54 protein-coding genes (1 of these 54 only partly in view) are annotated in these 56,013 nt (G+C 63.4%); 27 read left to right on the top strand and 27 right to left on the bottom strand.

The annotated features are described in order from the left end of the window. The 3 genes in view from ppdK to ACS5Q1_RS06330 are tightly spaced (at most 22 nt apart) and all read left to right on the top strand, a layout consistent with a single transcriptional unit that may run on beyond the window. On the top strand, positions 1-387 hold the end of the coding sequence (gene ppdK / locus ACS5Q1_RS06340) for a pyruvate, phosphate dikinase (RefSeq protein WP_473097378.1). The gene continues 2,292 nt to the left of window position 1, outside the view; 387 of the gene's 2,679 nt are visible here — the last part of the coding sequence; its start codon lies beyond the left edge, outside the window; it ends in the stop codon at positions 385-387. Then, positions 384-659 carry a hypothetical protein gene (locus tag ACS5Q1_RS06335; protein WP_203440687.1) on the top strand — a complete coding sequence of 92 codons (276 nt, stop codon included), beginning with the start codon at positions 384-386 and terminating at the stop codon, positions 657-659. Before ppdK ends, ACS5Q1_RS06335 begins: the two co-directional genes overlap by 4 nt. 22 nt (positions 660-681) lie before the next feature. Beyond that, positions 682-1,032: a GFA family protein gene (locus ACS5Q1_RS06330; RefSeq protein WP_473097377.1), complete on the top strand. Its 351-nt coding sequence runs from the start codon at positions 682-684 to the stop codon at positions 1,030-1,032. Between the two features lie 66 nt (positions 1,033-1,098). On the opposite strand, the gene ACS5Q1_RS06325 is transcribed toward ACS5Q1_RS06330, so the two are convergent. Next, on the bottom strand, positions 1,099-1,500 hold the full coding sequence (locus tag ACS5Q1_RS06325) for a hypothetical protein (RefSeq protein ID WP_473097376.1): 402 nt from the start codon (positions 1,498-1,500) through the stop codon (positions 1,099-1,101). A gap of 121 nt (positions 1,501-1,621) precedes the next feature. Here ACS5Q1_RS06325 and ACS5Q1_RS06320 point away from each other — a divergent pair, with 121 nt between their 5' ends. After that, positions 1,622-2,464 carry a helix-turn-helix domain-containing protein gene (locus tag ACS5Q1_RS06320; RefSeq protein ID WP_473097375.1) on the top strand — a complete coding sequence of 281 codons (843 nt, stop codon included), beginning with the start codon at positions 1,622-1,624 and terminating at the stop codon, positions 2,462-2,464. A gap of 82 nt (positions 2,465-2,546) precedes the next feature. Next, positions 2,547-3,806, top strand: a complete 1,260-nt coding sequence (locus tag ACS5Q1_RS06315; protein WP_473097374.1) for a cell wall hydrolase — start codon at positions 2,547-2,549, stop codon at positions 3,804-3,806. Between the two features lie 95 nt (positions 3,807-3,901). Here ACS5Q1_RS06315 and ACS5Q1_RS06310 read toward each other — a convergent pair whose 3' ends face one another. Continuing rightward, positions 3,902-5,074 carry a hypothetical protein gene (locus tag ACS5Q1_RS06310; RefSeq protein ID WP_473097373.1) on the bottom strand — a complete coding sequence of 391 codons (1,173 nt, stop codon included), beginning with the start codon at positions 5,072-5,074 and terminating at the stop codon, positions 3,902-3,904. A 198-nt stretch (positions 5,075-5,272) separates the two neighbouring features. After that, positions 5,273-6,067: a response regulator transcription factor gene (locus tag ACS5Q1_RS06305; protein WP_203440681.1), complete on the bottom strand. Its 795-nt coding sequence runs from the start codon at positions 6,065-6,067 to the stop codon at positions 5,273-5,275. A 787-nt stretch (positions 6,068-6,854) separates the two neighbouring features. On the opposite strand from ACS5Q1_RS06305, the gene ACS5Q1_RS06300 reads away from it, so the two are divergent. From ACS5Q1_RS06300 to acuI, 6 genes are all read left to right on the top strand, one after another. Further along, the gene (locus ACS5Q1_RS06300) at positions 6,855-8,165 is read left to right on the top strand and encodes a hypothetical protein (protein WP_473097372.1); all 1,311 of its coding nucleotides are present in this window, start codon (positions 6,855-6,857) and stop codon (positions 8,163-8,165) included. A 121-nt stretch (positions 8,166-8,286) separates the two neighbouring features. Continuing rightward, entirely contained in the window at positions 8,287-10,092 is a 1,806-nt protein-coding gene (locus ACS5Q1_RS06295) for a type I secretion system permease/ATPase (protein ID WP_473097371.1), read from the top strand. Further along, positions 10,092-11,441 (top strand): HlyD family type I secretion periplasmic adaptor subunit, encoded by a 1,350-nt coding sequence (locus tag ACS5Q1_RS06290; protein ID WP_473097370.1) that lies wholly within the window; start codon positions 10,092-10,094, stop codon positions 11,439-11,441. The genes ACS5Q1_RS06295 and ACS5Q1_RS06290 overlap by 1 nt, the downstream gene beginning before the upstream one ends. Positions 11,442-11,680: 239 nt before the next feature. Further along, a complete protein-coding gene (locus tag ACS5Q1_RS06285) occupies positions 11,681-13,111 on the top strand; it encodes a M10 family metallopeptidase C-terminal domain-containing protein (RefSeq protein ID WP_473097369.1) in 1,431 nt (476 codons plus the stop codon). Positions 13,112-13,375: 264 nt separating this feature from the next. Further along, positions 13,376-14,611, top strand: coding sequence for an MFS transporter (locus ACS5Q1_RS06280; protein WP_203440677.1), 1,236 nt, complete (start codon positions 13,376-13,378; stop codon positions 14,609-14,611). An 85-nt stretch (positions 14,612-14,696) separates the two neighbouring features. After that, positions 14,697-15,686 carry an acrylyl-CoA reductase (NADPH) gene (gene acuI / locus ACS5Q1_RS06275; protein WP_473097368.1) on the top strand — a complete coding sequence of 330 codons (990 nt, stop codon included), beginning with the start codon at positions 14,697-14,699 and terminating at the stop codon, positions 15,684-15,686. Positions 15,687-15,995: 309 nt separating this feature from the next. Here the strand turns inward: acuI and ACS5Q1_RS06270 are convergent, their stop codons facing one another. Beyond that, positions 15,996-16,937 carry a LysR family transcriptional regulator gene (locus tag ACS5Q1_RS06270; protein ID WP_473097367.1) on the bottom strand — a complete coding sequence of 314 codons (942 nt, stop codon included), beginning with the start codon at positions 16,935-16,937 and terminating at the stop codon, positions 15,996-15,998. A gap of 163 nt (positions 16,938-17,100) precedes the next feature. On the opposite strand from ACS5Q1_RS06270, the gene wrbA reads away from it, so the two are divergent. Further along, entirely contained in the window at positions 17,101-17,703 is a 603-nt protein-coding gene (gene wrbA / locus ACS5Q1_RS06265) for an NAD(P)H:quinone oxidoreductase (protein WP_473097366.1), read from the top strand. 151 nt (positions 17,704-17,854) lie between these two features. Here wrbA and ACS5Q1_RS06260 read toward each other — a convergent pair whose 3' ends face one another. Further along, complete coding sequence (locus tag ACS5Q1_RS06260) at positions 17,855-18,844, bottom strand: L-threonylcarbamoyladenylate synthase (protein ID WP_473097365.1); 990 nt, start codon at positions 18,842-18,844, stop codon at positions 17,855-17,857. 120 nt (positions 18,845-18,964) lie between these two features. On the opposite strand from ACS5Q1_RS06260, the gene ACS5Q1_RS06255 reads away from it, so the two are divergent. From ACS5Q1_RS06255 to ACS5Q1_RS06240, 4 genes are all read left to right on the top strand, one after another. After that, positions 18,965-20,743 carry an acyl-CoA dehydrogenase gene (locus tag ACS5Q1_RS06255; protein ID WP_473097364.1) on the top strand — a complete coding sequence of 593 codons (1,779 nt, stop codon included), beginning with the start codon at positions 18,965-18,967 and terminating at the stop codon, positions 20,741-20,743. Positions 20,744-20,747: 4 nt separating this feature from the next. Continuing rightward, positions 20,748-21,599 (top strand): SDR family oxidoreductase, encoded by an 852-nt coding sequence (locus ACS5Q1_RS06250; RefSeq protein ID WP_473097363.1) that lies wholly within the window; start codon positions 20,748-20,750, stop codon positions 21,597-21,599. Positions 21,600-21,762: 163 nt separating this feature from the next. Beyond that, a complete protein-coding gene (locus ACS5Q1_RS06245) occupies positions 21,763-22,758 on the top strand; it encodes a magnesium transporter CorA family protein (RefSeq protein WP_203440671.1) in 996 nt (331 codons plus the stop codon). Positions 22,759-22,837: 79 nt separating this feature from the next. Continuing rightward, on the top strand, positions 22,838-23,587 hold the full coding sequence (locus ACS5Q1_RS06240; RefSeq protein ID WP_473097362.1) for an SOS response-associated peptidase: 750 nt from the start codon (positions 22,838-22,840) through the stop codon (positions 23,585-23,587). Between the two features lie 245 nt (positions 23,588-23,832). On the opposite strand, the gene ACS5Q1_RS06235 is transcribed toward ACS5Q1_RS06240, so the two are convergent. Both ACS5Q1_RS06235 and ACS5Q1_RS06230 read right to left on the bottom strand, forming a co-directional pair. Then, positions 23,833-25,083 (bottom strand): class I SAM-dependent RNA methyltransferase, encoded by a 1,251-nt coding sequence (locus ACS5Q1_RS06235; RefSeq protein WP_473097361.1) that lies wholly within the window; start codon positions 25,081-25,083, stop codon positions 23,833-23,835. Then, a complete protein-coding gene (locus ACS5Q1_RS06230) occupies positions 25,076-25,804 on the bottom strand; it encodes a TlyA family RNA methyltransferase (RefSeq protein WP_473097360.1) in 729 nt (242 codons plus the stop codon). The genes ACS5Q1_RS06235 and ACS5Q1_RS06230 overlap by 8 nt, the downstream gene beginning before the upstream one ends. A gap of 104 nt (positions 25,805-25,908) precedes the next feature. On the opposite strand from ACS5Q1_RS06230, the gene ACS5Q1_RS06225 reads away from it, so the two are divergent. Continuing rightward, the gene (locus tag ACS5Q1_RS06225) at positions 25,909-26,622 is read left to right on the top strand and encodes a superoxide dismutase (RefSeq protein WP_473097359.1); all 714 of its coding nucleotides are present in this window, start codon (positions 25,909-25,911) and stop codon (positions 26,620-26,622) included. Between the two features lie 153 nt (positions 26,623-26,775). On the opposite strand, the gene dxs is transcribed toward ACS5Q1_RS06225, so the two are convergent. The 10 genes from dxs to ygfZ all read right to left on the bottom strand — a co-directional run bounded on the left by dxs (position 26,776) and on the right by ygfZ (position 37,813). Then, entirely contained in the window at positions 26,776-28,683 is a 1,908-nt protein-coding gene (gene dxs / locus ACS5Q1_RS06220) for a 1-deoxy-D-xylulose-5-phosphate synthase (RefSeq protein ID WP_473097358.1), read from the bottom strand. A gap of 102 nt (positions 28,684-28,785) precedes the next feature. After that, positions 28,786-29,034, bottom strand: a complete 249-nt coding sequence (locus ACS5Q1_RS06215) for an exodeoxyribonuclease VII small subunit (RefSeq protein WP_009764792.1) — start codon at positions 29,032-29,034, stop codon at positions 28,786-28,788. A gap of 30 nt (positions 29,035-29,064) precedes the next feature. Continuing rightward, positions 29,065-31,749 carry a DUF2339 domain-containing protein gene (locus ACS5Q1_RS06210; RefSeq protein WP_473097436.1) on the bottom strand — a complete coding sequence of 895 codons (2,685 nt, stop codon included), beginning with the start codon at positions 31,747-31,749 and terminating at the stop codon, positions 29,065-29,067. Positions 31,750-31,806: 57 nt separating this feature from the next. Further along, positions 31,807-32,325 (bottom strand): tyrosine phosphatase family protein, encoded by a 519-nt coding sequence (locus ACS5Q1_RS06205; protein WP_473097357.1) that lies wholly within the window; start codon positions 32,323-32,325, stop codon positions 31,807-31,809. A gap of 239 nt (positions 32,326-32,564) precedes the next feature. After that, positions 32,565-33,158 (bottom strand): HD domain-containing protein, encoded by a 594-nt coding sequence (locus tag ACS5Q1_RS06200; RefSeq protein WP_473097356.1) that lies wholly within the window; start codon positions 33,156-33,158, stop codon positions 32,565-32,567. Continuing rightward, the gene (locus tag ACS5Q1_RS06195; RefSeq protein WP_473097355.1) at positions 33,159-33,767 is read right to left on the bottom strand and encodes a DNA-3-methyladenine glycosylase I; all 609 of its coding nucleotides are present in this window, start codon (positions 33,765-33,767) and stop codon (positions 33,159-33,161) included. Positions 33,768-34,056: 289 nt separating this feature from the next. Then, positions 34,057-34,500: an aminoglycoside 6'-N-acetyltransferase gene (gene aac(6') / locus ACS5Q1_RS06190; RefSeq protein WP_473097435.1), complete on the bottom strand. Its 444-nt coding sequence runs from the start codon at positions 34,498-34,500 to the stop codon at positions 34,057-34,059. Positions 34,501-34,516: 16 nt separating this feature from the next. Beyond that, entirely contained in the window at positions 34,517-35,164 is a 648-nt protein-coding gene (locus tag ACS5Q1_RS06185) for an FMN-binding negative transcriptional regulator (RefSeq protein ID WP_473097354.1), read from the bottom strand. A 99-nt stretch (positions 35,165-35,263) separates the two neighbouring features. Next, positions 35,264-36,826 carry a PAS domain S-box protein gene (locus ACS5Q1_RS06180; RefSeq protein ID WP_473097353.1) on the bottom strand — a complete coding sequence of 521 codons (1,563 nt, stop codon included), beginning with the start codon at positions 36,824-36,826 and terminating at the stop codon, positions 35,264-35,266. Between the two features lie 108 nt (positions 36,827-36,934). Beyond that, positions 36,935-37,813, bottom strand: a complete 879-nt coding sequence (ygfZ, locus tag ACS5Q1_RS06175) for a CAF17-like 4Fe-4S cluster assembly/insertion protein YgfZ (protein ID WP_473097352.1) — start codon at positions 37,811-37,813, stop codon at positions 36,935-36,937. Positions 37,814-37,888: 75 nt separating this feature from the next. Here ygfZ and ACS5Q1_RS06170 point away from each other — a divergent pair, with 75 nt between their 5' ends. After that, positions 37,889-39,223, top strand: coding sequence for a dihydroorotase (locus ACS5Q1_RS06170; RefSeq protein WP_473097351.1), 1,335 nt, complete (start codon positions 37,889-37,891; stop codon positions 39,221-39,223). An 88-nt stretch (positions 39,224-39,311) separates the two neighbouring features. Here the strand turns inward: ACS5Q1_RS06170 and ACS5Q1_RS06165 are convergent, their stop codons facing one another. The 5 genes from ACS5Q1_RS06165 to ACS5Q1_RS06145 all read right to left on the bottom strand — a co-directional run bounded on the left by ACS5Q1_RS06165 (position 39,312) and on the right by ACS5Q1_RS06145 (position 42,041). Beyond that, the gene (locus ACS5Q1_RS06165) at positions 39,312-39,968 is read right to left on the bottom strand and encodes a LysE family translocator (RefSeq protein WP_473097350.1); all 657 of its coding nucleotides are present in this window, start codon (positions 39,966-39,968) and stop codon (positions 39,312-39,314) included. Between the two features lie 43 nt (positions 39,969-40,011). Next, complete coding sequence (locus ACS5Q1_RS06160; RefSeq protein ID WP_473097349.1) at positions 40,012-40,407, bottom strand: VOC family protein; 396 nt, start codon at positions 40,405-40,407, stop codon at positions 40,012-40,014. Positions 40,408-40,423: 16 nt separating this feature from the next. Next, on the bottom strand, positions 40,424-40,687 hold the full coding sequence (locus ACS5Q1_RS06155) for a hypothetical protein (RefSeq protein ID WP_203440651.1): 264 nt from the start codon (positions 40,685-40,687) through the stop codon (positions 40,424-40,426). 176 nt (positions 40,688-40,863) lie between these two features. After that, positions 40,864-41,442 (bottom strand): TIGR02301 family protein, encoded by a 579-nt coding sequence (locus tag ACS5Q1_RS06150; protein WP_473097348.1) that lies wholly within the window; start codon positions 41,440-41,442, stop codon positions 40,864-40,866. Then, positions 41,439-42,041 carry an NUDIX hydrolase gene (locus ACS5Q1_RS06145; protein WP_473097347.1) on the bottom strand — a complete coding sequence of 201 codons (603 nt, stop codon included), beginning with the start codon at positions 42,039-42,041 and terminating at the stop codon, positions 41,439-41,441. The genes ACS5Q1_RS06150 and ACS5Q1_RS06145 overlap by 4 nt, the downstream gene beginning before the upstream one ends. A gap of 101 nt (positions 42,042-42,142) precedes the next feature. Between ACS5Q1_RS06145 and ACS5Q1_RS06140 the strand changes: the two genes are divergently transcribed. Both ACS5Q1_RS06140 and ACS5Q1_RS06135 read left to right on the top strand, forming a co-directional pair. Continuing rightward, positions 42,143-42,550, top strand: coding sequence for an acyltransferase family protein (locus ACS5Q1_RS06140; protein ID WP_473097346.1), 408 nt, complete (start codon positions 42,143-42,145; stop codon positions 42,548-42,550). Beyond that, on the top strand, positions 42,466-44,145 hold the full coding sequence (locus ACS5Q1_RS06135) for an acyltransferase family protein (RefSeq protein WP_473097345.1): 1,680 nt from the start codon (positions 42,466-42,468) through the stop codon (positions 44,143-44,145). The genes ACS5Q1_RS06140 and ACS5Q1_RS06135 overlap by 85 nt, the downstream gene beginning before the upstream one ends. A 146-nt stretch (positions 44,146-44,291) precedes the next feature. Here ACS5Q1_RS06135 and ACS5Q1_RS06130 read toward each other — a convergent pair whose 3' ends face one another. Continuing rightward, a complete protein-coding gene (locus ACS5Q1_RS06130; RefSeq protein WP_473097344.1) occupies positions 44,292-45,425 on the bottom strand; it encodes a citrate synthase family protein in 1,134 nt (377 codons plus the stop codon). A 76-nt stretch (positions 45,426-45,501) separates the two neighbouring features. Here ACS5Q1_RS06130 and ACS5Q1_RS06125 point away from each other — a divergent pair, with 76 nt between their 5' ends. Next, positions 45,502-46,569 carry a citrate synthase/methylcitrate synthase gene (locus ACS5Q1_RS06125; RefSeq protein ID WP_473097343.1) on the top strand — a complete coding sequence of 356 codons (1,068 nt, stop codon included), beginning with the start codon at positions 45,502-45,504 and terminating at the stop codon, positions 46,567-46,569. Between the two features lie 791 nt (positions 46,570-47,360). Here ACS5Q1_RS06125 and ACS5Q1_RS06120 read toward each other — a convergent pair. The 4 genes from ACS5Q1_RS06120 to pdxH form a co-directional block, all read right to left on the bottom strand. Further along, complete coding sequence (locus tag ACS5Q1_RS06120) at positions 47,361-48,062, bottom strand: hypothetical protein (RefSeq protein ID WP_473097342.1); 702 nt, start codon at positions 48,060-48,062, stop codon at positions 47,361-47,363. Positions 48,063-48,230: 168 nt separating this feature from the next. Beyond that, positions 48,231-48,647, bottom strand: coding sequence for a hypothetical protein (locus ACS5Q1_RS06115; RefSeq protein ID WP_473097341.1), 417 nt, complete (start codon positions 48,645-48,647; stop codon positions 48,231-48,233). A 12-nt stretch (positions 48,648-48,659) separates the two neighbouring features. Beyond that, positions 48,660-49,382, bottom strand: coding sequence for an SDR family NAD(P)-dependent oxidoreductase (locus ACS5Q1_RS06110; protein WP_473097434.1), 723 nt, complete (start codon positions 49,380-49,382; stop codon positions 48,660-48,662). A 114-nt stretch (positions 49,383-49,496) separates the two neighbouring features. Further along, positions 49,497-50,105 (bottom strand): pyridoxamine 5'-phosphate oxidase, encoded by a 609-nt coding sequence (gene pdxH / locus ACS5Q1_RS06105; protein ID WP_473097340.1) that lies wholly within the window; start codon positions 50,103-50,105, stop codon positions 49,497-49,499. 100 nt (positions 50,106-50,205) lie between these two features. Here pdxH and ACS5Q1_RS06100 point away from each other — a divergent pair, with 100 nt between their 5' ends. The 6 genes from ACS5Q1_RS06100 (at position 50,206) to ACS5Q1_RS06075 (ending at position 55,835) form a co-directional block, all read left to right on the top strand. Next, positions 50,206-50,631 (top strand): RT0821/Lpp0805 family surface protein, encoded by a 426-nt coding sequence (locus ACS5Q1_RS06100; RefSeq protein WP_473097339.1) that lies wholly within the window; start codon positions 50,206-50,208, stop codon positions 50,629-50,631. Positions 50,632-50,765: 134 nt separating this feature from the next. Next, the gene (locus ACS5Q1_RS06095) at positions 50,766-51,704 is read left to right on the top strand and encodes a DnaJ C-terminal domain-containing protein (protein ID WP_473097338.1); all 939 of its coding nucleotides are present in this window, start codon (positions 50,766-50,768) and stop codon (positions 51,702-51,704) included. A 134-nt stretch (positions 51,705-51,838) separates the two neighbouring features. Beyond that, positions 51,839-52,663 (top strand): enoyl-ACP reductase FabI, encoded by an 825-nt coding sequence (gene fabI, locus ACS5Q1_RS06090; protein WP_473097337.1) that lies wholly within the window; start codon positions 51,839-51,841, stop codon positions 52,661-52,663. 24 nt (positions 52,664-52,687) lie between these two features. Next, entirely contained in the window at positions 52,688-53,281 is a 594-nt protein-coding gene (locus ACS5Q1_RS06085) for a histidine phosphatase family protein (protein WP_473097336.1), read from the top strand. 48 nt (positions 53,282-53,329) lie between these two features. Further along, positions 53,330-53,749 (top strand): hypothetical protein, encoded by a 420-nt coding sequence (locus tag ACS5Q1_RS06080; RefSeq protein ID WP_203440640.1) that lies wholly within the window; start codon positions 53,330-53,332, stop codon positions 53,747-53,749. Between the two features lie 175 nt (positions 53,750-53,924). Beyond that, a complete protein-coding gene (locus ACS5Q1_RS06075) occupies positions 53,925-55,835 on the top strand; it encodes a potassium transporter Kup (RefSeq protein ID WP_473097335.1) in 1,911 nt (636 codons plus the stop codon). Positions 55,836-56,013: the final 178 nt, after the last annotated feature.

The raw sequence follows: 56,013 nt of genomic DNA, 5'->3' as shown, positions 1-56,013 counted from the left end.
CGCGCGGCTGAGATCGCGGAATCGGCGGAGTTCTTCTCGTTCGGCACCAACGATTTGACGCAGACGACGCTCGGCATCTCGCGCGACGATGCGGCGTCGTTCCTCGGCCCATACACGCAGAAGGGCCTGCTGCCGGCTGATCCGTTCGTGACCATCGATCAGGAGGGGGTCGGCGAGTTGGTGAAGCTCGCAGTGGAGCGCGGCAAGAAAACCCGTAGCAACATCAAGCTCGGAATCTGCGGTGAGCACGGCGGCGATCCGGCGTCGATCCATTTCTGTCAGTCGGTCGGACTCGACTACGTATCCTGCTCGCCCTACCGCGTGCCGATCGCGCGTCTTGCCGCCGCACAGGCGGCGCTCGGCAACAAGGCTGCGAGCCAGGCGTGACGATGATGGCTCTGTCGCGTGTCCGCTTGCTCTACATCGTCGCGGTGCTGGCCTCCGGCATCGCGATCGGGTTCGTCGTGTTGCAGCAGCCCCATCTGCAGCAGGCCGCCGTACCGCCAGCGGCCTGGCCCTTTGCCGTGTCGCTGGTGCTCGATCTCATCATCGGCCAGATGGCGGCGCAGGGTAAGGTCGAGCCGCTCACGATGGGCGATCGATTCGTTGCGGTCATTGGTGCTGGTTTGATCGTGACCGCGATGGTAGCCTTGGGATAACGATCTCGAAGAAGGGGCAAAGATGGCGTTGCACAAGGGTTCCTGCCATTGCGGCAAGGTGGCGTACGAGGTCGAGACGGATCTCGAGCAGGTGATTGAGTGCAACTGCTCCATCTGCAGTCGGCGGGGCTATCTGCTCACCTTCGTGCCGCGCGGTGCGCTGAATGTGCTGCGCGGTGAAGAAGATCTCTCGACCTACACCTTCAACACGCACACCATCCACCATCGCTTCTGCTCCACCTGCGGCGCAGCAACCTTCGGCGAAGGCAAGCAGCCGACAGGCGAAGCCATGGCGGCGATCAACGTACGCTGCCTGGAGACGGTGAACCTGTCGGACATCAAGCCGATCCCGTTCAACGGACGGGATCGATAGGGACGGTTCGTATCGTCATCCCGGATCGGCTTGCGCCGTCCGGGATGACGCGCGATGTGTTGAGGCTCACGCTACCGCTTCTGCCGACCGGCGGAGGCCCACATACTGGAATTCCGCATACATCAGCACCACGAGCGCCTGCGCGATCACGAAGGCATAGCCTGCGCTTGTCGGTGACACCCATCCGCTGGCCAGGAGCAGGAAGCTGTCGGCAACCCACAGCGCATTGCCGAACACCACCGCCCAGGCGATGGGCTTCAGGATCTGCTCGCGCAAGCCGAGCCAGCCGATGAAGGCCGCATAGGGCAGGAGCACGGCACCTGCGATGCGCAGGTGCATCTCCGGCAGCCCGAAGATGCCGCTTAGCGATCCGGCACCGATCAGCATCATGAGGCCGAAGGCGGCGCTGGTGGTTGCATCCGCCACGAGAGCCTGGCGAAGAAGGGGGGAAGATTGGATCGTCATCATGGCTGTCTCCTTTGACCGGTTGAGAGCTTCAACCTTGCTCCAAGGATTTCGGAAGGAGTAAGCGCCGTCGATTACCTCCGAGGTCATGGAAGATGAGCGCCGCTCACGCTATGGTCCGCCCATGACAACAGCGAGCACCCGACCCGTGACCACCGTTCCCCATATAGGCGATTACCTGCGTGAATGGCGCCAGCGCCGCCGCCTCAGCCAAATGGATCTTGCACTCGAAGCCGAGATCTCCACGCGGCACCTGAGCTTTCTCGAAACCGGCCGCTCGCAGCCGAGCCGCGAGATGGTGCTGTTGCTGGCGGAGAAACTCGACATGCCGCTGCGCGAGCGCAACATCATGCTGGTCTCGGCGGGCTTCGCGCCGGTCTATTCGCAGCGCTCCCTCGACGATCCGGCGCTGGAAAGCATGCGCCAGGCCGTGGACCTCGTGCTGAAAGGTCACGACCCCTATCCCGCGCTCGCCGTCGACCGGCACTGGTCGCTGGTGTCCGCGAACGATGCGCTCGTCTCGCTGATCGGCGATGTTGATCCGGCCCTCATGAAGTCGCCGGTCAATGTGCTGCGCCTGAGCATCCATCCGGCGGGCCTTGCGCGGCGCATCGTGAACTTCACCGAATGGCGCAGCCATCTGGTGCAGCGCCTGCACAAGCAGGTGGACGCGACAGGCGATGCGGTTCTGGCCGCTTTGATCGAGGAACTGCGCGCCTACCCAACACCCGATGCGGCGGCGCGGGCTCCGAGGACAAGCCATGATTACGCAGGCATCGTCGTGCCGCTGCAGATCATGATGGGGGAGGGCGTGTTGACGCTCTTCAGCACCACCACGATCTTCGGCACGCCGGTGGACGTGACCCTGTCGGAACTCGCCATCGAGGCCTTCTTTCCGGCCGATCCGGAGACGGGCCTCGTGCTGCGGCGTCTCGCCGAGAAGCGTCAGGCTGCCGCAGCCGGGTGAGGAGAGCCCTGCCTTAACCACCCATCAACCTTAACCCGCGATAACTTTAAGACATCGGAGCCCTCCTGCTGGATGCTCCGTGATGTTCAAGAGTTTTTGCAGGGTGTTGCGCGTGCGTCTTCCGTATCGTCGATCTCGGGTGAAATGGATCTGCGCCACGACGGCTCCCTGGGCGCTGGCGACCGGCCTCCTGATCTCGTTCACGGCCTCGGCCAGCAACGATCTGCATTCAGGCGTGAGCTTCGCACCGCGCAGCGCCACCGCCCGTCTCGTCGATACCGCGCTCATCCCACCTACCGGCGCCTCCGTCGCGGAGGGAAAACTCGGAATCGACCGCGACATCCTTCGCTCCCTGCCGCGTTACGACCTGCCCGATGAAATGGCCGATTCCGCGCCCCTCAAGGCGGATCGGAAGGCCGATGCGGGTCCCGATGCCGTCGTCGACCGTTCGCTGAAGGGCAATCCGCTGGTGGCGCCGCATGCCACGCTGTCCCGCCGCGCCAGGCAGTTGCGTCCGACGCTCAATGAGGTCGGCAGCGCGCGGCTGCTCTACGGCCAGGACGAGCGGCTCCTGCCACCGACCGTTCTCATGGAAGGGCAGCTCGAGGCGCCTGAGACGGAGCAGGTCTTCGAGCCCTGGCAGGCGCCCGAATTCACCACGACCCGCCAGGCCACCTCGGTACAGTCCCCGGCGGCAGCTGCAGCAGGTTCTACCGGCGCCTCGGCAAGCCCGACGACTCCCATGGTCAGGCGCGCCATCGCCCTGTCCTCGACGACGCCGGCGCCGGTCGACGCGACGCCCATCGAGATCGCGGCGGCTCCCGTCTCCCTGCAATCGCCGCGCCTCGACCGCGCTGATAGTGACCTCTCCATCTTGCCGAAGAGCGATGACACGGATCGTCCGCGCTACGCAGACCTGATCGATCCGGGCAACCTGGGCAAAGAGCAGCGCTGCCTGGCCGAGGCCGTCTATTTCGAAGCCCGCAGCGAATCCGTGGAAGGGCAGGCGGCGGTGGCTCAAGTGGTGCTCAACCGCGTGAAGAGCGGGCTCTATCCCTCGTCGATCTGTGGCGTGGTCTACCAGAACAGGCATCGCCATCTCGCCTGCCAGTTCACCTTCGCCTGCGAAGGCAAGGCCCTGCGCATCCGCGATACCGAGTCCTGGGAACGGGCCAAGAGCGTCGCGAGTGCGGTGCTCGAGGGCAAGACCTATCTCGCCGATGTGGGCGGAGCCACGCACTACCACGCGGACTACGTCAGACCTTACTGGGCGCGGCGTTTGAAGAAGATGGATGTGATCGGACGGCACATCTTCTACAAGCTTCGTCCCGGCCAGACCTGACAGGCAGAGTGCAAGTTCATCTGACACCTGCGGGAATGAATGGGAAATGGCTGAGGCACAATAGCTTCTGATGCGATTGCGCGGAGGCTCCAGTCTCAGACAACGGAAAAGTCGATCCTGAGCGTCGTATCCTGATCGATCGTCGCCGTCTGGATGGCGTCGACATCGACGCCGAAGCCGCCGTCGGTGTAGTTGATATCGATATCCGCATCCTGGTCGGCATCGATGGCCTGCTTTACGCCGATCGCCACCTTGATCGCGAACTTCTCCTCGAGTTCGTCCTCGATATCCACGTCCACATCGACATTCTGACGGACATCGAGATCGTTGTTGACGAAGAATTGGCTCTTGCCATCCCAGCCGTCCATCATCAGATCGAGTTCCGTATCCTGCACGATATCGACCTCGTTCCTGAGATAGAGGTCGACATAGAGGACGCCCTCGGCCTCATAGATATCGAGGTCGATCTCGGTCTCCTGGTCGATCAGCATCGATTGATCGAGGCGCAGGAACATGCGCTCGTTCCCGTCGATGTCGAGCTGGACGTCGGCGTCCTGAGCCATCTCGGCATCGTTGTCCATGAAGACGCGGATCTTGCTTTCGCCCATCCAGCCATTGAGCAGCACGTCCGCATCCTGGTCCACGAAGGCAGTCTGGACGATGTGGATGTCGTCGCCGTCCGGAACCGCGATCGGGATCCCTGCGGGAGTCGGCGTTCCCGATGGCGTGACCGTTTCCGGCGGAGCTCCGGCGGCAGGTACCGGATCCGATGTCGGAGTGTCCGTGCCCCTGTCGCCCGGAACATGGTCGGGGTTGTCCCGGTCCTCGTCCGTCACATCGTCATCTGTCGAGTGAGGCGAGAGGCCGTTGGGGATGAGCACCGTCGCATGGGACGTGCCCGAGGAGGACCCGTGGGCCGAGAATGTGTCCGACCGGCTGCCAACGTCGTCGATCTCGATGTTCGTGCGCTCGACGTCAATCGCATCTGCGCGGCTCAAATCGACAGGGGATGAGGAAGCATGAGCAGCCGGGTTCTGTGCCGCCGGTATGGAGTTTGCTTGAGGTGATGAGCTGGCGTCCAGATGGATCTGGCCGGTCTGTGGAAGCGCGGGACCGATCGTTGGGTTGGAGGATTGGGAGGTCGGGAGCTCAGGATCCGGGATCGGACGCACTTGGCCGCCATCGTCGTCGGCCGCCTGAACGATCTCGTCCTCCTTGTCGATCAGGATCGGGAGCAGATTGCGTGTTCCCCTGTCGGGCGGCAGCATCAGCGTCGACCTTGCGCCAACATCATGGAACAATCAGTTTAGGACGTGGATGCGACGATGCACCAGTCACCCATTCAGGCGGCGTCGACCTATCCTGGCCAAGCATGGCGCATCCGACGATCGATGCAGGTAACCATCATGGCTTCGATCGATCCCGGCCTAATTCCAACAGACGACACCTGAATGGATTAAGGAACCCTAACTCAATCCATTGAGCTGACGATGCCGAAAAACCGCCTCCGTCCTGTTGGTGGCGTGCAGCTTGCGCATGATGCGCTGGATATGCACCTTGATGGTGTTCTCGGAAATATTGAGGGAATGAGCGATCCATTTGTTGGACCATCCCTTCTGAAGTGCTTCCAGGACATCCAGCTCCCGCGCTGTAAAGATCACGGTTGCTCCGTTTGCCTCTGTCTTCAGCACATCCCCGGTTTGCTCCACGATTGCGAAATAGGGCCGTTCATTGTCATGAGACAGGACAAGTGGATCGGATCCTTCCGGCATCAGCTCGCGTGCATCCTTGACCCCGTTGACGAATTGCAAGTCTCCATTCACGAAACGCGGAAAATAAGTACCGCCTACCATGACGAGCTGAAGGGCCGCGATGGCGACCTTGAAGGAGGTGCTCATCGGGATGATGCCGCGCACGCCCATGGCCATTGCCTCTCGGATGTCCTCGTTGCTCACGCACATGGTGAGAATGACGATCGGAACATCCGGATAGCGCTGAAGGATGCTTCTGGCTTCATTCGTGAGATGACTTCCCGAAAGTGAATGCGACTGAGTCCTCAACAGCACGAGTCCAACCGCTATCCCGTCGGCGTGGGAGAACTCGGCAACAGTTGAAAACCCCATGACTGGCGTGTGAGGGGATGCGCTGCGTATCGCGTGGACAAGGCATTCCCGCGAGAATGGTTCGTCATCGATGATAACGAGGGCCTCCTGAATCATACCATTCGGGTCACCATCAGGCGCTGTGTACGAAAAATGCATCACAACCCTCCATCATGTGAGGCGAATCTCGCTGAATGGGTTCCCAAGAATTTTTGCGCTTCTTAAAGCGATTAATCTCACGCAACAATCGAACACAAAGACCGGATAAGCACTAGCGCCAGCGCTATTCCGCCATCGACCTGCCACACAGCGTAACTTGGCAGTTGAGGTCGAATGCGCAAATGATACGCGTTGGCTATTCTACAATAAACAGGCGCTTATTTTAACCGATTTTCATGCTGATTTCTGACAATTCAATCGCTAAGCTTGGCTTCAACACAATCCATGCCTTGAAGCACTCGTCGGGACTATTACTTCCGAAGCGTCATTTCAGTGATTCTGAAGGGCACTCTCGATAGGCTGATTGTCACAATTGCCCCCAACCCATGATAAGGAAGCTATCCCATTCTCTAACTGCATAAGTTTACATTCAGATCGATCAGGTGCCGTGAGGCGCGATGCTACTTTGAGGTAAGACTCATTTTCCTAGTCTTGAGAGGCTAGATAACGACGTTCTTGGATGACTATCATCAGGTTAGAGGGTTCGCAGCGCATATCGCTCTTAAGGGTTACCGCATTAACAGACATACCTGTTTGGCTGATGCGACAAGCAATGCAACACCTGTCGATGTGCGCCCATCGCCTGATCGGGCGACCCGAACCGACACCTCACCCATTCTGCGGCATGCAAATCGGCAACTTCCTCTCGCTTCGTGCATGCGGGAAGCTGTGCCAAACCGTCTCGAAACTCCGCGGGACGGCTGTGATCAATTGAGGAGACTCGAGAATGGCAGACCTATCAGAACTCCTGAGCGGATTCGGGTTCGACTTTGATCTCGACGTCGAGCTGAAGAACAGTCTGGATCAATGGCAGGATCAGAACATCAATACGAAGACCGAACAGAAATCCGACATCGATCAGGACAACGACAACTTTGGGGCGGTCAAGTACAGCCCGACCCAACTCGCTTACAACGATGCCAGCGCCAACAATCGCGCCTGGACGGACGTGGATACGGACAATGACTCGACTGTCAGCTCGACCGTGTCGTCCGGTGGCGACTCGAGCGCCTCCACCGATAACGATGCCAATGGCGGTACCGCGACCGCAGGCAGCCCGACGGGTGGAGCCGCCACAGGTGGCGGCACCTTCGGCGGCTGGACCGACAGCGGAGATTCGACCTCTGGTGATACGACGGGGGGCTCTGCGGCAGGGACCGGCGGCGCAGGAGGCGGCGCGACGGGCGGAGACGGCACCGCGGGCGACACCTATTCCGGCGACGCTGACACCGGCGATGGCAGAGGCGGCGACGGATATTCCGGCTGGGTCAAGACGGGCTACGCCGATGCCGACGGCGGTGATGGTGGCGACGGTGGCTACGCCGAGGGTGGAGATGGCGACGGCGGCAACGGTAAAGGCGGTTACGGCGAGGGCGGTGACGGCAAGTGGGGCACCGGCGGCGACGGTACTGGCGGCGATGGCACGGGCGGGTCCGGCACTGGCGGATCCGGCACGGGCGGAGCTGGTGGCGCAGGCGGCAGCGGCACCGCGACCAGTGGTGACGGCACCTCTGGCAACGGCACAGGCGGCCCGGGCACTTCGGGGAGCGCTACGACTGGCTCCGCCGATGGTGGTGATGGCACTGGCGGCGCTGGCACCGGTGGCGCTGGTGCAGCCGGGACAGGCGCGGTCGGCAACACGACGGGCGGCAACTCTACCTCCGGTGCCGCGACGGGCGGCGACACCACCGGCGGCAACACGTCCGGCGGCTCTGCATCCGGTGGCAATGCCGCCGCCAATGGTGGCACAGCCAGCGGCAGTGCCAGCTCGCAGGCTGACAACGATGCCATGTCGAGCATCGACTCCGCGGCGAGCGGCAATGCCATGTCCAACACCGAGCAGGGCGGTGGCGGAACCGCCACATCCAGTCAGGATATCGGCGACTTCGCCTTCGACCAGCACAACGACTCCGACGCCACGTCCACGCAGGACCAGGCTGTAACGGTCGATGTCGACCAACTCATGGAGGCCGCACAGGATGCCAACCTGTCGCTCACCTTCGAGTTCGGCGACTTCGATTTCGGCTTCGGAGTCTGAGCCCAGGGAGTCACAATCCGGGACCGTGACACTCTCGCGGCCCCGGATCGGCGCTCGCATAAACCTGCTCCTGTCGTGCGAGCGCCTGTCCGATCCCGACTGACGCGTCTGGAGACCGCGTATGGCCATGAACTGGATGAAGGTTCGCCACCAGACCGAGGTGGAGCATGCCTTCCGGCTCTGTCGTTACTCTCTCGCCCTCGTCGCGGGCTTGAGCTTCTTCGTCAATCTGCTTGCCCTGACCATGCCGCTCTACTTGCTGCAGGTCTACGATCATGTGCTGTCGAGCCAGAGCCTCGACACGCTCTTCATGCTGACCATCATCGTCATCTTCGCGCTCGCGCTCCACGCGGTCATCGAGGCCCTGCGGCGCGAGATGCTTGCCCGCGTCGGAGCCTGGCTCGAAGAGCGCCTGCAGGCTCCCGTGCTGACCGCCGCGGTGCAGGCGGCTTTGCGAGCCGATCCTGCCGGAGCGGCACAGGCATGGCGCGATCTCGGCACCATGCGCCAGTTCTTTGGCGGCTCTGCCTGCACGGCTCTCTTCGATCTGCCGTGGACGCCCATCTTCCTGCTCGCCATGACCCTGGTGCATCCGTTGCTGGGCGCTATCGGCATCGTGGCCTCGCTCATTCTGTTCGGCTTCGCCTGGATCAACGAGACCGTGACGCGGGCTCCCTTCGCGCGCGCCGCTGCGGCCTCATCCGAGAGCCAGCATCGTTTCGAGTCGCTGATGCGCAATGTAGAGGCGATCACCGCCATGGGCATGCTGCCCGGCGTGGCGCGCATCCTGTCCGACGAGCAGGCGCACGCCAAGGAGGCGCAGTTGACCGCCGGAGCGCGCGCCTCGGCAATCCAGGCGCTGGCCCGCTTCGTCCGTTTCCTCGCCCAGGTTCTGGTGATGGCGGCAGCCTCGTTCCTCGTGATCCGGCACGATGTCAGCCCGGCTGCGATTTTCGCCGCTTCGATCCTGCTTGGTCGCTCGCTCGGCCCCGTCGAGGGCGCGATCGGCACCTGGAAGGCCGTCACCAATGTGCGGCTCGCCTATGACCGCATCCGGCGCATCATGCAGGCCGCTCCGCCGCCGGTGAAAGGCATGGAGTTGCCCCCGCCCAGCGGTCTTCTCGAAGTCGAGCAGCTCACCTATGTGCCGCCCGGATCGACCGAGCCCATCGTGCGCCGGCTCTCGATGATGGTCTGCGCCGGCAAGGTGCTCGGCGTCGTCGGTCCCTCGGGTGCCGGAAAATCGACACTCGGCCGCCTGATCGCCGGAACGGTGCCGCCGACTACGGGGCATGTGCGTCTCGACGGGGCCGATGTCGGCGTGTGGATGGCCTCCGGCGGTCACCGTTACTTCGGCTACCTGCCGCAGGACGTCGAGCTCTTCGCCGGCACCGTCGCGGAGAATATCTCCCGTCTGTCCGAGGCGAGTTCAGCGGATGTGATCGCGGCCGCCCGGCTCGTGGATCTCCACGATATCGTCATGCGGCTGCCGAGGGGCTACGACACCAATATCGGTGAAGGAGGGACGCGGCTCTCCGGCGGCCAGCGCCAGAAGCTCGGGCTCGCGCGCGCATTCTTCGGCGATCCACGCCTGATCGTTCTCGACGAGCCGAATGCCAGCCTCGATCCCGAAGGCGAGGAAGCGCTGCGTCGGGCCATCGACGAGATGAAATCCCGTGGTGCGACGATCATCGTCATCGCTCAACGCCTCGGCATCCTGTCTGTCGCCGACAGCGTCCTCGTGCTCGACAACGGCATGGTCAATGCCTATGGCGAGCGCCGCGAAATCGCCGAGAGGATCGCACAGGGCCGCACGGCGATCAGGGTCGTGCAGGCGAAGGCGAAGCCGGACACGCGCATGCCAAAGGTCAACGAGGGGCCGATGATCACCGCATCGGGCCAGCAGGCCGATAAGGGAGCTGCGTGATGGCCAGGACATCTCCCGTCATCGACCTTTCCGATGTCCTGCCCCCACCGCCGCCGACACCGTTCCAGCGGATCCGCTGGCTGATGGCAATCGCCTTTGGGCTTGTGGCCGTATTCATCGGAGGCTTTGGAATTTGGTCGGTCACGGCGCCGCTGGAAAGCGCTGCCATCGCGGTAGGCTCGGTCGAGGCCGAGACCAGCCGCAAGACGGTGCAGCATCTGGAAGGCGGAATCGTTGCCAAGATCCTGGTGAAGGATGGCGATGCCGTGACGATCGGCCAGCCGCTGATTCAGCTCGACGACACAAGAGCCCGGGCGACCGCGCAGGCGCTTCAGGGTCAGCTCCGCGAGGCGCAGGCCCGCGAGGCGCGGTTGCTGGCTGAACGTGATGGGCATGATACGGTCCTATTCCCGCTCCGATTGCGCCAAGCGGCGCAAGAGGACGCTGCTCTCGCCGAGATGCTGTCCGGCCAGCAGCGCATCTTCAATAGCCGCCGGCAGCTGTACCAATCGCAATTCGTCGTACTGGTGCAGCGGCAGCAGCAGATCTCACGCCAGATGTTCGGCCTGCGCTATCAAGTCGATGCTGCCGATAAACGGGCCGAGATCATCAGGAGGGAGATGGAATCCATTGCACCGCTCGTCGCCAGGGGCGTCATTGCTCAGCCGCGCAAGTTGGCTCTTGAGCGAGAACAGGCTGAGATCGAAGGAAGGAGAGGTCAGGCAAGGGAGGAGATGGCCCGGGCCGAGCAGGGCGTCGGCGAAGTCAATGCTCAGATCCTCAAGCTGCGCAGCGATCGGGAGGCGGAGATCGCCCAGAGCCTCCGCGAGGTCCAGGCGCTCGTCTTCCAGCTCCATGAACGCTCGGAGGCCGCTGACGATGTCCTTGCTCGCACTCAGGTGCGTGCGCCCGAGGACGGTGTCGTCACCGATCTCAGGATCCGGACGCCGGGCGGTGTGGTGGCGGAAGGCCAGCCGCTGCTCGATCTCGTGCCGAAGCACGACCGCCTCATCGTGACCGCCCAGGTGAGGCCCGACGATATCGATGTCGTCCATCCCGGGCTGCCGGCCCAGGTGCGGCTCATGCCCTATAAGCACCGCCGTGTTCCGCCGGTTGAGGGTACGCTCACCTATGTCTCGGCCGATCGCCTGACAGACAAGACCACCGAGCGTACCTATTACACTGCGCGCATCCGGCTGAGCGAGGATTCGCTGTCTTCGCTGCCGGGGATCGAGGTGATGGCAGGCATGCCGGTCGAGGTCCTGATCAAGACCGGCAAGTTCACCGCAGCCGGCTACATGCTGCGCCCCGTGATGGACAGCTTCAATCGCGCTTTCCGCGAGGATTAGCGGCTATCTATCGACGGTGAATCGTCGAGGAAGATGCCTTGCGCTTCCACGTCCGATGCTCAATCCCTTGATCGGCGCATCGTTTGGTGCGGTTCTTTGGTTCCGCACGATGCGTTGGTAGTGGGATTATCTTGGATACTGTGAGGACCTCGTTTCAATGTCTGCATGTGCGCTGAGATACTTGAAGCGTGTAATATAGTACGGCAACGTTCTGGCGCGGCGTGTTGGGCGAGGGGATTGTGGCGAGTATCCGAGGTTCAGTTCCGGGCTCCGGCTATGGCAATGGCTTTGTGGATTCCCTCGTTTGGGGAGGCATGGCCTGGGATGTCGCGGGCAGGCCGATCAAAGTCTGGTTCGGCCAAAGCGAGGATTTTGCTGTCGCCGGCGCCGTTCACGGCCCCAGCGAAATTCTGACGAGTGGCGCATCGGTTCAGAATTGGAGCGATCTGGAGAAGTATATCTTCGATTATGCGACCCGGGTTTACGAGAGCGTCTGCGGGCTGAAATTCGAGCGCGCCAGGTCCGCCGTGGAGGCGGATATGGTCTGGTGGAAGAGCGCTTTGGACAATAACGTCCTCGGCATCCACGAAGTCCCGTTTAACGACCAGATCTGGGGATACTTCAACCCTGAAACTCCCTCGTGGGGCAGCCTGTATTTTGGCGGCGACGGTCTCTACACCATACTGCACGAGTTGGGCCATGGCGTGGGCCTGGCCCATCCGCACGATGGTGGGGCACGCGAGGACGCAACGACTTTTCCGGGTGTCGAGGATCCCTTTTCAACCGGGGCATACGGTTTGAACCAGGGTATCTGGACGATCATGTCCTACAACACCGGATGGGATGAGGCAGGATACGACCTGACCTATGGCAATCAGGCCAGACTGGGAGCCTTCGATATCGCCGCGTTGCAGGCGCTCTATGGAAAGAACATGAAAACGGGGCAGGGGAGCGATGTCTATACGCTGCCGACTTGGAACCTGAACGTCGACCTACAAGGATGGTCTTGCCTCTGGGATGCGGGCGGGCAGGATACGATCACCGCAGTGCGGGCGTCCGTTGGGGTCACTATCGATCTTCGTGCCGCGACCCTGCGGTCGGATGATCCCCATGCGGGCGGCTTCGTCTCGCGGGAGAAAGGCGTTGCCGGCGGCTATACGATTGCGAACGGCGTTGTGATCGAGAATGCCATCGGCGGACGCCGTGCCGACAAGCTTCAGGGCAATTCCGCCGCGAATGTGCTGAGCGGCGATGGCGGCGCCGACACGCTCCTCGGACATGCCGGCAATGACATCCTTCGCGGAGGTGCAGGCAACGACAAGCTCTATGGCGGTGCGGGGCGGGACATCTTCGTCTTCGACACCACGATCGGCAAGCATACGAATGTCGACCGGATCTACGACTTCAATTCGGCTGACGATTCGATCCGGCTCGAGAACAATATCTTTACTGAACTGGGCTCCGACGGCTCGTCCGGGCGGAAGACCTTCAAGGCCGACATGTTCGTTCAAGCGTCGAAGGCGCAGGACCGAGAGGATCGGATCGTCTACGACAGCAAGAAGGGCGTGCTCTCTTACGATCCGGACGGCAGTGGCGCAGCCGCGCAGGTGAAAATCGCCATGCTGCCGAAGAACCTCAAGATGACCTCGAACGACTTCTTCGTGATCTAGAGCATCGGACCCAAAAGTGGGTCCACTTTTGGGATCCAATCCGATGCTCCACTCTTTGAAGAGCGCATCGTTCGGTGCGGAAAACCGGGTCCACTTTTCCGCACGATGCGCTAGCGACAAGCAATCCGTATAAGAGAAACGATGGTACGGGAGCACCCGCACCCATCACAAAGCGTCATACCAAAGGCTACAAACTTTCAATGTTGCTGATGGTGGACTTAGGTTAGTCTGCGCGCCCTTGTTTCCCCTTGAGGGCCCTTGAGCATGTCTACTTCTCCCGCTCGATCCCGTGTTTCGCCGGAACTCATTGTCGTCTGCGGCTGCCTGATCGCCCTGATCACCTTCGGGCCGCGAGCGTCCTCCGGGCTGTTCCAGCTGCCCATGATCACGGAATATGGCTGGGGGCGGGATACCTTCGGCTTTGCCATCGCGATTCAGAACCTGCTCTGGGGCCTGGGCCAGCCTTTCGCGGGCGCCGTGGCGGATCGGTTCGGAGCCTTCCGGGTGCTCTGCACCGGCGCGCTGCTCTATGCCCTCGGCCTCGTCGTGATGGCCTATGCGACCACGCCCGGGATGCTGCATATCGGCGCCGGGGTGCTCATCGGCTTCGGTCTCTCCGGTTGCTCGTTCAATCTGGTGCTCGGCGCCTTCGGCAAGCTGCTGCCGGAGAAGTGGCGTCCCATGGCCTTCGGCGCCGGCACGGCGGCAGGCTCCTTCGGCCAGTTCCTGTTCCCGCCCATCGGCAACGTGCTGATCGATTCCTTCGGCTGGCATCAGGCCCTGCTGGTCTTCGCCGCGAGCGTGCTCCTCGTCATGCCGCTTGCTCTCGCGCTCGCCACACGGCCGACCGACGCCGCCCAGGCCGGAGCGTCCGTGCCGAGTCAATCGATTCGTCAGGCCCTGACCGAGGCGTTCCAGCACCGCTCCTATGTGCTGCTCGTGCTTGGCTTCTTCACCTGCGGCTTCCAGCTCGCTTTCATCACCGTGCACCTTCCAGCCTATCTCAAGGATGCGGGGCTCTCGGCCGCCGTCGGCGGATGGACCCTCGCGGTCATCGGCCTTGCCAATGCGGTCGGGTCGCTGGGTTCGGGCTGGCTCTCCACCCGCATGTCGAAGCGCTGGCTGCTCGCCTGGATCTATCTTGGTCGCTCGGTGGCGATTGCCGCCTTCATCCTGGTCCCGGCGACGCCTGTCACCTCGATCCTGTTCGGCATCTCCATCGGCCTTCTGTGGCTCTCCACCGTGCCGCCCACATCCTCCCTCGTGATGCTGATGTTCGGCACCCGCTACATGGCCATGCTCTACGGCTTCGCCTTCTTCTCGCATCAGGTCGGCGGCTTCCTCGGCGTGTGGCTCGGTGGTCTGCTCTACGAGATCAACGGCAATTACAGCGCGGTCTGGTGGCTCTCCGTCGTACTGGGCCTCGCCTCCGCCCTGATCAATCTGCCGATCAAGGAGCGGCCGGTGCAGCGCGAGCCGGGGCTGCAGCCTGCCGAGTAAGTTTTGTTCTGCTGCGAAGGGCTAAGGCCTTCCTGCTTGCTCTGATCCTCTGCCGCACCACAAATGGGTGCGGGGAGGAATCGGCATGAGCACGTTCAAAGCTGTCGTCATCGACAAGAGTGAAGCAGGTCAGAATGTCGAGATTCGCGCGTTCAATGAGGCGGATCTCATGGACGGCGACGTCACTGTACGCGTGTCGCATTCGACGCTGAACTACAAGGATGGTCTCGCGATCACCGGCAAGGCGCCGGTGGTGCGCCGCTTTCCGATGATTCCCGGCGTCGATCTCGTCGGCACCGTGGAAGCCTCCTCGAATCCCGATTTCAAGCCCGGCGATGCGGTGGTGCTCAATGGCTGGGGCTTGGGCGAGACCCATCTCGGAGCCTATGCGGAGAAGGTACGCGTCAAGGGCGACTGGCTGATCCCGTTGCCGCAAGGCCTGTCGCCGCTTCAGGCCATGGCCATCGGCACGGCGGGCTATACGGCGATGCTCTGCCTGATGGCACTGGAGCGTCATGGCCTACGCCCGGATCGCGGCCCCGCCATCGTCACAGGTGCGGTCGGCGGCGTCGGCTCGGTGGCCGTGGCGCTGCTCGCCAAGGCCGGCTGGCATGTGATCGCCTCGACCGGACGGCCCGAGGAAGCCGATTACCTGAAAGGCCTCGGAGCCGCCGAGATCCTCGACCGCAGCGAGCTCACCGGACCCTCACGGCCGCTCGCCAAGGAGCGCTGGGCGGTGGGTGTCGATACGGTCGGTTCCACGACGCTCGCCAATGTCCTGTCCATGACGAAATACGGTGGCGCAATTGCCGCCTGCGGGCTTGCGGGTGGGATGGATCTGCCGACGACGGTCGCGCCCTTCATCCTGCGCAACGTGGCGCTGCTCGGCGTCGATTCGGTGATGGCTCCCAAGGCATTGCGGCTCGAAGCCTGGAACCGGATCGCCCACGAACTCGACCACGACAAGCTCGCCGCCATGACTTCGACGGTCTCGCTCGATCAGGTGTTGGAGGCGGGACGTGAAATTGTGGAAGGCAGGATCAAGGGAAGGGTCGTGGTGGAGATCACGCACTGACAACTCTCCACGTCATGGCAGTCTCGACACTCCGCCCTCCTCAGAGGCTGGTTCATAAAGAGAGCGGGCACCAGAAACCCTCCTCCCCCTTGTGGGGAGGAGTTCGAGGTGGGGGTGTCGGTGCCTCATTTGGATAGGCTATCGCTCACACCCCCACCCTTGATCCCTCCCCACAAGGGGGAGGGAGAATGCGTCTGCGCTTCACAACAATAATGAGCCAGACTTTCAGGATGAGGTGAGAGTGTGCTGAAATCGAGATCACCGGCACAAGGCCGGTGATGACGTAAGCGAGGTGCTGACAATCGACAATTAAACCGCCGGAGCCGGAACTTTCTTCCCGGCCCCCTCGATCCACTTCTTCTGCTTGGCGATCTCGGCTGCCATGAAATCCATGAACGCGCGCACGCGCGCGGATTGGCGCAGGTCCGGATGGGTCAGCAGCCACAGGCCCGCAGAGAAATCGCCATTGATGTCCGACAGACGGACGAGATCGGGATTCGAATCCGCGATGAAACAGGGCAGGGGGCCGATGCCGGTTCCGGCTTGGACCGCCTCGGAGAGGCCGAGCACCGTGTTGACCTTGTAGACGATGTTCTCCGGCGTCACGTGCTCGCGCACGAAGCGGGCGACCTTCATCGTCGCCAGATTGTCGCCGAGCGCGACCCAGTGACGGTCGAACAGATCGGCGAGGCTGACATCGTCCGGGCCTCGGACATCAGGAAAATCCGCCACCCGGCCATAGATCGCCCAGGCAATCGTCGCCACGCGGCGTCCGACAAGGGTCTCCGGCGGATCGTCGGTGGCGCGGATCGCCACGTCCGCGTCGCGCTTCGACAGGTTCAGCGCCTGGTTGGCGAGCACCACATCGAGCCGCATCTCGGGACAGGCCGTGATGAAACGGGCGAAGATCGGGGTCAGAAGGTGGACAAGCAGCGTGTCATTGGTCGTGACCCGCAGCTCTCCGGTCGGGGCCACGGCCTGGCCTGCGAGTTTGCGCGTGAAGGCGGTGACATTCTCGTCCATCTGCTCGGCGAGCGCCGACATCTCTTCCCCGGCGGGCGTGAGGACATAGCCGGTTCGGTGACGCTCGAAGAGCTTGACCCCGAGATTGTCCTCCATCTGGCCGAGCCTGCGAAAGACTGTCGAGTGGTTCACCCCAAGCTTTTCAGCCGCGCCGGCAAGGCCGCTGGCCTCGGCGATGATCTTCACGAGCCTGAAATCGTCCCAGTCGAGATGCTGCTGCTTGGCCATCTTTATGCATTCACGCAAGAGAGACCCTGCATATCTAACACTGGTTTTGCAGCGAGGAAAGGTTATCTTCCACGGCGTCAAACAACGGCAGGCGATGCTCTTCCGGTCCACTCAACAGGAGCCGGAGACGGGTCGTTCTGCGGTCCAACGCACTGGAGATCACATGACCAAGGTTCTGGTTCTGTATTATTCGTCCTGGGGGCACATCGAGCAGATGGCCTATGCCGCCGCCGAAGGTGCCCGCGAGGCCGGGGCCGAGGTCGTGGTGAAGCGCGTGCCGGAGCTCGTGCCGGCCGAGATCGCGCAGGCTGCCCATTACAAGACCGACCAGAAGGCGCCCATCGCCACCGTCGAGGAGCTGCCCGAATACGACGCCATCATCATCGGTACGCCGACCCGCTATGGCACCATGACGGCGCAGATGAAGAACTTCCTCGACCAGACCGGCGGTCTGTGGGCTCAAGGAAAGCTCATCGGCAAGGTCGGCTCGGTCTTCACCTCGACAGCCACCCAGCACGGCGGCCAGGAAGCCACCATCCTGACCACGCTGCCGGTGCTGCTGCACCACGGCATGGTGGTCGTCGGCCTGCCTTACTCGTTCCAGGGTCAGATGGGCGTGGACCAGATCCGCGGTGGCTCGCCCTACGGCGCCTCGACCATCGCCGCCGGCGACGGCTCGCGCCAGCCGAGCGAGATCGATCTCGACGGCGCCCGCTTCCAGGGCAAGCACGTGGCCCAGATCGCGGCCAAGCTCGCTGCGAAGTAACAAACTCTCACGTCATGGCCGTCCCCGGACTTGATCCGGGGATCAGTCCCGGCCATCTCGATACTGTGAGGCACGGCGCATCAACCAATCGGGATCACCGGCGCAAGGCCGGTGATGACGTGTTGCGGTTCGATGATTCCCTCGGAGCGGATCACCGTTCCGCTGCGGCGCGCTTCAGGCGGTCGTTGATGGCCTCGCCCAGGCCGGTCTCCGGAATGGGGCCGACCGCGATGGTGGCAGCGCCCGAGGCGTCGAGCTGCCTGAGATAGGAAAACAGATGAGCGGCGGCCTCCACGAGGTCGCCGTTTTTGCTGAGGTTCAGGGCGGCGTGCGCTGTGTCCGCTCCCGGAATGGACTCACCGCCGAAGAGCAGTGCAGCCTCGCCCGGCTGGATGTGCGTCGCGTTCAAACGCACCTGCGCCCGCGGGGCGTAATGGGACGCCAGCATGCCCGGCGCGAGCGGATTGGCCCCTGCCTCTACACCCACCTCGAGCTTTTCGCCGATCAACGCCTCGATGGCCTCACGCGGCACGCCGCCCGGCCGGAGCAGGCGCGGGGTGCCGCCGAGGCACGAAACGATGGTCGATTCGACGCCGACCTGGGCGGCGCCTCCGTCGAGCACCGCATCGATGCGCCCATCGAGATCCCCCAGCACATGATCCGCATCGGTCGGGCTTACGCGGCCCGAGCGGTTGGCCGAGGGCGCAGCGACGGGGCGCCCAGTCGCCTCCAGAAGGGCATGGGCGAGGCGATGGGCGGGAACTCGCAGGCCGACGCTGTCGAGGCCCGCGCGGGCGAGGTCGGAGATGGTACAGGAGGGAGCGACCGGCACCACGAGAGTCAGCGGACCGGGCCAGAAGGCCTCCGCCAGACGCGTGGCCGTCTCGTCGAACAGGCCGTGTCTTTTAGCGGACTCGAAGCTGTCCAGATGAGCAATAAGGGGGTTGAAGCTCGGGCGCTCCTTGGCGGCGTAGATCCGGGCCACGGCTTCCGCATCGGTCGCATCGGCGCCCAGCCCGTAGACCGTCTCCGTCGGGAAGGCCACGAGACCGCCGCGCCGCAGGATGGAGGCCGCCTGAGCAAGACCCGCCGCATCGGCTGCCAGACGCTCCGTTTGGCGCATTGACCCGTGATCGTTCACGTCTAAACTATCCTCTGCCTGTGAGGCATTTGCCTGTCTGTCTTTGCCCTTGCCGGGCGGGTTTAACGGCGCGAGAACACGCGTCAATATGAAAAGCCCCATGTTTGAGAGGAAACCTTGATGACCTACCGCGCGCCTGTCCCGGACATCGTCTTTACCATGCGGCATGTGGCGGGCCTCGACCGGGCCGTGGCCGACGGGGTCTATGGCGATCTCTCCGCCGATCTGAGCCGGACGATCCTGGAGGAGGCGGGCCGTTTCGCCAACGACGTGATCGCGCCTCTCAATTGGGAGGGCGACAAGTACGGCGCGACCCTCAAGGACGGGGCAGTAACCACTGCCCCCGGCTGGAAGCAGGCCTACAAGGCCTGGACCGAGGCCGGATGGAACGCGCTGCCGGGACCGGTGGATTTCGGCGGGCAGGGCTTGCCGACGCTGCTCAATTCGGCCTGTGTCGAGATGTGGAATTCCGCCTCCATGGCCTTCGGCATCGGTCCCGTGCTGACCATGGGCGCCATCGAGGCGCTCGTTCAGCATGGCTCGGAGGATCTCAAGAGTCGCTATCTCGAAAAGCTCGTTTCCGGCGAGTGGACGGCGACGATGAATCTGACGGAGCCGCAGGCGGGCTCCGATCTTGCGGCAATCCGCTCGCGTGCCGAACCCTCGGGCGACGGCACCTATCGCATCACGGGCCAGAAGATTTTCATCACCTATGGCGAGCACGATCTGACCGACAACATCGTCCACCTCGTGCTGGCACGCCTGCCGGATGCGCCGGCCGGCACGCGCGGCATCTCGCTCTTCCTCGTGCCGAAGTTTCTGCCCGATGGCACGCGCAACGACGTGCGTTGCCATTCCATCGAGCATAAGCTCGGCATCCATGCCTCGCCCACCTGCACCATGATCTTCGGCGACAATGGCGGCGCCATCGGCTGGCTCGTGGGTGAGGAAAATCGCGGTCTCGCCTGCATGTTCACGATGATGAACAACGCGCGCCTCGCGGTCGGCCTGCAGGGCGTGGCGATTGCCGAGCGCGCCTACCAGCAGGCGCTTGCTTACGCCAATGAGCGCAAGCAGGGCCGCGCCATCGGTGCGACGGAGGGCATGAGCCCCATCGTCGTGCATCCGGACGTGCAGCGAAACCTGCTCACCATGAAGGCGCTGACCGCTGCGGCGCGCGCGATCTGCTATTTGACGGCAGAGGCCATCGACCGCGCGCATCTCGAAGAGGATCCCACGCGTCGGAAAAAGGCCAACGAACGCGCCTCCCTTCTGACTCCCGTTGCAAAAGCCTTCTCGACCGATATCGGCATGGAGGTAGCCTCGCTCGGTGTGCAGGTCCATGGCGGCATGGGCTTCGTCGAGGAGACGGGCGCCGCGCAGCATTTGCGCGATGCGCGCATCGCGCCGATCTACGAGGGCACGAACGGCATCCAGGCGATCGATCTCGTCACGCGCAAGCTGCCGCTCTCCGGCGGCGAGACGGTGCGGGCGCAGATCGCTTCCATGCGCGCGACCGTGGCGCGGCTCCTGAAGGAGAACACACCGGCCTTCGGCGCTACTGCGCCGCGCCTGCGCGATGCCGTCGAGAGTCTCGACCGCGCGACGGGCTATCTCCTGAAGGCCGTCTCGTCCAATGCACAGGGCGAGGCGCTGGCCGGTGCAACGCCATACGTGAGGCTCTTCGCGCTGGCGCAGGGTGGCGCGGCGCTGGCCGAAATGGCGCTCGCTGCGAATGCCCAAGCGGTTGCTGGCGACGCGGATCCCGCTCATGCCGGCCGCATCGCGCTCTGCCGCTTCTTTGCCGAGAACATCGCCGTCGGTGCCAAGGGACTGGAAGATACGGTGATGGGCGGGGCAGGTTTCCTGCAGGATGCAACCCTGGCGCTAGCGAGCTGATCCCATGAGCCTCAAAGGTAAAACTCTCTTCATCACCGGCGCCTCGCGCGGCATCGGTCTTGCCATCGGCCTTCGCGCCGCGAAGGACGGTGCGAACGTGGTCATCGCGGCCAAGACCACCGACCCGCACCCGAAGCTTCCCGGCACGATTTATACGGCGGCGGAAGAAATCGAGGCGGTGGGCGGTAGGGCACTGCCGCTCGTGGTCGATGTGCGCGACGAGGAGGCGGTGAAGGGCGCGATAGAGAAAACGGTCGAGACCTTCGGCGGCCTCGACATCGTGGTCAACAACGCAAGTGCCGTCAGCCTTACCCCTACGCCGCAGACCGACATGAAGCGCTTCGATCTGATGCATCAGATCAACGCGCGCGGCACCTACATGGTCTCGAAATACGCCATTCCGCATCTGGAGAAGGCGGAGAATCCGCACATTCTCATGCTCTCTCCGCCACTCGACATGAGCGAGAAGTGGTTCGCGCCGCATCTGGCCTATTCGCTGGCCAAATACGGCATGAGCATTTGCGTCCTGGGTCTCGCAGGGGAATTGCGGGGCAGGGGGATCGCCGTCAATGCGCTCTGGCCGCGCACGACGATTGCCACAAGCGCGATCAGGAACCTGCTGGGCGGCGACGAACTCGTGCAGGCGAGCCGCACCCCCGAGATCCTGGCCGATGCGGCCTATGCGATCTTCCAGAAACCCTCGAAGAGCTTCTCAGGCCATTTCCTCATCGACGATGTGTTCCTGCACGGCGAGGGTGTGACCGATTTCGAGAAATACCGGGTCGATCCGACGAAGCCCCTCGCACCCGACTTCTTCGTGCCGGATGACACGTCGCCCCTGTCATCCTTGCGTTAAATGGGCCTGTTCATTGTCAGCCCCGGCGAGCCGCAGGCGAGGGAAGGGGATCCACCAAGGCGCTGGGCCCGATTGTGGATCCCCTTCCCCTCCGCTACGCTCCGGCCGGGGATGACAAGGGTTACCTGGTCCAAGCCAAGATTCTTGAGGGGCGAGAGCGCTTATGATTGTGATCCACAAGCCGACACAGGTGATCGGACCGATAGGCGAGTCCCTCGACCGCCATGTTCTCCCGCCGGGTGAGCCGATCCCTCATGATGCCTTGTGGATCGACCTGATCGAGCCGACGAAGGAAGAGGACAGACTCGTCGAGACCTATCTCAACATCGAGATCCCGACCAAGGAGGAGATGGCGGATATCGAGCCCTCTGAAATTCTCTACAACGAGAACAACGCGCGCTACATGACGGCTCGCGTTCTATGCAGCTCCGACACCGAGAATCCGAAACTCATCGATGTCTCCTTCATCCTGACGGAGAAGGCACTCGTGACCGTGCGCTATGGCGAGCCGCGCTCTTTCAACATGTTCATGGCCCGCGCGGTGAAGCCAGGCGGCTGTCGGCACAGACCGGAGGCCGTGCTCGATGGATTGTTAGAGACCATCATCGACCGTGCCGCCGAGATCCTGGGAGCTGTCGGAACGCGCATCGAACGACTATCGCAGGCGATCTTCGAGAACGAAAAGCAAGGTGCGCGCCGCGCTGCCTCCTACCGCGTTGCCCTGAGATCCATCGGTCGCAAGGGCGACATCATCTCAAACGTGCGCGAGAGCATGGTATCGGTGGAGCGCATGTTACTGTTCCTGTCCGCCAGCATGCCGCGGCCGCAGAAGACGGCGGGCTATCAGTCCGAATGGCGCACGGCGCTTCGCGACGTGCAATCCATCGAGGAGCATGCAAACTTTCTCTCCAGCAAGGTTCAGTTTCTGCTCGACGCAACGCTCGGCTTCGTCACCATGGAACAGAACGACATCATCAAGATCTTCTCGGTCATGTCGGTGATCTTCCTGCCGCCGACCCTGGTCTCGTCGCTCTACGGCATGAACTTCAAGATCATGCCGGAACTCGAATGGGAGTTCGGCTATCTTTGGGCGATCGCCCTGATGGTGCTCGCCGCCGTGCTGCCCTATCTGTTCTTCCGCTGGAAGCGGTGGCTCTGATGTACAGCACTGTCATGCCGGGGCCGCGTAGCGGAGCTCGGAATGGCAGTGGGATAGCCTAAGAACCGAGGAGCAATCCATGTGCGGACGTTTCGCCATCTCTCTCGACCCCGAGATCTATCGGGATTTCTATGGCTATCCCGAGCAGCCGAATTTTCCTCCGCGCTACAACGTGGCTCCTACGCAGCCCGTGCCGATCGTGCTGGAGGATCGGGGCGAGCGGCATTTCATGCTGGTGCGCTGGGGCTTCCTGCCGTCCTGGGTGAAGGATCCGAAGGATTTTCCTCTCGTCATCAACGCCCGCGGCGAAACACTGCAGACGAAGCCGACCTTCAAGGCGGCGTTGAAGCGCCGGCGCTGCATTTTCCTCGCCGATGGCTTCTATGAATGGCAGCGCCATGGACGGGAGAAGACGCCATTCCTGATCCGCCCGCGCGACCGCAAACCCATGCCGATGGCAGGCCTGTGGGAAACCTATAGCAGTCCTGACGGCGGCGAGATCGATACGGCCGCCATTGTGACGACCGATGCCAATGGCACGCTTTCCGCTGTGCACGATCGCATGCCGGTGATCCTCTCACCGGACGATATCGCTGCATGGCTCGACGTGCGTGACGAGCGCGCCGACGTGATGCGCCTCGTGCGCCCCTGTCCCGACGATTGGCTCGACATGGTGCCGGTCTCAAGCCGTGTCAACAAGGTCGAGAACGACGATGCTGGGTTGATGGAGCCGCCGAGCGAACCGGAGCCCGCGCCAGTGAAGGAGAAGAAGCCCAAGGCCAAGAAGCCGCTCTCCAGCGACGAGGACGAGCAGGGAAGTTTGTTTTAGGCTTTTCCAGCACGGTCATCCCGAACGGAGTATAGCGACGATCCGGGATCGCAAGACCAGTCCAGCACCGTCATCCCGGGGCCGCGCAGCGGAGCCCGGGATCCATAGCCACGACAGCAGTTCAGCTGGCACCGCCAGCGGTTATGGATCCCCGCCTTCGCGGGGATGACAGTGGAGGTTCGGGCGCCTCATCCTGCTGACGATCCCGGATCTCCGCTCCGCTTCGCCCGGGATGACGGTTTGGATTACCGCCGCTTCTTCACCGCGTCCCGCTTCAAGATCCCGACGACTTCCAGATGCGGCGAGTGCTTGAACTGATCGACCGGGATGACGCGTTCCAGGCGATAGCCGCTGCTCATCAAAATCGCGGCATCGCGGGCGAAGGTGGCGGCGTCGCAGGAGACGCTGACGACGAACGGAACTTTCGACACGGCAAGCTGCTTCACTTGGGCTTCGGCACCCGCGCGGGGTGGATCGAGCACAACCGCATCGAAGACGTTGAGCTCAGGCGTCAGCAGCGGCCGGCGGAAGAGGTCGCGCGCTTCGGTCGTGACGCGGCGCAGACCCGGCGTCGCGCGTACAGCCTTGTCGAGGGCTGTCATCGAACCCTTGTCGAATTCGACGGCGTGCACGTCCGCTTTCTCCGCGAGCCGCAATGAGAAGGGGCCTGTTCCGGCAAAAAGATCGGCGACACGCTTGGCACGCGCGCAGGCCTCAACGACGAAACCGGCAAGCGTCTCCTCGCCGAGTCTCGTCGCCTGAAGGAACGAGCCTGGGGGTGGAACTACCGAGGCACGGCCCATGACGATGGCGGGAGGCCGGCGCTCCACGATCACGTCGCCATGGACCGACAGACGCGAGAGATCGAGTTCGCGTGCGAGGTCGATGAGGCTCAGGCGGTCCGCATCCTTCATCGGCCCGTGCCCGCGTACATCCACGTCAAAGCCGGTCTGTGTCGTGGTGATCTGGATGTCGAGCGGCTTGCGCGGGCCTTTCAGATGCTCGCCGATCGCGCGCGCAATCGCCGGTGCCCGTTCCTTCAAAGCAGGTTCCGTAATGGGACAGAATGCAATCTCGACGATCTGGTGGCTGCGCGGCGCCATGAAGCCCACATGCATGGCGCGGTCAGGAAAGCGCACGTGCAGCGTGACGCGCCGGCGCCCCTCGCCATGGGCATCGATGAGAGGATCGACGGGAGCTTCGATCCTCGCCTGCTTCAAGGTATGGACGAGCGTTCCGTATTTCCACGCCCGATAGAAACCGTGCTTCATGTGCTGCGTTGCGCAGCCGCCGCATGCGTCGAAATACGGGCAGAACGGCGTCTCGCGCTCGGGCGATGAAACATCGACGCTGACGAGGCGCGCATGCGATCCGTCTCGCTCGATGGTGACCGTCTCTCCTGGCAGCACCTTGGGCACGAAGACGGAGCCGGAAGATGCCTCCGCGATGCCGTCAGCCTTCGCGCCGAGGCGCCTGATCACGACCTGTTCAACCACGACGGGCTCCCAACACGAATTCACGATTGCCGTCGCCGCCCTCGATGGGCGAGGGGACGAGCCCGATGATGGTGAAGCCGAGCGAGGCGACGAAAGCCGTCATGTCCTCGGAAACGGCGCGATGCACCGCCTCGTCGCGAACGATGCCCTTCTTCACGTGAGCGCGTCCGGCCTCGAATTGCGGCTTCACCAGAACGGCGAGTTCTGCGCGGGGCTTCAGCAGGGCGATGGCAGGAGGCAGAACGAGTTTGAGCGAAATGAAGCTCACATCCGAAACCAGCAGATCGGCGGCTTGCGGGATGAGCCCTGTCGTCAGCGAACGGGCATCCGTGCCCTCGAAATTCGTCACCCGTGCATTGCCGACGATGGTGGGGTGCAACTGGCCGTGTCCCACATCCACCGCGTAGACATGGGCCGCACCGCGCTTCACCAGCACTTCCGTGAAGCCGCCCGTGGAGGCGCCGATGTCAAGGCATATCTTGTTCTTCGGGTCGATGTGGAAGGCGTCGAGCGCCGCCGCCAGCTTCACGCCGCCGCGAGACACGTAAGGATGCGGCTGCTCGGCCGTGATGACCGCTTCCTCAGGGACCGCATCGGACGCCTTGCGGATGACGGCCCCATTCACGGTCACGAGGCCGGCCGCAATCGCCTCCTGCGCCCGGGCGCGGCTTGCAAAGAAGCCCCGCTCGACCAGAACCACATCGGCGCGCCTGCGGGTCATTAAGGCCTCGAATCCATCCGGTTCACGATCCCTTCATGGCCGGAACCTGAGTCCCGCCCTAGAACATCTTTCGTTCACAATCCCTACAGGCCCACGGAGATCCCATGATCAGCCGTCGACATCTTTTGACAGGGGCGACCCTGTTCGCCGCCAGCGCTGCCATTCCCCGCGCCTGGGCGCAAGCCCCATCGGGCCCCTTCAAGCTCGATCCCTTGCCTTATGCGCCGTCCAAGAACGAGCCGCATATCGATGCCCAGACCATGGAGATCCACCATGGCAGGCACCATGCGGCCTATGTCAACAATCTCAACGCGGCCCTGAGCCAGAATGCGGAGACGGCCAAGATGCCGCTCCAGGACATGCTGGCGAACCTGAACAAAGTCCCTGAGTCGATCCGGGCTGCGATCCGCAACAATGGCGGGGGACATGCCAACCACACCATGTTCTGGCAGATCATGGGCGGGTCGGGCGGCGAGCCATCGGGCGATCTGAAGGCAGCCATCGACCGGGATCTCGGCGGATTCCAGAAGCTCCAGGAGGATTTCAATACCGCAGGGACGCGACAATTCGGCTCCGGCTGGGTCTTCGTGACGGTTGCCCGTGACGGCAAGCTCGCCCTCGTGGCGAAGCCCAACCAGGATACGCCCCTCATGGAAGGGCAGAGGGTCCTGATGGGCAACGACGTGTGGGAGCATGCCTATTACCTGAAATACCAGAACCGCCGGCCGGACTATCTCAAGGCATGGTGGAACGTCCTCGACTGGAACAAGATCGGCCAGCGCTACGCTGCGGCGAAGGCGGGAACGCTGACGGTTTGATGTCGCAGAGACACGTCGGACATTATCCCCTCGACGTCATCAGTGGCCTTGTGCCGGTGATCTCGATTGGAGGAGCATAGCGCTTCAAGGGATCGGGATGGCCGGGACTGATCCCCGGATCAAGTCCGGGGACGGTCATGACCGAGGAGGGGCTTAAGCCCTGACCTTCCGGGCCTCTTCCTTGCCGAGGGCCTCGAACACCTTGGTCACGATGCCGGCCGCATCGAGCCCAGCTTTGGCGTACATGCGCTCCGGCTTGTCCTGGTCCTGGTAGATGTCGGGCAGGACCATCGAGCGCACCTTCAGGGTGCCGCGGTCGAGGGTGCCCCTATCGGAGAGAAGCTGCAGCACGAAGGAGCCGAAGCCGCCAATCGAGCCTTCCTCGACGGTGACGAGCACCTCGTGATCGCGGGCAAGCCGCAGAATCAGCTCCTCGTCCAGGGGCTTGGCGAAGCGGGCATCGGCCACGGTGGTGGACAGGCCGCGTGCCTCCAGTTCCTCCGCCGCCTTCAGGGCTTCGGAGAGGCGGGTGCCGAGCGACAGAATGGCAATGCGGCTGCCTTCCTTGACGATCCGGCCCTTGCCGATGGCAAGCGGGATGCCCTTTTCGGGCATGTCGACACCAACACCCTCACCGCGCGGATAGCGGAAGGCGATGGGGCCTGAATCATAGGCTGCGGCGGTCGCCACCATATGGACCAGCTCCGCCTCATCGGCAGCAGCCATGACCACCATGTTCGGCAGGCAGCCGAGATAGGCGATATCGAAGGAACCGGCATGGGTCGCGCCGTCCGCGCCGACGAGGCCGGCCCGGTCGAGGGCGAAGCGCACCGGCAGGTTCTGGATCGCCACGTCGTGCACCACTTGGTCGTAGGCGCGCTGCAGGAAGGTGGAATAGATGGCGCAGAAGGGCTTGTAGCCCTCCGTCGCCATGCCGGCGGCAAAGGTCACTGCGTGCTGCTCGGCGATGCCCACGTCGAAGGTGCGGGCGGGGAATTCCTTACCGAACATGTCGATGCCAGTGCCTGACGGCATGGCGGCCGTGACGGCGACGATCTTGTCGTCCTTGTGCGCTTCCTTGATCAGGCTCTCGCCGAATACCTTGGTGTAGGAGGGGGCATTGGCCTTGGCCTTGGTCTGCGCACCCGTCACCACGTCGAAGGTGACGACGCCGTGATACTTGTCGGCGGCGGCCTCCGCAGGCGCATAGCCCTTGCCCTTCTTGGTCACCACATGGACGAGGACCGGGCCGGTCTCGGTGTCGCGCACATTCTTCAGGATCGGCAGCAGGTGGTCGAGATTGTGCCCGTCGATGGGGCCGACATAGTAGAAGCCGAGCTCCTCGAACATGGTGCCGCCGGTCCAGAAGCCGCGGGCGAATTCCTCGGCGCGCTGGGCCTTCTCGTAGATGAATTTCGGCAGCTTCTTCGCCAGCTGCTTGGCCGTCTCGCGGATGCCGCGATAGGTGCCGCCGGAGACGAGACGGGCGAGATAGGACGACATGGCGCCGGTCGGCGGCGCGATCGACATGTCGTTGTCGTTCAGGATGACGATGAGGCGCGAATGCATGGCGCCGGCATTGTTCATGGCCTCATAGGCCATGCCGGCCGACATGGCCCCGTCGCCGATCACGGCGATCACGTTGTTCGTCTTGCCTTCCAGATCCCGCGCCACGGCCATGCCAAGGCCAGCCGAGATCGAGGTCGAGGAATGGGCCGCGCCGAAGGGGTCGTATTCGCTCTCGGAACGCTTGGTGAAGCCCGACAGCCCGTCCGCCTGGCGCAGGGTCCGGATCCGGTCGCGGCGACCGGTGAGGATCTTGTGCGGGTAGGCCTGGTGGCCCACGTCCCAGATCACCCGGTCGCGGGGCGTGTCGAACACGTAATGCAGCGCCACCGTCAGCTCGACCACACCTAAGCCCGCGCCGAGATGCCCGCCCGTGACGGACACGGCGCTGATCGTCTCGGTGCGCAGCTCATCCGCCACCTGCCGGAGCTGGTTTTCGGGCAAATGACGCAGATCGTCCGGAGTCTTGATGGTGTCGAGGAGGGGTGTGGACAACGTTTTACTCGCCAAGCTTCAGCCGGAGGCCAGATCCTTTGAGATAAGGTCGCACCGGGCCCGGGTCAAATGCGTGGCTCCGGGCCTTCCTGCCAAGCCAGCCTATTCCGCAACGTCCAGCGGAGCCGTGCCGGAGGCGGCTCCGTCGGGGCCGATGGTGATCTTCTCGATGCGGGCCTCGGCCTTCTTGAGGAGTTGCTCGCAATGCTTCTTCAGGGCCTCGCCGCGCTCATAGATCGCAATCGAATCCTCCAGGGGCACATCGCCGCGCTCGAGGCGGCGGACGATGTCCTCCAGCTCGGCCAGGGCCTTTTCGAAGGGGAGGGTCTTGATGGAAGCGGTGTCGGTCATGCGGTTATCCGTACTTTTCCTTGCGCCATCTCACGATGGAATTGCGGCATCGCTTGGTCGGCGTGCGAGGAGTCTCTGATAGACGAGACCGATGCCGATGAGAACAAGCCCGAGCCCGATAAATGACAGGGCCCGCATCACGCCCTCCAGATTGGCGAGGTCGACGATGAAGACTTTCAGGACGGCCAGCACCAGATAGACCGCCGAGACAAGGCGAGCGGAGCGGTTGTTGAAAACGAGGCCCAGGCCGAGCAGCAGGATGCCGATGAGGAGCAGAGCCAGTGAATAGCTCCATTGTTCCCCTTGGGTGAATCCCTTCCAGAGTGCCAGCTGCGGACCTGCCGCGATCCGCCTGATCGCAAGGCCGATATAGGCCGAGAACAGGAGCAGGCTTAAAACGGCCGAGGACAGACTGTAGAGGCGTGGCCGGGCGCGCCGCTCGATGAGGGCGAGCGCGGCAGCCAGGACGGCCGGCAGCAGATAGGCGGGGATCAGGGCGTTAAAGAGCGGGCCTCCTGGGACCTCGTCCTCTGTCAGCAGGGGGTTAACGACGAGAAGGAGTCCACCCGCGCAGAGGACGAGGGAGATGATCTTGAAGATCAGCGAACCCCAGCGATAGACCGGGTCGGATTGCCGGATATCGAGGCGCGTGAGCACAATCGCAAAGACGAGGCTTTCTGTCGCAACGAGCCCGATCTCCAGAAGATCGGTGGTCGCCGCCAGCGGATCCCCGGCGCGGAGCGCGTGGCGGATCTCAAAGAAGACCAGGAAGGCCGCAAAGGCGATTCCGAGGCTTTCCGTCAACCGCACGGTCCAGTCGCGGCCCGTGCGCTGGAGAAGGCGGCTGGCAGTGAGGAAGGCCAGGGCCGGAACGCCGTAGCCCCAGAGGAGCCAACTGAACAGGACCGGGCCGGGATCGCCGCCGACGATGGTCGGGTCCCAGATCAGGCGGCCTAAGATGATCACGCCGATGGCGCCGACAGCGTAGCGCAGGGCCGGGATGGCGATTCGGTCGGCGATCCAGGCCGTGCCGAGCGCCGTCAGGGCGAAGGCGACGGTGAGCATGCCCTTGTCGAGGGCGAAGGTCAGGCCGAGCGCCAGAGCGGCGAGGGCTGCCGAGGCGGTGGCGCCGAGAGTCAGGCGGATCGGGCTCTCCGGGCTGGAGGGCAGGCGGTTCAGCCAGCTGGCGGCGGCGATGAAGGCGAGGGCGAGCCCACCCGCGGCCAGGGCGAAGGGCAGGCTGCGCTCGAATTCCGCCACCCGCCAATAGGCCGCGATGAGCGCCAGCAGCGGGCCGATGGCGGCCGTTCCCGCATACCAGGCAGCGGTGGATACGCCGAGATGGGGCGAGCGCGCAGACCGGACCAGGCTGGCGCCCGCGATGGCCGCCGGCAGCAGGAGGGCGAGCGCGAGGTAGGTCGAGAGCCCATGGGGGCGCACGGCGAAGGCATCGCCGCTCTGATAGAACAGGTTTTCGGGCGTACCGCCGATCTCGCGGGCAATCGGCCAGACGAGAAGGGCGCCGGCGACGGTCAACGCTGCCCAGGCGGTGGCGGGAGCCGCTGACGAGAAGCGGATGCCCGTCGCGAGCAGGACGAGCGCCATCGCGGCGACGAAGACCGGGCGGGCATCCCCGGCGATGACCGAGCTGGAGACGGCGATGCCGGCCAGCGCGAAGGCGAAGAGAATGCCGCTGGCGGGCCAATCGATGCCGGCTTCCCCATCCGAAACATGGCGGTAGGGGATGATCGCCAGAAAGATGGCGGCCAGGCCGGTCTGGACGACGAGATGCACCATGGCCGGCAGGGCATCCGTGTCGTCCATGATGAAGATGAGGAAGGTCCAGGCCAGCACGCCGACGGGCGCGGCCACGGCGAGCCAGCGCCACAGGCGCAAATGCGCGACGCCATAGGCGGGCAGCACCACGCAGGCGAGATAGATCACGAGCGCCCAGGGCTGCGGCTTGTCGGAGGAGACGAGGAGCGGGCTTCCCATCGCGCCAAGCAGGCCGAGAGCGGCGAGGATCGGGCCGTGCAGGGTCGCCGCGATCATGGTGAGAACGGCAATGAGGCCGAGCAGCACGAAGGTCGTCGCCGGGGTGATCAGGTCATAGAGTGCATAGGCTGCATAGGCCGAGGCGAAGGCGCTGCAGGTTCCGGCCGCGCTCAGGATCGCGGGCACGTTCGCACTCGGAATGCCGGGCAGGACGATGTCCAATTCGCGCCGGCGCAGCCATTCGCCGGCGCCGATCAGGGCCAGGGCGAAGAGCCCGCCCAGGGCGATGCGGGTTCCAGGGCTGAGCAGATTCTGCTCGATGGAGTAGCGCACGAGAAAGATCCCGCCGAGCGCCAGCGCGACGCCGCCGATCCAGACGGCCCAGCGGGCTCCGAGCTTCTCCTCGAGATCCTGACGTGCCGGCGCCGGTTGCGGAGCAGCGGCTTGAACGGTCGGCACGGACACGATCGGCCGGGAGGGTTCCGGCTCGGGAGCGACGAGGGGCTCTTCGACCGGCGTTTCAGGAGTTGCAGCGGGAGGGGCTTCACTCGCGGAAGCGGTTTGGTCGCCCGTCTGAGCCTTGGCCAGCCGCAACTCGCCTTCGAGAATGGCGATGCGCTGGTGCAGAGCATCGAGCCTGCCACGGGCCGAGAGGCCGAGGACCAATCCCGCGATGGCGCAGATCGGAATGCTGAGCACCAGCAGGGCGAGAAGGATCATGTCCAAGAGAGAGCCTCGGCATTGGCATGGCGCCGCGGCCGTTCCGGATGGAATCGGCTAGCGCCCGTTAAGCTGTAACATGAAGGGCGTGCCCTCCATAGCCTCGGCGCCCCGGCCGATGGCGCGGATCGCCTCGACCATCCGGCCCCGGCGTCCCAGAAGATCGTCCGCCAGGGCAATGAAGCGGGCATTCGGGGTCGCGCTGGGGGAGGCTTCCCGCAGAGTCGCGGCAATCGCTGTTTCGTCACGCTCCGGTGCCAGGGCGCAGGCGGCGATATAGGCGGCGGCGGTGGAGCGGCTGATTCCCGCCCAGCAATGGAAGAGGAGAGGACTTTCCCGGCCCCAGGCACGCACGAAGGCGAGCAACTGCTCCATATGCGCCGCCTCGGCCAGGACATAGCCCTCGCGGGGCTCCACGATGTCGCTGACGCCGATGAAGAGATGACGCTCGGCTGCGATCGTCGCGGGGCGCTCGACCTCGGCGCCGACGCCCATAAGGCTCACCACATGGCTGGCGCGGATCGCCGTCACGGTGTCGTGCAGGCGGGAGAGGGGGCAGACGTGCAGGGTCGGCATGGGGTTCGTCTCAGGGCTGCTTTTTCCCTCTCCCTCGCGGGGAGGGGTTAGGGGTGGGGGTAGTGCAGCCGGGTGAGTGAGTAAACTAGTTAGACGCTGTAGCGATCTTGGTCATCTGGAAGAAGCGTAATACTCCGACTTTTCGACCCCCACCCTTTATCCCTCCCCGCAAGGGGGAGGGAAACACGCCTCGATTATACAATCATCCAGTCCTGCAGGACGAAGCGGCTTTCCTATCTTCAACTCGCCAGCGCCGCCGAAACCTTCTGATGATAACGCTCCTCGGCCTCCGCCACAGGCCAGGGCTCCAGAAGGGCGAGCACGGACCGGGGTAGGGGCTCGGGCCGGCCGAAGAACTTGATCGCTTCCTCGCGGCCGAAACCCGCGAGATGCGTCGCCTCCAGAAAGGCCGCCTGGCGGTCGGCCTGCTTGATGAATCGCTTGAGCGTTGCCGCCGGCTGGGCGGGCAGGCCGAAATGCACATGGATGGCGCCGAGCAAACCCGCCTCGATTGTCTTGTAGGCGTCGCCAATCACCGCCTTGAAGGGCGAGATGATGTCGCCGATCACGTACTCCGGTGCATCGTGCAGCAGCACCGAGAGGCGCCACTCGCGCGACATGTCCGGATTGATATGGCTCGCAATGGCTTCCACCAGCAGGGAGTGCTGCGCGACAGAGAAGATATGTCCGCCGATTGTCTGCCCGTTCCATCGGGCGACGCGGGCAAGACCGTGGGCGATGTCGTCGAGCTCGACATCGAGCGGCGAGGGGTCGAGCAGGTTGAGGCGGCGGCCGGAGAGCATCCGCTGCCAGACGCGGGGTTCCTTCGCCATTTAAAGCTTCTCAGCGAGAGCGGTGCACTCCGCGTGGCGATAGCAGCCGGTGAGATGGTCGTTCACCATGCCCACTGCCTGCATGAAGGCATAGACGATGGTGGGGCCGACGAAGTTGAAGCCCTCCTTCTTCAGCGCCTTCGAGATCCTGCGTGAGACCTCCGTTTCCGTCGGCACGTCCTTGCGCGTCTTCGCGTTGGTCTGCACCGGCCGCCCGTCGATGAAATCCCACAGGAAGCGCGAGAAGCCGCCGCGTCCCTGGATGACGAGCCAGGCACGGGCGCCGGCAATCGTCGCCTCGATCTTGGCGCGGTTGCGTACGATGCCGGCGTCGAGCATCAGGGCCTCGACCTGCGCCTGATCGAACTGGGCGATCACCGCCGGTTCGAAGCCTGCGAAGGCGCGGCGGAAGTTCTCGCGCTTGCGCAGGATCGTGATCCAGGAGAGGCCCGCCTGGAAGCCGTCGAGAACGAGTTTTTCGAACAGGGCGCGGTCGTCGAATTCCGGCACGCCCCATTCCGTATCGTGATACTCGACATAGAAGGGATCGGTGCCGGGCCACCAGCAGCGGGTCTTGTGGTCGGGATGCAGGATCAGTCCGTCGGTCATGGAACGTGTGTAGCGGGACTGTCGGCAAACGGGAAGAGACGCGCCGCTTTTCCCTCCCCCTTGCGGGGAGGGGCAGGGGTGGGGGTAGTTTGACTGGGTTCAGCCTTCCCATCATGGCCTCTCCTGGCCATCCCGATCCGAAGCGCACCGCGCCTTTCTCCATCGGGATCACCGACACAAGGCCGGTGATGACGCGGTAGAGGCTGTGTTGTCTTGCTTAATTCAGCGTAGCGCCCTGACTTTGCGACCCCCACCCTTCATCCCTCCCCGCAAGGGGGAGGGAAACACTTCAGCGCGACAGCGGCTTTCGGTAATAGACGACCCGATCCGTCTCCTCGAAGCCCAGGGCCTTGTGCATGGTCTGTGAGCCAACGTTTTCGAGGAGGACGTCGGAGGCGAATTCGCGGCAGCCGAGGCGTCGTGCCCAATCCTCGACGGCCTTGTACAGCATGCGAGCCAGTCCCCGGTTGCGGTAGTCCGGCTCTACGTAAATGCCTTCGAGAAAGGCGACCGGCGACGTCTTGCAGCCGTTCACATAGTCATGGCGCAGAGCCGCTTCCGCGAAGCCGGCTGCCGTGCCGTCGGACAGGCGCACGAGAAAGGCCGCGGCCTTTCTCTGCTCCCAGAGCATGGCCTGTGCTTCGGAGCGATGCTCCTGCACCGGACCCTCCGGCCAGAGGGCATGGCGCAAGGCGGCCCATTCCTCAAGCGATTGCAGGGTGCAGGGCTCGATCCTCGGGCCGTTCCCGTCATTCACGGGGCAGGGCTCCGCGCGCATCGACCAGATCCGCCATTTGGTGTGAGGTATCGTCCTGTGCGAGCCGCAGGCCTGCCGCGACGCCGAGCCGGTCGGCCTCGGCGCGGTTCTGGCTCACCTTCCACTTGCCCTCGATCCGGGCGATCTCGATCTCGATGCCGACAATACCCTTGAGCTGTGCGGCCACGAAGGGCGCCGGCGCATCGCTCACAGTCCAGGGCTCCGGACGCGGCGTCTCCTGTAGGTCCGTCATCGCGGTGATCTGCTGCAGCAGCCAGTCCGGATCGTCTTTGATCGTCAGGCACCCGCGGGCCTGGACGATGGCGTAGTTCCAGGTCGGCACGACCTTGCCATGCTCGCGCTTCGCCGCATACCAGGACGGCGTGATGTAGGTCTCAGGTCCCTGGAAGACCACGAGGGCTTCCTGCTCGGGGTCGAAGTTCCGCCACTGGGCATTGGCGCGGGAGAGGTGGGCCTTGAGGGTTCCCAAGGCCGACGCGGAGGCATCCAGCACGAAGGGAATGGGATTGGCCTCGAGCCCCGCGCTGCCGAACGTCACCAAGAGCCCGAGCGGATGGGCCTTGATGAGAGCGTGTTGAACCGCAAGGTTGTCCTCGCGGAAGTGAGGCGGCTGATACATGGCTTTCCCGGCTTAAGAGGGCGGGAATGTTAGCGAGTCACGCCGGTTCGGACCAATCAAAAATCCCGATGCTGATCATCACATGCGGCGATGTGCCCATCAGGCCCCGGTGCGGAGCACCCGCAGCTTCTCAGCCAGTTCCGTCCAGCGGTAAGGTTTACTGATGAAGGAGACGCCTGTGCTCAATCCTTCGGAGGGCAGGGCCGACACGGGATAGCCCGAGGCGAGAAGAATCTTCAGGTCGGGGCGCATCTCACGGGCCTTGCGGGACAGCTCGACCCCGTTCATGCCGTTGGGCATGATCACGTCGCTGAACAGGACATCGATGGAGGGATTGCCGTCGAGGACTCGGATCGCCTCGTTGGCATCGGCCGCCGTTACCACGTCATAGCCCAGGCTGTCGAAAATATCGCTCGCAACCTCCCTGACAGTTGGTTCGTCCTCGACGATCAGCACGGTTCCCGCACTGTCCCGAATGGGGCCCGTCGCCTCGGCGTCGTCCTCGATGATCTCCTCACCATTCTCCTGGGTCGGCAGCAGCATGGTGACCTTGGTCCCCTGGCCGGGGGTGCTGTCGATCTTGATGGACCCTCCCGACTGGGTCACGAAACCGTAGACTTGGCTCAGACCCAGGCCTGTTCCCTTGCCGAGTTCCTTGGTGGTGAAGAAGGGCTCGAACACTCGGCTGACGATGTCGGACGTCATGCCGACGCCCGTGTCCTGCACCGAGATGGAAGCATATTGGCCCGGTTGCAGGGTCGATGAAATGGGACCCTGCTCTTTCACCATGACGTTGCCGGTCATGATCTTGAGGGAGCCGCCATCCGGCATCGCGTCGCGCGCGTTGACGACGAGATTGAGCAGTGCGGACTCGAATTGCGGCGCATCGACCGAGACCCAACGGATCTTCGAGGCAAGCGAGATCTGCAGCCTGATCATTTCGCCGCAGGCCCGGCGCAGAACTGACTCGAAGCCTTCGATGAGTGTATTCGGGTTGTGAGAGGCCGGCTGCAGGGGCTGACGGCGTGAGAAGGCGAGGAGCTGCTGCGTCAGCTTCGCGCCGCGTTCGGCCGCGCTCTGCGCACTTTCGATCAGATTGATGTCTCGGGGATCGCGCGCGTTGCGCGCCAACAGATCCAGATTGTTGACGATGATCGTCAGGAGATTGTTGAAGTCGTGTGCGACGCCGCCCGTGAGCTGTCCGACCGCCTCCATCTTCTGGGCTTGAAAGAGGGTGGCCTGTGCTTCTTCGAGCGCCTCCTGTGCCTGCCGACGTTCGGTGATGTCGCGGGTGATTTTGGCAAAGCCGATCAATTCGCCCAGATCGTTGCGGATCGGATCGATGACGACGCTGGCCCAGAAGCGCGTGCCGTCCTTGCGGACGCGCCAGCCTTCGGCCTCGAACTTGCCGTCGCGCGCTGCCGTGTCGAGTGCGCGTTGCGGCAGGTTCGTCGCACGGTCCTCATCGGTGTAGAAGCGCGAGAAATGCTGGCCGACGACCTCGCTTTCCACATAGCCCTTGAAACGCTGGGCACCCGGATTCCAGCTCACCACGATGCCGGTCGGGTCGAGCATGTAGATGGCATAGTCGGTGACCGCGTCGACGAGGAGCTGAAATCGCCCCTCCGGTAACGTCGGTCTGTACTCTGGCACCGCGTTCATCGATAAGTTCCCCGGCAGGACCGTCTATACGTTTCTTTGGTACATGAACTGGCCCAGCGGTCTATAACAAAGGTTGTGCTCCTGTTGTTCCTCAGGTCTGACGAGAACTTAAGCCGGTAGATCCGTCTCTCCCGGAAACGGAAAACCGATCCAGGACGGCTTCTCAAGCCGCACCGGGATACCGCCGGCCCGGATCGTCTCGCCCGCCTGAAGCGCATCCGCCGCCCGGTCGAGACGGATCATCAGGAGCCCCCTGCCTGCGGCGCCGGTCCCGGTCTTGCCCAGAGCCTTCTCTCCTGCCGTGACCTCGACGCCCACATCCGCCGCGAACCCGCCTTCGTAGATGGCGGGTACGATCCGCGTGCGGGCCGTGCCCCGGTGCTGCATGCGCGAGACCACCTCCTGGCCCACATAGCAGCCCTTGTCGAAGTCGACGCCCTGCAGCTGGTCCATCAGGGCTTCGTGCGGGAAGGCATCCCCGAACAGGAAATCGCGCCCGCCCTCCGGCACGCCGAGCGCGATCCGGTGGGCGTGATAGGCTTCGGCCGGGCCCTTCGCGAATTCCGCCGCATCGCCGGTCGCCACGATGGCGCGCCAGCCGAGGGCAGGCAGGCGTGGATCCTCGACCACGAAACCGGCCTCGTCATCCGGTCTCGGAGCGTCCCAGCCGGCCACGACGGTAAGCTGCTCGGAAAGGTCTTCGATCGCCACCTTCGCCCGCAGCTTATAGAAGCCGAGCCGCTTGGCGAGATCGGGCGCGAAGACCTTCAGGACATCGAGATAGTAGGCGCCGCCGATCTCTTCCGGTGCCTGGAAGACGATGAAATCGAACAGGATCTTGCCCTGCGGCGTCAAAAGGGCGCCGAGGCGCGCATTGTGCGCTGACACACGGTCCAGGTCGCAGGTGATGAGATTGTCGAGAAAAGTCTTGGCGTCTTCGCCCGAAACCCTTACCACGCCCCGGTCGGCCAGATGGACTGACGGCATGTGCCCGCTCTCCTTGATCCTGTGAGAGCTGTGACATATGCCCGTTCCGCAGCGGCCTCAAGGGATGAGATTGTTATGCCCCAGACCTTCGACCTGATCCTCAAAGGTGGCATCGTCGTGAACCACGACGGACGCGTGGAGCGCGATATCGGCGTGCGAGGCGGGCGGATCGCCTCCATCGGCGACCTGTCCCAGGCCTCCGCCGCGCGGGAGATCGAATGCCGGGGCCTGCACATCCTGCCGGGCGTCATCGACACCCAGGTGCATTTCCGCGAGCCGGGCCTCGACCACAAGGAGGATCTCGAATCGGGCTCCCGCTCGGCCGTCATGGGTGGCGTCACGGCGGTATTCGAGATGCCCAACACCGACCCGCAGACCACGACGCCCGAGGCGCTCGCCGACAAGGTGCGGCGCGGCCATCATCGCATGCATTGCGACTTCGCCTTCTGGGTCGGCGGCACGCACGAAAACGCGAATGACGTGCCGGAGCTGGAGCGCCTGCCGGGTGCTGCCGGCATCAAGGTGTTCATGGGCTCGTCCACCGGCTCGCTCCTCGTCGAGGACGACGAGGGCATCGCCAGCATTCTGCGCCGCACCCGCCGACGCGCCGCCTTCCATTCCGAGGACGAGGCGATGCTGCGCGAGCGGAAAGGTCTGCGCGTCGAGGGCGATCCGCGTTCGCACCCGGTCTGGCGTTCGGCTGAAGTGGCGCTCGCCTGCACGCAGCGTCTCGTGCGCATCGCTCAGCAGACGGGCGCGCGCATCCATGTGCTGCACATCACCACCGCCGAGGAGATGGAGCTCCTGAAAGAACACAAGGATCTCGTGTCGGTCGAAGTCACGCCGCATCACCTGACGCTCGCAGGACCTGAGGATTACGAGCGCCTCGGCACCTATATCCAGATGAATCCTCCCGTGCGCGACGAACTGCATCGCGCGGCTCTCTGGCATGGCCTCGACGAGGGCATCGCCGACATCCTCGGGTCCGACCACGCGCCGCATACGCGCGAGGAGAAGGACAAGACCTATCCCAACACGCCTTCCGGCATGACCGGCGTGCAGACGCTCGTGCCCGTGATGCTCGACCATGTGAATGCGAGCAGGCTGACGCTCGAGCGCTTCGTCGATCTCACGAGCGCCGGTCCGAAGCGCCTTTTCGGTATCGCCAACAAGGGCCGTATCGCTGTGGGCTACGACGCCGATTTCACCGTGGTCGACCTGAAGCGCACGGAGACCATCACCAACGACTGGATCGCCTCCAAATGCGGCTGGACGCCCTATGACGGCAAGAAGGTCACCGGCTGGCCCATCGGTACCATCGTGCGCGGAAATGTGGTGATGTGGGACGGATCGCTTGAGGTGCCGTCGCAAGGCGAGGTGGTGCGGTTCGAGGAGACGCTCGGGCGTTGAAGCATTTTTAGGCGAAGTGGGTCCGGTTCGCCGTCAAAAATGCGTTGAATCAAGAAAGAGAGATGGTTTCACTCACGTGAAACCATCTCTAGCGGCGCATCGCAGATGCGTCGCCGCCGAAGGCGAGGCGCAGGCCGAGACCGACCATGATGATCCCGGCGAAGCGCTCCTGCCAGGCAATGAAGCTCGGCCGGCGTGAGAGCCAATCGCCGATCGTTCCCGTGCCGAGCGCGACGCCACCGAGCACGACGAATCCGGAAAGCTTCTGGACGGCTCCGAGAAACAGCAATTGTGCGGTCACAGACCAGCTGCTCGTCGGATCGACGAATTGCGGCAGGAAGGCGAGCATGAACACCATCGCCTTCGGGTTGGTCAGATTGTTGATCATGCCTTGACGCAGGGCGGTCATGTCCGAAATCGGCTGCGGCGTTTTCCGCTTAAGTTCGTGAGAGCCGAAGGATCCGATGAGGAGCTTGGCTCCAAGCCAGACGAGGTAGGCCGCGCCCGACCAGCGCAGCAGATCGAAGGCCAATGGCGATGCCTGGAGGAGCGAGGTGACGCCGAGAGCCAGGAGCGGCAGCTGTACGAGGGCTGCCAGCAGCGTCATGCCTGTCGCCGTAAGTAGAGCCGTGCGCCGCCCTTGTCCCACGCCGCGGCTCAGCAGCAGAACCATGTCGGGTCCGGGGGCGAGCTGAAGGGCCAGAACGGCCGTATAGAAGGTCAGAAAAGTCGGTAGATCCAGCATGGTGGAGCCTTCCGCGAACAGGCTTCGATGATGGATAAAACCGCTACTTCACCCAGGCCATGTTCTGCAAGACGACACGATAGCCGTCGGGATCCTCGAAGGTGACACCCTGTCGGTCCCAATAGGGATTGAAGGACAGGACCGGAGCATATCCGTTGTCGCGCATGCGCTGCACCGCTGCTTGCCACTCCGCTCGGTCGGGCAGATAGAAGACAAGCAGGTTGTCCTGTGTCGGAGCGCGGCCGGCGCGATGGTTTCGGTGCTGCGTGAATTCGAGGTGCCAGGGAGCCTGCGGATGGCCGAGCATCCGGCCATCGAATCCGTCATGGTCGTCGAAGCTGGCGAGGGTCTCGAACCCGAGACCGTCCCGATAAAAGCGCACGATGTCATCGAGCCGATCCGTCGGCCGGGCGACCCGCAGCGTCACGCCCTTCTTCATGGGCGAGGGGCCGCGTTCAATGCTTCAGCGCCATCGCCATCGAGAACGCACCGGTGCGGATCTTGTCGGGCAGGGTGGCGGCATATTCCGCAACAGCATCTTCGCCATAGGTGGCGACGAGTTCGGTGAAGGCCGCGAAGAGGGCGGCCTGCGCCATGCAATCGCCATCGAGCCCGTCGAGTTCGGCCTCGGCAAAAGCCTCGGTCACATAGCTCAGGGCCGCCTGCTTGAGGGCGCTGAGTTCGGGCAGCTCGTCGAGAGGGACGTCGTTATCGTTCATGATCCAGGCCCCTTTGAAGGGGCGGCGCGCGAGTTCGGTTGATTCATTTCTAGACGTCGCGCCGACCCACCGCCAGCATCACCTTGCAAGGAGGTTAACGCGAGAGGCGCAAGCTCGAAAAATGTGGATAAGAGGCATCGCTGCAACACCTCCGGATGTTGGACATAATCCTTCGATCACCCGCCGTAGCGGCCGGTGATGTTGCGGGCGAGCTGTTCGCCCTCGCTCAAGAACCGGACGGAAGCTTCCTGGGCCGAGGGGGTGCAGACCCGATAGGTGAGGGCATAAGCCTGATAGCCCTTGTTGTAGGCCCCGGCGAGACGTTCGCGCCGGCCAGGCGTCGTGCCTTCGGCTTCGAGCAGGACCTGCATGCGCCGGCCCCATTCGGTGCCGTCGGGCGCGCTGCAGAGGGGGCGCAGCATGGCGAGCGATCCCATGATTTCGGCGAGCCGCAGCAACTCCTTCTCGTACGGCGCGGGCGGCGGCTCGACCACGGGTGCGGGCTCCGCCTGCTGCTGCGGTTGCTGCTGGCCGGCAGGTCGCTGCGATTGCGGTTGCTGCGGGCGCCGCTGCTGTTGGGGTTGCTGCGGCCGATATTGCGGCTGGGGACGATATTGCTGCTGCGGCACCGGCTGGCCCGGCTGCGGCCGCGGGGGAAGGCCGAAGAGCCGTTCGAAGAAGCCTTGAGCTGCCGCAGGTTGAGGCGTTGCCAGTAAGATGATGGGAAGGGCGAGAATCAGGCCTGCCCGCTTCATGGCCTTGGATCCTGACCTGCGAGCCTGAAAGCCCGCTCCAGAATCCCGGTAAGCCCTGCCGTCATCGGCAGATCGACGATGTCCCATTCCGTGACCCAACGGATTTCCTTTGCTTCCGGACCTGTCTGGGGTTCGCCCGAAACCCAGCGGGCGGCATGGGCGGCGATGACGACGTGATGCTTTATATGGCCTTTCTCGTCCCTTTCAATGAATTCGACCGGGGCGATCAGGCCGATGAGCTTGGCCTCAACCCCGACCTCCTCGCGAAGTTCCCGCAAGGCTGCCTCGCCCAGGGTCTCGCCGGCCTCGACCATCCCGCCGGGCAGCGAAAACAGTCCCTCGCTCGGCGGTGTGCCCCGTGCGGCAAGCAGGATACGCCCGTCCCGGATCACCGCCACCGAGGCGGCGAGGATCGGGCGGGAGGGATAGAAGCGGTCGCTGGTCATGGGAGAAATGGTTCGCCAGCCACCATATAGCTGGCTCTGCGGCCGCTTAGCGAGTCCAAAGAGGGCCTCGGGATAGACGTCGGAGCGTTCGGACACAGTGTCACATACATAGATCCTCGCTCCTTCGGGCAAGAGCTTGACGAGCTTATCCATTGCTGCGCGCCGGCGGGATGCGGCTTGCCACCGGTTTTGATCCTGAGTATCAGCCGCCAGGACTTGGCAGGGTTCAGAACCCTGCCGGAACCGGGGCGCCAATGCACCATACCCGCGATCACATCGTCAAAGAGGTTCAGGGACTTCGGGCCGTCGCGGTGGTGTCCGTCCTGATCTATCACATCTGGCCGGCAGTCCTGCCGGGTGGATATATCGGCGTCGATGTGTTCTTCGTGATCTCCGGTTTCCTGATCACCGGTTCGCTGATCAGGGAGTTCGAGACCAAGGGGCGGATCAGCATTTCGGGATTCTATGCCCGTCGGATCCGGCGCCTGCTTCCCGCGGCAACGCTCGTCTCGGCGGCGGTCGCGCTGTCCATTCCTCTTTTCCCAAAGGTTACTGGGCCGACATCGTCAACGGCATCATGGCGAGCACCGCCTATGTCCAGAACTGGTTTCTGGCTGCGCAGGCAGTCGATTACCTGGCCGGCGATGCGAAAGGGCCCATGAACCATTTCTGGTCCCTGTCGGTCGAGGAACAGTATTATATCGTCTGGCCCCTGATCCTGGTCCCCGTTGTCGCCGTCGCTCGCAGAGCTGGCCTCGATCCGCGCCGGGCGTTCGGATGGATCATCGCCATCGTCGGCGGTGCTTCGCTCGCCTATTCGGTATTTCTCACCCCGCTCGATCCCGGGACGGCCTATCTCGCGACAACCACCCGGGCCTGGGAGCTGGCACTCGGCGGCGCTCTTTCCATCGTTCTTGCCCGAAACGCTCTCGCCGATTCCCAGCGTGCGATCCTGGGGCTGCTCGGCGTCGTCGGCATCGTTGTTGCCTGCGTAGCCTATAGCGAAAGCACCCCTTTTCCCGGTTACACGGCGCTCCTCCCGACCCTCGCAGCCGCCGCCGTCATTGCCTCGAGCGGGTCGCAGGCACCCTGGTCGGCGCGTGGGCTCTTGAGCTCGCGCCCGTTCCAGTATTTCGGCGACATCTCGTATTCCCTCTACCTCTGGCATTGGCCGCTGATCATCGTCTACGGCGAGGTCACGGACCGCACCATCGGGCTCTTTGACGGCCTTGCTCTTCTCCTGACGTCGTGCGGCCTGGCGCATCTGAGCAAGGTCTATGTCGAGGACCGTTTCCGGATCCCGTCCTTCTCCACCGAACGCACCGTCGCCGCTGGTGCCGCATGTATCGCGGCGACGCTTGTGCTGGGTGTCGGCTATCTCGGCATCAGCACTCACGATCAGGATGTGCTGGCTTCGGGGCAGAACAGACGCGGAGCTCTCGCGATGGTCGATCCGCAATACGATTGGCGCTCCGAGGATCTGACAAAGATTATCCCGAAGCCGGAAAACCTTCGCGCGGATGTGCCGAACATCTATGCCAGCAAGTGCCATCAGGAGCAGCGCAAGACGGAGGTTCTCGTCTGCGCCTATGGCGATCCTCGCAGCGAACAACGGATCGTCATGATCGGCGATTCCCATGCGGGGCATCTCTATCCCGCCTTCGAGGAAATGGTCCGCGACAAAGGAGTTGACTTCCGCGGCCTGTCCAAATCCGCATGCCTGTTTTCATTGGACGCTTTCTACTACCAGCCGCTCAAGCGCCCCTATACGGAATGCCTCGAATGGTCGAAGAACGTCATCGCTTGGCTCGAGCGCGAGCGGCCTGACATCGTGCTGATCTCGCAATCACCGGCCTATCCTGAAACGACCCGTCGGGGCATGGCGGAAGCTTGGTCGCGTCTGCTCGCGATGGGATTGGATGTCCGGATCGTCCGCTCGACGCCCTGGTTGCGCTTCGATCCGGATAAATGCCTGGCAGAGAGCAAAGATTGGAATGTCGATTGCGCGCCTCTGCGGGAAGTCGCTTTCAGAGATGATCCTGTGCTTACGGCCGCTCAGGAACTGAATTTGAATGTGTTGGATCTGACCGATCACTTGTGCGATGCGGCGCGCTGCCCGACCGTGATCGGCGGGATCATGGTCTATCGCGACCGGCATCATTTCACGGCGACTTTTGCCAGAACCCTGAGCGGCATATTCGGAAAGGCATTGTCAGTCGAAGGCGCGATCAACTCGAGCATCGGATCAATCCCTTAAGCAGCGCATCGTTGGGAGCGGAATACCGGGTCCACGTTTCACTGACGCGGCCCTCTGGGTCCGCACGATGCGCTAGCGCTTTGAATGGAAGCGAGACCCCGAGTTCCTGCGAGGCGGGCAGCGGAATTGAGAACGGCCGCCGTTGATCATGAGGAAGATTTCTGCGCCGATGGTTCGTCAGTCGCGACATAACGGGCCCGCGGCCGGATGAGGGCTGCTTGGCTGCGCTGCTCGATGGCGTGAGCAAGCCATCCGGCCGTGCGTCCGATGGCAAAGAGCGTAAACGCAGCGCCCACCGGCAGTCCATAGGCCCGCTCCATCATGACGAGAGCGACATCGATGCTGGGACTGCCGCCGGAGGCAATCGCGATCGTCTTCAGGGTCGTGGCGTCCGAAGCCAGAAGCGGCACGTTCTCCAGAAGTGCCCGCCCTCGGGGATCCCCGTCCGGATAAAGGCGGTGTCGGAGGCCAGGGGGTGGCGTCGTTCCGGGATTGTCCAAAAATGCCCTGACCCGCTCCGTCATCCCTCCGTGATAGGGGCCGCTCAGGGTCACGAGCCCCGCGATGATGGCATTGCGCAGGGAGGCACCGGTCGAGGCCGTGACCCGGACCGCGAAGGCGGATGAGCTGAGTTCGTGATCGGCGCAGAGAACGAGGGCGCGCCGGATCTTATCGGCGGCCTGCGGGGAGGCCTTCCAGATAGAAACCAAGTGCTGATGAATCGGCTCGATGCCGGGATCGATGCCGCTGGCGGCGGCCGTCATCAGGCGCAGGATCGTCGCCACCTCCGCTGCCCGGGTCTCTCTGGGGGCCGGCTCCGAGAGAAGGCGGACGGCCTGCGCCACGTAACCATGGGGGCCGAAGGCCGGACCGGGCAAAGGCCCGGGGATCTGGGAGTGCTTAAGGAAGGCATCCTCGTCCAAGGCGCCGACCAGCAATCGCGCGGTGTCCTCGAGGGTGGCGGTGCGGGCGAGCGCGATGGCGTCCTGCCCGCGATAGTAGAGGTGCCCATCCTTGATCTGGGTGATGCTCGTTTCGAGCACCGGCAATCCCCAGTCGAGGGCGGTCGCGGCCGCGACGGCGGGGCGGCGGAAGCGGGCCTTGCGCTCCACCAGCGTCTCCACATCCTCGACGGCATAGAGCCGCTGACGCGGATCGTGCGGCGAGGAGAAGGAGCGGATCAGGCCCCGGCTCACATAGGCATAGAGGCTCGCACGGCTGATGCCGAGGCGGGACGAGGCCTCGTCGGCCGATGCGAGATCGAGGGATGCGGTGCTCATATGTTGATATGTTGATTCAAGATTGACGATCCTGCAAGGCCGGCGCGAAGCTCTCCTAAAGCGAAGGAGAAAGCGCATGCTCATTGGACTTGACGATGTGGTAGCGGCCGAGACGGCGCTGAGCCACGTGGACGGCGAAGCAGGGCGATTGATCATCTGCGGGCACGATCTCGAAGAGCTTGCTGGCCACGTGGCCTTCGAGGACGTGGTGGCGATGCTCTGGAGCGGCCTTGTTCCTGACATTGCAGATCCCCGTACATTTCTCGGCCAGGCCCGGGAGAGGGCTTACGGGCATCTTGCTCCGCTTGCTCCGCAGCTTGCCGGTCTCACGCCGGTCGAGGGCATGCGCCTGTTGCTGGCCAGCCTGCCAGACGCGGAGGAGGACCATCCCGCCCTCGCCGTCGGCGCTGCCGGCGTTGCGGCCGCCATGGCCGTGCGCGGCGCCCAGGGCCTCGCACCGGTGGAGCCAGACGCATCCGCAGGTCACGCCGCCGACATCCTGCGCATGATGCGCAATGCGCCGATCGCGGCGGATGAGGCGCAGGGGCTCGATACCTATCTCGTGACGGTCATCGACCACGGGCTCAACGCCTCGACCTTCACGGCCCGCGTGGTTGCCTCGACCCAGGCCGGCATCCTGTCCTCTGTCGTGGCCGGGCTCTGCGCCCTGAAGGGGCCGCTGCATGGCGGCGCGCCCGGTCCGGTGCTCGACATGCTGGATGCGATCGGTTCCATCGAGAATGCGGATTCCTGGCTCGACGATGCCATGGCACGGGGCGAGCGCCTCATGGGCTTCGGCCACCGCATCTACCGGGTGCGCGATCCTCGGGCGGACGTGCTCAAGGCCGCCGTCGGACGGCTGAAGGGAAAGGGCAACCGCATTTCCTTCTCGGAGGCCGTCGAGGCGACGGCCCTCAAGGTGCTGGAGCGGCGCAAGCCGGGCCGCCGACTCGACACCAATGTGGAGTTCTACACCGCCATCCTGCTCGACGCCCTCGGCGTCCCGCGCGAGGGCTTCACGCCGCTCTTCGCGGCGGGGCGCACAGCAGGCTGGGTCGCACACGCCATCGAGCAGAGCCGCACCGGTCGCATCATCCGGCCGCAATCGCGCTATGTCGGGGCCTGGCCGGCGCAGGCGGCGTGATGCCTAGTCCTCCGGCCGTTGAAGAAGGCATCCCGCTGCTCCTTTGAGTTCTTGAGGAGGGACTCAAGCTTCCGTCTCAATCCACCATTCCCTAGATCAGGTGCTTCTGGTCGGTGAACTCGGAGATGGCGGTGGTGTCGCGGGAGTAAGTCATATCGCCGTTTTGCGCTCAGGACGTAATTTTTCCGCTTATCCAGGACGTGTCGACCACCTGTGACGCATCTCACAGATCAGTCTTTGCGGAGTGGGCCAAAGTGACCGTTCGCCGTCGGAGAACATCCTCGGCGGAAGCTAGCAGCCTTACTGGAAAGGACGTCTCATGAACGGCTACAATATACCTTACGATTCGAGCGGCAAAGAACCGCCTGCAATTGCTGTGGGAGAACCCAATCCGGGAGAACCCATACCCGTAGAGCCGAACGGCGGTCCTGGCGGTGATGTAGGTCCGCTATACGGCGGAAATCCATTGTCACACCTGTTAGAGGATCTCTCATCGTGGTTCCCTTCCGGGAATGACCATGGCGGCGGCTATCCTCCGTTTTATGCAACGCCCCCCGGTTCGGGAGATGGTCCCGTCATCATTCCCGGCTATGCCGAAAATCCTCCCGGTCCTAACGAGCCGCTGGAGTGCTGGTAACTCACCTCAGAGCGTCGCGGGTCAAATCTTGCGACGCTCTTTCGTTGGTCAGCGACGAGTGGCTAGCGCAATGACGCCGATGAACTCGGAGATGGCGGTGGTGTCGCGGGAGCAGGTCATGGGGAGGGGTAAAGGCGCCTTACGAGTTTCGCGTCTATGAAAGGATAATTAGCGAGATTCCAGCATAGACGATGAACCAGAAAATCGAAGCATATATGCAATACGTCCCATAACGGGGGACCTTATAGTGCTTATTCCAATAGCGGCTTATGGCGGTGAAGCGCCTGAATTTAAATGAACCGACGAGACTATTTCTTACTGTCCCCGCCATCTCCGTTAGGTAAACGAAGATTAGGAACTGCCCGATAATTAGTAAGCTAATTCCTGCTAACGAACCAAAAAGGGCAAACTTGGCCGCCGGAGCCATGAGGGGGTCTAATTCGTCTCTTTTTTGAGCTAACACGTTCATCGCGCCTAAGGCGACAGCGCCATGGAGGAGGATGGTGCTCGTGAATGCAGTATGGCTGATTTTCTCGATGTATTGTTCAACTCGAGTGGTGAACTTGTCCCAATTTTCGAGGTAGGCTGAACGCCTCTTCACCTGGGTGGGAATCCAGTCGATGTAAAAGGCGTGGCCCGACCTCGCCAAGAACAAATCGCGGCTCCACTCAAATCCTTCCGGGAGCGAGTTGGAAGCGATCTCTTGCTCACGTTGGAGTAGCTTAGTCTCTACGTATTCTACAGCCGTACCGTAGGGCAGGTCGTCAAGAATTAGCCCGCCGATCCGATGCCACTGCTGCCTGACAAAAGGCAACATGCTCATAGCTTCGGGCGGTTCCGGTAGTTCTTCGATCATTGTGAAAGGACTCAATGACGATGAGTACGCAATGGTTTAGCATAGCGTCTAGCCTTAGTCTGCAAAAGCTTCACCCCTTATCCCCCTCTGGAAGAGAAGGAGGAGGGCGGCGCGGCCTGCTGTCGTGATGCGGTGATGGCTCGGCCCGCGCAGGCGGCGTGAGGCTTCCTATTGCGCCGGCTCGTCCGGCCGCTGCGCGAGGCACGGATCGAGCACGATGAAATCCGGGTTCGGGCGGCTGTAGCCGCCCGCGACCGTCACCACCTCGCCGACCTTCATGTCGTTGGTCTGGTAGGTGATGCACAGAACCTTCGGCTCGGGCGCGGTGCCGCACAGGCCGAGATAGGCCAGCGTGCCGTCGAAATGCACGAGGGCGAGGGGGCCGGTGACGCTGAAATCGATCCGCGTCGAGCCCGTCTCGCGATCCTTGGTCAATTCGCGGACTTCATGGCATTGCGCCCGATACGAGGGCTGCATGTCCGGATCGGCGAACGGGTTTTTCCCAGGTTCTTCCTGGCTCAGCGCACCCGATACTGAACCGAGGATCAGCACGGCCGCGACGAGCTGCGAAAGGCGCAGGGCCATGGATCACCCGTTTCAGACGTGCTGACCACCATTGATGTGGAGTTCCGCGCCGTTCACGTAGGAACTCGCATCCGTGCAGAGGAAGTAGATAGCCTTGGCGACCTCGTCCGGGGTGCCCAGCCGCCGCATCGGCAATTGCTCGACGATTTTTTCGGTGCCGGGCGAGAGGATCGCTGTGTCGATCTCGCCGGGCGAGATGGCATTGACGCGCACGCCGAGCGGTCCGAAATCGGCCGCCATCTCGCGGGTGAGCGCGGCGAGCGCCGCCTTCGAGGTGGCATAGGCCGCGCCCGCGAAAGGATGGACGCGCGAGCCTGCGATGGACGTTACGTTGACCACCGAGCCCTTGGCCTTCGTGAGTTCGTCCTGCAGGCCACGGGCCAGCATGATCGAGGCGAAGAAATTCACCTGGAACACCCGCAGCCAATCCTCATGGGAGGTGTGGAGGGCGTCCAGCCGCGAGCCGCCTTCGCCCTTCGGCGAGATGCCCGCATTGTTCACGAGCGCATGCAGGCAGCCGCCCTCGGCGGCAAGACGTTCCTTCACCTCAGCGATGGCGCGGCGTGTGTCGTCGGCGTCGGCCAGATCGACCTGGAGGTGGTCCTCCGGTCCCATCTCCCACGGGCAGTTTTCGGGAAAGCCGTGCCGCGAGCAGGTGATGACCCGCCATCCCGCCGCGGAGAAGCGCTTGACGGTCGCGTGTCCAATCCCCCGGCTGGCGCCGGTGAGCAGCATGATGCGGCGGGAATTGGGGGCGGAGGAGGACATCATGAAATCTCTCGTAAGTGGGCCCGACCCTTATCCCGGTTCAGGGCCAGGGTCTACGGTATGGGTCGCAATCAGGGATAATCAGGGATAAAGCCGCACTTTCCGCCAGCCGTCGCCCTCGCGGGTGAAGATGACCCGGTCGTGGAGGCGGAACGGCTTGTCCTGCCAGAATTCGATCGAGACCGGTTCGATGCGAAAGCCCGTCCAGTAGGGCGGGCGCGGCACCTCGCCGATGGCGTATTTGGCCGTGTGGAGCGCGACCGCCTTCTCCAGGGCGAAGCGGCTTTCCAACGGGCGCGATTGCTGGCTCGCCCAGGCGCCGATGCGGCTGTCGCGGGGGCGGCTTTGGAAATAGGCGTCGGCTTCCGCGTCGCTGACGATGGTCACCGGACCCCGCGCACGGACCTGCCGGCGCAGGCTCTTCCAGTGCAGAACGATGGCGGCCTTCTTCTGCCCCAGAAGCTCTTGGCCCTTGTTGGATTCCGTGTTGGTGTAGAACACGAAGCCGTTCTCATCGAAGCCCTTGAGGAGAACCATGCGGACATTCGGCAGCCCGGTCTCGTCGACGGTCGCCAGCGCCATCGCGTTGGGGTCGTTGGGTTCCGAGGCCTCGGCCTCCGTCAGCCAGGTCTTGAAGAGCGTGAAGGGCTCGTCCGATTCAGTGAAGTCACCGGTTGTTAACGGGTTCAATGCTTTATCTCGTTCTGTGACTTTTGGTTCTGGGGGGATCCGACGCGTGACGTCGACCAATGCGCGCCGTTATAGATCAGATGCTGGCCGGAGCGAAGCCGTGAAACTGCTGGCGGTCGGTCTGATTGCGCTGTCCACGAGCGCGTGCAGCTTCTCCTTCGGTCTCTCGGCCCTCGACGATGAAGAACCCAAGGCCACCGGTGCCATCGCGGCCAAGGCGGTCACCCCTCTATCGACCGATCTCGACAACGAGGACTGGCGCCGGGCCAAGGCGGCGCTGGCCGTCGCCCTCGACCCGCAGGGCCCCGGCACCCAGGTGTCGTGGGACAATCCCGATACGACCCGCAAAGGTACCTTCACGCCCATGGGCGCGCCTTTCGTGAAGGACGACGAGATCTGCCGCACCTTCTCGGCTAACCTGAGCGGCCCTTCCGCGGCCTCTCTGCACGGTATGGCCTGCCGGCCCTCCGGCGGCGAATGGGCGATCAAGGAGGTCAAGCCTCATAAGGGCCAAGCCAAGGTTTAGCTCTTGCAAGGTTTAGCTCTTGCAAGGTCTAGCTTTAGCCGTTTGAGGCGTTGCAAACCGGCAACACTTCGACCATATGACCGTCAAAGCCGTTGAGCTTTCAAGCTCCAATCCGACGGTTCATGGAATCCACGATGCGAAACCCCTACGACGTTCTGGGCGTATCCCGCTCCGCGAGCGAAGCGGAGATCAAGAAGGCGTTCCGCAAGCTCGCCAAGACCTATCATCCCGACAGCAACAAGGATGATCCCAAGGCGAAGGACAAGTTCGCCGAGGCGAATGCCGCCTACGAGATCCTCGGTGATGCCAGCAAGCGGGTCCAGTTCGACCGGGGCGAAATCGACGCCGAGGGCAAGCCGCGCTTCCAGGGTTTTGAGGGTTTCGGCGGTGGACGAGGCGGTGCGAGGTCCGAGGATTTCTCCGGATTCAGCGGCTTCGGCGGCGGCTCCCGCCGCTCGAGCCGGAGCGGTTTTGGGGCGGATCTCGGAGACGACGTCTTCTCCCAGTTCTTCGCCGATGCCTTCCGTTCGGGAGGGGAGAGCACGCGCCAGAGCCGCGGCCGGGCCCAGAAGGGCGAGGACGTGGCTGCGACCTTGACCGTGACCTTGGAAGAGGTGGCCCAGGAGGCCAAGAAGCGCATCAGACTCTCCACCGGCCGCGACGTGGACGTGGTGATCCCCAAGGGTGTGAGCGACGGCCAGGTGATCCGCCTGCGCGGCTTGGGGCAGGGGGCTCCCGGCACCGATCCCGGCGATGCGCTGCTCACCATCAAGTTCGCGCCCCATGAGCGTTTTACGCCGGAAGGGTCCGACCTGCGCCTGCGGCTGCCCGTCGAGATCGAGGAGGCGATCCTCGGCGGCACGGTGCGCGTTCCGACCCTGACCGGCTCGGTGGAGATGAAGATCCCGCCCATGACCAATTCCGGCCGCACCTTCCGCCTGCGCGGCAAGGGTCTGCCGACCAAGGCGGGTCACGGCGATCTCTTCTTGACCACGGAGATTAGGCTGCCCGAGGTCGTGGATGAGGAGCTGATGGACTATGCCCGCAAGCGCGCTTCGACCAAGGCGAAGTAGCAAAGCGTGGTAGAAATTCAGTCCTAAGGCGTTCTGATTGTCTCAAGGGGTGCCAAGAGGGCTTCCCCGTGGTCGCTCGGTCGGCTAAAGAGGCCGTTCTTTATTGACCTGTCCTGTGACGATCTAGGTGAATCATGGCGGAGACGAAGGCCACCGGCATCCTGGCCGGTAAGCGTGGCTTGGTGATGGGCGTGGCGAACAACCGTTCGATCGCCTGGGGCATTGCGCAGGCTGCTCGCCAGCATGGGGCGGAGCTCGCCTTCACCTATCAGGGCGACGCCCTGAAGAAGCGGGTCGAGCCCTTGGCGAGGGAACTCGACGCCCATATAGTCGGCCATTGCGACGTGACGGACGGCGCCACCATCGATGCCGTGTTCGAGGAAGTGAAGCGCCTCTGGGGCTCCATCGACTTCGTCATCCACTGCATCGCCTTCTCCGACAAGGACGAGCTCACCGGCCGCTATGTGGAGACCTCCGAGGGCAACTTCACCAAGTCGCTCCTGATCTCCTGCTATTCCTTCACGGCCATTGCGCAACGCGCCGAGAAGCTGATGAACGACGGCGGCTCGCTCCTGACGCTGACCTATTACGGCGCCGAGAAGTGGATGCCGCATTACAACGTCATGGGCGTGGCGAAAGCCGCGCTCGAGGCGTCGGTGCGCTATCTCGCGGCCGATCTCGGCCCCAAGAACATCCGCGTCAACGCCATCTCAGCGGGCCCGATCAAGACGCTCGCCGCCTCCGGCATCGGCGATTTCCGCTACATTCTGAAGTGGAACGAGTACAACTCGCCGCTGCGCCGCACGGTCACCATCGAGGAGGTCGGCGAGACGGCCGCCTATCTCGTGTCAGACATGTCCCGCGGCATGACCGGCGAGATCCTGCATGTGGACGCCGGCTACCATGTTGTCGGCATGAAGAACCCGGAAGCGCCGGATCTGTCCCTCGACAAAGAGTAACGTCAGCGTATCGGACTTGAAGAAGTGACCCCGTCCCGCCCCAAGATCTACTTCATTCGCCATGGCGAGACGGACTGGAATCTGGAGGGACGACTCCAGGGCCAGAAGGACATTCCGCTCAATGACGTGGGGCGCGTCCAGGCCGAGGAAGCCGCTCGCAAGCTTAAGGCCCTCGTACCGCATTATGAGGACCTCGCTTATGTGGCGAGCCCCATGACTCGCACTCGCGAGACCATGGAGATCCTGCGCGAGGCGCTCGGCCTCTATCCCGAGGGATACAAGCTCGACGAGCGTCTGGTCGAGCTGACCTTCGGCTCCTGGGAGGGCATGACCTGGAAGGAAGTCCGCAAGGCCGAGCCGGCACTCGCCGCCCTGCGCGAGCAGGACAAGTGGCATTACGCGCCGCCCGGCGGCGGCGAGAGCTACGCTATGCTGGTCGACCGCATCCGCCCGATCCTGGACGATTTCACTCGCGATACCGTGGTCGTCGCCCATGGCGGCGTCGCCCGAGCCTTTCTGTCCATTTCCTGCGGGGTAAATGCCCGCCAGGCCGCCAGCATGGACATCTGGCAGGGCCGCATTCTCATGATCGAGGGACGCAGCTACCGCTGGGTGTGACAGAAGGCCGTTGAGACAACCTTCGCCGCGTTCCTGCGTTGATAGGTTATGCAATACGTCTGCGATGCTCCGGGGACGAAGACTTGGTTCCGGATCGAGACCGAAGGCGAGGCCGCGCTCGAATCGGACGCGATGGGCCACGCTGTCGAGAAGCACTTCCGACACGCCTGGGAGACTGCCGCCAACAGCTATCAGGCGACCTCAAGTCCATTCGTCGAGCAGAATATCGGTCTCAAGGCTCACATCCAGCGCGTCATGCCGCTGTTCCTGACGCTGCGAGATGCGGAGGGCGTGGCTCTCGTCACGGCGATGCTGCCGCCGGGCGGCGAGGACGATCCGGATTTCAGGATCATCATCGTCGGCCCTGAGAACCGCGATCCTTATCCCGAGCATGGCGATGCTATCGCCGCGCTGGGCGATCACTTCGGCCTTTTCCTCGACCGCGACCACTGCTTTCCGTATCGGTGAGTTGTCCGCGATTTCCCCTCTCCCGTGCGGGCGAGGGAGAAGCGCCACGCTGGTGTCAGGTCTCATCCGATAAAGAACAGTGCCGCGCCTCTTCCTCATCCAGGAACTGAGCAGTATTCTCCCGGTTATACCTGAGCGCGGAAGCCGCATGGACTTGCCGTGCATTCGGACCGTCATGGCTACAGTCGCTGACGCCCATGCTGATGACGCGAGAGCCGGCATCGCCTCGCGGGCGGTGGTCCTCGGCGCCCTGGGCGTCGTGTTCGGCGATATCGGCACCAGTCCTCTCTACGCATTGAGGGAAGCGGCCGTCGCGGCCAATCACGGTGTCCTGTCTCCGGCAACGGTGATGGGAGTGCTGTCGCTCATTCTGTGGTCGCTGATCGTCGTCATCTCGATCAAGTACTGCCTGTTCATTCTCCGGGCTGACAATCGCGGCGAGGGCGGGATCATCGCATTGCTTGCGCTGTTGGGCGTCCGGCGCATTCAGCCGGGCTCCTGGCGCATGTATCTTACCGTCATCGGTCTCATCGGAACGGCTCTGCTCTATGCCGATGGTACGATCACGCCTGCCATTTCCGTCCTGAGCGCCATCGAGGGCCTTGCCGTCGATGCGAAGGAGTTCGAGCCCTATGTGCTGCCGATCACGATGGCCATTCTGGTGACGCTGTTCTCGGTTCAGCGCATGGGCACGGGACGGATCGGGCGCATTTTCGGTCCGTTCATGCTGATCTGGTTTTCGGTGCTGGGTCTGCTTGGGCTTGGTGGGATCGTGGCCGCTCCGGGCGTGATTGCCGCCATCAACCCTGTCCATGCGCTGGTCTTTCTGATCGAGACGGATATCGCGGTCACGCTCGCGGTCCTTGCCGCCGTTTTCCTCACCGTGACCGGCGGCGAGGCGCTCTATGCGGATCTCGGCCATTTCGGTCCGGCTCCAATCCGCAATGCATGGTTCTTCATTGTCCTGCCGGCCCTCATGCTGAACTATTTCGGCCAGGGGGCTCTGCTGCTGACGAATCCGGGCGTGATCGAGAGCCCGTTTTACCATCTCGCTCCCGATTGGGCGCACTATCCGCTCGTGGTCCTTGCCACTCTCGCCACGGTCATTGCGTCGCAAGCCGTCATCACGGGCGCTTTCTCGCTGACTCAGCAGGCGATCCAGCTCGGATTCATGCCCCGGATGCGGGTCATTCATACGTCGAGCCACGAGCGCGGACACGTCTATGTGCCCTTCGTGAACTGGACTCTTGCCATGCTGACCTTCGTGGCGGTCCTCGGCTTCGGCTCGTCCAGCAATCTGGCCGGTGCCTATGGTCTCGCCGTGTCGCTCGACATGGTGATCACGACGATTCTCGCGACCTTTGTCGCCCTGCATTGGGGCCATAGACCAATTCTCGTCTATCTGCTCAACGGAACCCTGTTGCTGGTCGATCTGGTCTTCTTCGCCGCCAACACGACGAAGCTTCTGGAAGGCGGCTGGTTCCCGCTTCTGATTGCATTGAGCGCGGCGTTCATGATGCTGACGTGGCGCAAAGGGCAGCAACTCGTCCAGCGGGCGCGGACGCATCTGCGCATGTCCACGAAGGATTTCCAGCACTTGCTGGAGCGTCAGCCGCCGATCCGCATCCCGGGAACCGCGGTGGTCATGTCCGCGTCGACATCAGGCGTTCCCGGAACTCTTCTGCATCACTTGAAGCACAATAAGGTGCTGCACGAGACAGTGTTCCTCGTCTCGGTGGTGGTGACCGATGAGCCGACCGTCGAAGGAGACGAGCGCGTTCATCTGATGCCGATCTGCGAAGGCGTTCAGCGTCTGGTCCTTCGTCTCGGCTTTACCGAGACACCCGACGTCCCCACGGCGCTGCGTCTCGCGGTAGCTCGCCTCAACCTGCCCGATCTCGACCCCGACACCATCACCTATTATGTCGGCCGCCAGACGGTCGTAGCCTCCAAGAAGCTCCCCGGCATGGCCTTCTGGCGCGAGGTGATCTTCGCCATGCTGAACCGCAACGCCGAACTGACGGCGGATTATTTCTGCATCCCCGCTGCGCAGGTCGTGGAGATCGGAAGTTCAATCGAGATTTGAGTGAGCGCCTCGCGCTTTCTCACACGAGAGGGAGATAAGCGCCGGTGCCATCTTCGGCCGGGAATGACACCGGATTCCACACCCTCCGCCGTCATCCCCGTCCCCGGACTTGATCCGGGGATCAGGCCCGGGGATCCACGCCTTGGAAGCCGCAACGCGGCAAAGACGGGGATGGCCG

It is taken from the genome of Microvirga sp. GN3, from assembly GCF_055792825.1.
The sequence above is the reverse complement of the archived record's forward strand: the minus strand, read 5'-3'. Positions and strand labels throughout refer to the sequence as shown.

Excerpts from the sequence above, each read along its gene's own strand:
- acuI (WP_473097368.1), top strand. The coding sequence starts at position 14,697 with ATGAGCACGTTCAAAGCTGTCGTCATCGACAAGAGTGAAGCAGGTCAG.
- ACS5Q1_RS06160 (WP_473097349.1), bottom strand. The coding sequence starts at position 40,407 with ATGAAGAAGGGCGTGACGCTGCGGGTCGCCCGGCCGACGGATCGGCTC.
- ACS5Q1_RS06300 (WP_473097372.1), top strand. The coding sequence starts at position 6,855 with ATGGCAGACCTATCAGAACTCCTGAGCGGATTCGGGTTCGACTTTGAT.
- ACS5Q1_RS06280 (WP_203440677.1), top strand. The coding sequence starts at position 13,376 with ATGTCTACTTCTCCCGCTCGATCCCGTGTTTCGCCGGAACTCATTGTC.
- ACS5Q1_RS06205 (WP_473097357.1), bottom strand. The coding sequence starts at position 32,325 with ATGCCGACCCTGCACGTCTGCCCCCTCTCCCGCCTGCACGACACCGTG.
- ACS5Q1_RS06310 (WP_473097373.1), bottom strand. The coding sequence starts at position 5,074 with ATGCTGCCGCCCGACAGGGGAACACGCAATCTGCTCCCGATCCTGATC.
- ACS5Q1_RS06240 (WP_473097362.1), top strand. The coding sequence starts at position 22,838 with ATGTGCGGACGTTTCGCCATCTCTCTCGACCCCGAGATCTATCGGGAT.
- ACS5Q1_RS06080 (WP_203440640.1), top strand. The coding sequence starts at position 53,330 with ATGCAATACGTCTGCGATGCTCCGGGGACGAAGACTTGGTTCCGGATC.
- ACS5Q1_RS06165 (WP_473097350.1), bottom strand. The coding sequence starts at position 39,968 with ATGCTGGATCTACCGACTTTTCTGACCTTCTATACGGCCGTTCTGGCC.
- ACS5Q1_RS06185 (WP_473097354.1), bottom strand. The coding sequence starts at position 35,164 with ATGTATCAGCCGCCTCACTTCCGCGAGGACAACCTTGCGGTTCAACAC.
- ACS5Q1_RS06320 (WP_473097375.1), top strand. The coding sequence starts at position 1,622 with ATGACAACAGCGAGCACCCGACCCGTGACCACCGTTCCCCATATAGGC.
- ACS5Q1_RS06095 (WP_473097338.1), top strand. The coding sequence starts at position 50,766 with ATGCGAAACCCCTACGACGTTCTGGGCGTATCCCGCTCCGCGAGCGAA.
- fabI (WP_473097337.1), top strand. The coding sequence starts at position 51,839 with ATGGCGGAGACGAAGGCCACCGGCATCCTGGCCGGTAAGCGTGGCTTG.
- ACS5Q1_RS06255 (WP_473097364.1), top strand. The coding sequence starts at position 18,965 with ATGACCTACCGCGCGCCTGTCCCGGACATCGTCTTTACCATGCGGCAT.
- ACS5Q1_RS06140 (WP_473097346.1), top strand. The coding sequence starts at position 42,143 with ATGCACCATACCCGCGATCACATCGTCAAAGAGGTTCAGGGACTTCGG.
- ACS5Q1_RS06230 (WP_473097360.1), bottom strand. The coding sequence starts at position 25,804 with ATGACCCGCAGGCGCGCCGATGTGGTTCTGGTCGAGCGGGGCTTCTTT.
- ACS5Q1_RS06120 (WP_473097342.1), bottom strand. The coding sequence starts at position 48,062 with ATGATCGAAGAACTACCGGAACCGCCCGAAGCTATGAGCATGTTGCCT.
- ACS5Q1_RS06210 (WP_473097436.1), bottom strand. The coding sequence starts at position 31,749 with ATGATCCTTCTCGCCCTGCTGGTGCTCAGCATTCCGATCTGCGCCATC.
- ACS5Q1_RS06270 (WP_473097367.1), bottom strand. The coding sequence starts at position 16,937 with ATGGCCAAGCAGCAGCATCTCGACTGGGACGATTTCAGGCTCGTGAAG.
- ACS5Q1_RS06180 (WP_473097353.1), bottom strand. The coding sequence starts at position 36,826 with ATGAACGCGGTGCCAGAGTACAGACCGACGTTACCGGAGGGGCGATTT.
- ACS5Q1_RS06155 (WP_203440651.1), bottom strand. The coding sequence starts at position 40,687 with ATGAACGATAACGACGTCCCTCTCGACGAGCTGCCCGAACTCAGCGCC.
- ACS5Q1_RS06250 (WP_473097363.1), top strand. The coding sequence starts at position 20,748 with ATGAGCCTCAAAGGTAAAACTCTCTTCATCACCGGCGCCTCGCGCGGC.
- ACS5Q1_RS06115 (WP_473097341.1), bottom strand. The coding sequence starts at position 48,647 with ATGGCCCTGCGCCTTTCGCAGCTCGTCGCGGCCGTGCTGATCCTCGGT.
- ACS5Q1_RS06295 (WP_473097371.1), top strand. The coding sequence starts at position 8,287 with ATGGCCATGAACTGGATGAAGGTTCGCCACCAGACCGAGGTGGAGCAT.
- ACS5Q1_RS06075 (WP_473097335.1), top strand. The coding sequence starts at position 53,925 with ATGGCTACAGTCGCTGACGCCCATGCTGATGACGCGAGAGCCGGCATC.
- ACS5Q1_RS06130 (WP_473097344.1), bottom strand. The coding sequence starts at position 45,425 with ATGAGCACCGCATCCCTCGATCTCGCATCGGCCGACGAGGCCTCGTCC.
- ACS5Q1_RS06110 (WP_473097434.1), bottom strand. The coding sequence starts at position 49,382 with ATGCTGCTCACCGGCGCCAGCCGGGGGATTGGACACGCGACCGTCAAG.
- ACS5Q1_RS06245 (WP_203440671.1), top strand. The coding sequence starts at position 21,763 with ATGATTGTGATCCACAAGCCGACACAGGTGATCGGACCGATAGGCGAG.
- ACS5Q1_RS06305 (WP_203440681.1), bottom strand. The coding sequence starts at position 6,067 with ATGCATTTTTCGTACACAGCGCCTGATGGTGACCCGAATGGTATGATT.
- ACS5Q1_RS06225 (WP_473097359.1), top strand. The coding sequence starts at position 25,909 with ATGATCAGCCGTCGACATCTTTTGACAGGGGCGACCCTGTTCGCCGCC.
- ACS5Q1_RS06150 (WP_473097348.1), bottom strand. The coding sequence starts at position 41,442 with ATGAAGCGGGCAGGCCTGATTCTCGCCCTTCCCATCATCTTACTGGCA.
- ACS5Q1_RS06215 (WP_009764792.1), bottom strand. The coding sequence starts at position 29,034 with ATGACCGACACCGCTTCCATCAAGACCCTCCCCTTCGAAAAGGCCCTG.
- ACS5Q1_RS06325 (WP_473097376.1), bottom strand. The coding sequence starts at position 1,500 with ATGATGACGATCCAATCTTCCCCCCTTCTTCGCCAGGCTCTCGTGGCG.
- ygfZ (WP_473097352.1), bottom strand. The coding sequence starts at position 37,813 with ATGCCGTCAGTCCATCTGGCCGACCGGGGCGTGGTAAGGGTTTCGGGC.
- ACS5Q1_RS06290 (WP_473097370.1), top strand. The coding sequence starts at position 10,092 with ATGGCCAGGACATCTCCCGTCATCGACCTTTCCGATGTCCTGCCCCCA.
- ACS5Q1_RS06125 (WP_473097343.1), top strand. The coding sequence starts at position 45,502 with ATGCTCATTGGACTTGACGATGTGGTAGCGGCCGAGACGGCGCTGAGC.
- wrbA (WP_473097366.1), top strand. The coding sequence starts at position 17,101 with ATGACCAAGGTTCTGGTTCTGTATTATTCGTCCTGGGGGCACATCGAG.
- ACS5Q1_RS06200 (WP_473097356.1), bottom strand. The coding sequence starts at position 33,158 with ATGGCGAAGGAACCCCGCGTCTGGCAGCGGATGCTCTCCGGCCGCCGC.
- ACS5Q1_RS06170 (WP_473097351.1), top strand. The coding sequence starts at position 37,889 with ATGCCCCAGACCTTCGACCTGATCCTCAAAGGTGGCATCGTCGTGAAC.
- ACS5Q1_RS06195 (WP_473097355.1), bottom strand. The coding sequence starts at position 33,767 with ATGACCGACGGACTGATCCTGCATCCCGACCACAAGACCCGCTGCTGG.
- ACS5Q1_RS06145 (WP_473097347.1), bottom strand. The coding sequence starts at position 42,041 with ATGGATAAGCTCGTCAAGCTCTTGCCCGAAGGAGCGAGGATCTATGTA.
- ACS5Q1_RS06135 (WP_473097345.1), top strand. The coding sequence starts at position 42,466 with ATGGCGAGCACCGCCTATGTCCAGAACTGGTTTCTGGCTGCGCAGGCA.
- ACS5Q1_RS06330 (WP_473097377.1), top strand. The coding sequence starts at position 682 with ATGGCGTTGCACAAGGGTTCCTGCCATTGCGGCAAGGTGGCGTACGAG.
- ACS5Q1_RS06315 (WP_473097374.1), top strand. The coding sequence starts at position 2,547 with ATGTTCAAGAGTTTTTGCAGGGTGTTGCGCGTGCGTCTTCCGTATCGT.